The organism is Gelidibacter algens (assembly GCF_001678675.1).
Classification (GTDB): domain Bacteria; phylum Bacteroidota; class Bacteroidia; order Flavobacteriales; family Flavobacteriaceae; genus Gelidibacter; species Gelidibacter algens.
Map to the genome: position 1 here is coordinate 1 of NZ_LZRN01000030.1, position 48,719 is coordinate 48,719.

55 protein-coding genes are annotated in these 48,719 nt (G+C 36.8%); 17 read left to right on the forward strand and 38 right to left on the reverse strand.

What is annotated here, in order from left to right; translation table 11 throughout:
• Positions 1–510: 510 nt before the first annotated feature.
• Positions 511–768, forward strand: coding sequence for a hypothetical protein (locus tag A9996_RS13290; RefSeq protein ID WP_066435899.1), 258 nt, complete (start codon positions 511–513; stop codon positions 766–768).
• A 59-nt stretch (positions 769–827) separates the two neighbouring features.
• Here the strand turns inward: A9996_RS13290 and A9996_RS13295 are convergent, their stop codons facing one another.
• The 9 genes from A9996_RS13295 to A9996_RS13335 all read right to left on the reverse strand — a co-directional run bounded on the left by A9996_RS13295 (position 828) and on the right by A9996_RS13335 (position 8,928).
• Positions 828–1,451, reverse strand: coding sequence for a hypothetical protein (locus A9996_RS13295; RefSeq protein WP_066435902.1), 624 nt, complete (start codon positions 1,449–1,451; stop codon positions 828–830).
• Positions 1,452–1,593: 142 nt separating this feature from the next.
• Positions 1,594–2,532, reverse strand: coding sequence for a pyridoxal-phosphate dependent enzyme (locus A9996_RS13300; RefSeq protein WP_066435904.1), 939 nt, complete (start codon positions 2,530–2,532; stop codon positions 1,594–1,596).
• A 30-nt stretch (positions 2,533–2,562) separates the two neighbouring features.
• On the reverse strand, positions 2,563–3,480 hold the full coding sequence (locus A9996_RS13305; protein WP_066435906.1) for an EamA family transporter: 918 nt from the start codon (positions 3,478–3,480) through the stop codon (positions 2,563–2,565).
• Positions 3,481–3,580: 100 nt separating this feature from the next.
• Positions 3,581–4,633, reverse strand: coding sequence for an NAD(P)-dependent alcohol dehydrogenase (locus A9996_RS13310; RefSeq protein ID WP_066435911.1), 1,053 nt, complete (start codon positions 4,631–4,633; stop codon positions 3,581–3,583).
• Between the two features lie 248 nt (positions 4,634–4,881).
• Complete coding sequence (locus tag A9996_RS13315) at positions 4,882–5,301, reverse strand: OsmC family protein (RefSeq protein ID WP_066435914.1); 420 nt, start codon at positions 5,299–5,301, stop codon at positions 4,882–4,884.
• A gap of 107 nt (positions 5,302–5,408) precedes the next feature.
• The gene (locus tag A9996_RS13320; RefSeq protein ID WP_066435917.1) at positions 5,409–6,809 is read right to left on the reverse strand and encodes an NAD-dependent succinate-semialdehyde dehydrogenase; all 1,401 of its coding nucleotides are present in this window, start codon (positions 6,807–6,809) and stop codon (positions 5,409–5,411) included.
• A 3-nt stretch (positions 6,810–6,812) separates the two neighbouring features.
• On the reverse strand, positions 6,813–7,931 hold the full coding sequence (locus A9996_RS13325; RefSeq protein ID WP_066435924.1) for an alkene reductase: 1,119 nt from the start codon (positions 7,929–7,931) through the stop codon (positions 6,813–6,815).
• A 34-nt stretch (positions 7,932–7,965) separates the two neighbouring features.
• Positions 7,966–8,259, reverse strand: coding sequence for a putative quinol monooxygenase (locus A9996_RS13330; RefSeq protein WP_066435926.1), 294 nt, complete (start codon positions 8,257–8,259; stop codon positions 7,966–7,968).
• Positions 8,260–8,346: 87 nt separating this feature from the next.
• Positions 8,347–8,928, reverse strand: coding sequence for a Crp/Fnr family transcriptional regulator (locus tag A9996_RS13335; protein ID WP_066435928.1), 582 nt, complete (start codon positions 8,926–8,928; stop codon positions 8,347–8,349).
• A gap of 297 nt (positions 8,929–9,225) precedes the next feature.
• Here A9996_RS13335 and A9996_RS13340 point away from each other — a divergent pair, with 297 nt between their 5' ends.
• From A9996_RS13340 to A9996_RS13355, 4 genes are all read left to right on the forward strand, one after another.
• Positions 9,226–9,522: a hypothetical protein gene (locus tag A9996_RS13340; RefSeq protein ID WP_066436037.1), complete on the forward strand. Its 297-nt coding sequence runs from the start codon at positions 9,226–9,228 to the stop codon at positions 9,520–9,522.
• Between the two features lie 19 nt (positions 9,523–9,541).
• Positions 9,542–10,372, forward strand: coding sequence for an alpha/beta fold hydrolase (locus tag A9996_RS13345; protein WP_066435930.1), 831 nt, complete (start codon positions 9,542–9,544; stop codon positions 10,370–10,372).
• Between the two features lie 73 nt (positions 10,373–10,445).
• Positions 10,446–11,369: a mechanosensitive ion channel family protein gene (locus tag A9996_RS13350; protein WP_111625767.1), complete on the forward strand. Its 924-nt coding sequence runs from the start codon at positions 10,446–10,448 to the stop codon at positions 11,367–11,369.
• Between the two features lie 11 nt (positions 11,370–11,380).
• Entirely contained in the window at positions 11,381–11,767 is a 387-nt protein-coding gene (locus tag A9996_RS13355) for a DoxX family protein (RefSeq protein ID WP_066435933.1), read from the forward strand.
• Position 11,768: 1 nt separating this feature from the next.
• On the opposite strand, the gene A9996_RS13360 is transcribed toward A9996_RS13355, so the two are convergent.
• On the reverse strand, positions 11,769–13,379 hold the full coding sequence (locus tag A9996_RS13360) for an FAD-linked oxidase (protein WP_066435936.1): 1,611 nt from the start codon (positions 13,377–13,379) through the stop codon (positions 11,769–11,771).
• 4 nt (positions 13,380–13,383) lie between these two features.
• Positions 13,384–13,743: a hypothetical protein gene (locus tag A9996_RS13365; protein ID WP_066435939.1), complete on the reverse strand. Its 360-nt coding sequence runs from the start codon at positions 13,741–13,743 to the stop codon at positions 13,384–13,386.
• A gap of 270 nt (positions 13,744–14,013) precedes the next feature.
• Between A9996_RS13365 and A9996_RS13370 the strand changes: the two genes are divergently transcribed.
• The 6 genes from A9996_RS13370 to A9996_RS20970 all read left to right on the forward strand — a co-directional run bounded on the left by A9996_RS13370 (position 14,014) and on the right by A9996_RS20970 (position 18,558).
• A complete protein-coding gene (locus tag A9996_RS13370; protein WP_066435943.1) occupies positions 14,014–14,847 on the forward strand; it encodes an OmpA/MotB family protein in 834 nt (277 codons plus the stop codon).
• 124 nt (positions 14,848–14,971) lie between these two features.
• Entirely contained in the window at positions 14,972–16,267 is a 1,296-nt protein-coding gene (locus A9996_RS13375; RefSeq protein WP_066435944.1) for a phosphoribosylamine--glycine ligase, read from the forward strand.
• 69 nt (positions 16,268–16,336) lie between these two features.
• Positions 16,337–16,801 carry a GNAT family N-acetyltransferase gene (locus tag A9996_RS13380; protein ID WP_146608921.1) on the forward strand — a complete coding sequence of 155 codons (465 nt, stop codon included), beginning with the start codon at positions 16,337–16,339 and terminating at the stop codon, positions 16,799–16,801.
• 208 nt (positions 16,802–17,009) lie between these two features.
• Positions 17,010–17,306 (forward strand): DUF3817 domain-containing protein, encoded by a 297-nt coding sequence (locus A9996_RS13385; RefSeq protein WP_066435949.1) that lies wholly within the window; start codon positions 17,010–17,012, stop codon positions 17,304–17,306.
• On the forward strand, positions 17,306–18,259 hold the full coding sequence (locus tag A9996_RS13390) for a mechanosensitive ion channel family protein (RefSeq protein WP_346210635.1): 954 nt from the start codon (positions 17,306–17,308) through the stop codon (positions 18,257–18,259). The genes A9996_RS13385 and A9996_RS13390 overlap by 1 nt, the downstream gene beginning before the upstream one ends.
• A 107-nt stretch (positions 18,260–18,366) precedes the next feature.
• Complete coding sequence (locus A9996_RS20970) at positions 18,367–18,558, forward strand: hypothetical protein (protein WP_346210636.1); 192 nt, start codon at positions 18,367–18,369, stop codon at positions 18,556–18,558.
• Between the two features lie 70 nt (positions 18,559–18,628).
• On the opposite strand, the gene A9996_RS13395 is transcribed toward A9996_RS20970, so the two are convergent.
• From A9996_RS13395 to A9996_RS13410, 4 genes are all read right to left on the reverse strand, one after another.
• Positions 18,629–19,321, reverse strand: a complete 693-nt coding sequence (locus A9996_RS13395; RefSeq protein ID WP_066435951.1) for a YiaD family glycine zipper/OmpA-like lipoprotein — start codon at positions 19,319–19,321, stop codon at positions 18,629–18,631.
• Positions 19,322–19,331: 10 nt separating this feature from the next.
• Positions 19,332–19,814, reverse strand: coding sequence for a lipocalin family protein (locus tag A9996_RS13400; RefSeq protein WP_066435953.1), 483 nt, complete (start codon positions 19,812–19,814; stop codon positions 19,332–19,334).
• A gap of 101 nt (positions 19,815–19,915) precedes the next feature.
• Complete coding sequence (locus tag A9996_RS13405; RefSeq protein WP_066435955.1) at positions 19,916–20,302, reverse strand: acyl-CoA thioesterase; 387 nt, start codon at positions 20,300–20,302, stop codon at positions 19,916–19,918.
• A 14-nt stretch (positions 20,303–20,316) separates the two neighbouring features.
• Positions 20,317–21,219, reverse strand: a complete 903-nt coding sequence (locus A9996_RS13410) for a DUF72 domain-containing protein (protein WP_066436042.1) — start codon at positions 21,217–21,219, stop codon at positions 20,317–20,319.
• A 182-nt stretch (positions 21,220–21,401) separates the two neighbouring features.
• Here A9996_RS13410 and A9996_RS13415 point away from each other — a divergent pair, with 182 nt between their 5' ends.
• Together A9996_RS13415 and A9996_RS13420 are read left to right on the forward strand one after the other, a co-directional pair.
• The gene (locus A9996_RS13415; RefSeq protein ID WP_066435957.1) at positions 21,402–21,815 is read left to right on the forward strand and encodes a glyoxalase; all 414 of its coding nucleotides are present in this window, start codon (positions 21,402–21,404) and stop codon (positions 21,813–21,815) included.
• Complete coding sequence (locus tag A9996_RS13420; RefSeq protein WP_066435960.1) at positions 21,812–22,258, forward strand: hypothetical protein; 447 nt, start codon at positions 21,812–21,814, stop codon at positions 22,256–22,258. Before A9996_RS13415 ends, A9996_RS13420 begins: the two co-directional genes overlap by 4 nt.
• Here the strand turns inward: A9996_RS13420 and A9996_RS13425 are convergent.
• From A9996_RS13425 to corA, 3 genes are all read right to left on the reverse strand, one after another.
• Positions 22,251–22,934, reverse strand: coding sequence for a DUF2461 domain-containing protein (locus A9996_RS13425; protein ID WP_066435965.1), 684 nt, complete (start codon positions 22,932–22,934; stop codon positions 22,251–22,253). The two genes, A9996_RS13420 and A9996_RS13425, sit on opposite strands and share 8 nt — an antisense overlap.
• Positions 22,935–23,047: 113 nt before the next feature.
• Positions 23,048–23,956 carry a mechanosensitive ion channel family protein gene (locus A9996_RS13430; protein ID WP_066435967.1) on the reverse strand — a complete coding sequence of 303 codons (909 nt, stop codon included), beginning with the start codon at positions 23,954–23,956 and terminating at the stop codon, positions 23,048–23,050.
• Between the two features lie 289 nt (positions 23,957–24,245).
• The gene (corA, locus tag A9996_RS13435; RefSeq protein WP_066436045.1) at positions 24,246–25,316 is read right to left on the reverse strand and encodes a magnesium/cobalt transporter CorA; all 1,071 of its coding nucleotides are present in this window, start codon (positions 25,314–25,316) and stop codon (positions 24,246–24,248) included.
• A gap of 206 nt (positions 25,317–25,522) precedes the next feature.
• Here corA and A9996_RS13440 point away from each other — a divergent pair, with 206 nt between their 5' ends.
• Positions 25,523–25,750, forward strand: a complete 228-nt coding sequence (locus tag A9996_RS13440; RefSeq protein ID WP_066435972.1) for a hypothetical protein — start codon at positions 25,523–25,525, stop codon at positions 25,748–25,750.
• Positions 25,751–25,843: 93 nt separating this feature from the next.
• Positions 25,844–26,263: a hypothetical protein gene (locus A9996_RS13445; RefSeq protein WP_066435973.1), complete on the forward strand. Its 420-nt coding sequence runs from the start codon at positions 25,844–25,846 to the stop codon at positions 26,261–26,263.
• 23 nt (positions 26,264–26,286) lie between these two features.
• On the opposite strand, the gene A9996_RS13450 is transcribed toward A9996_RS13445, so the two are convergent.
• The 20 genes from A9996_RS13450 to A9996_RS13545 form a co-directional block, all read right to left on the reverse strand.
• A complete protein-coding gene (locus A9996_RS13450; protein ID WP_066435976.1) occupies positions 26,287–27,063 on the reverse strand; it encodes a tRNA pseudouridine synthase A in 777 nt (258 codons plus the stop codon).
• A 1-nt stretch (position 27,064) separates the two neighbouring features.
• Complete coding sequence (gene hisIE / locus A9996_RS13455; RefSeq protein ID WP_066435979.1) at positions 27,065–27,661, reverse strand: bifunctional phosphoribosyl-AMP cyclohydrolase/phosphoribosyl-ATP diphosphatase HisIE; 597 nt, start codon at positions 27,659–27,661, stop codon at positions 27,065–27,067.
• 15 nt (positions 27,662–27,676) lie between these two features.
• Positions 27,677–28,432: an imidazole glycerol phosphate synthase subunit HisF gene (gene hisF / locus A9996_RS13460; protein WP_066436047.1), complete on the reverse strand. Its 756-nt coding sequence runs from the start codon at positions 28,430–28,432 to the stop codon at positions 27,677–27,679.
• Between the two features lie 54 nt (positions 28,433–28,486).
• Entirely contained in the window at positions 28,487–29,221 is a 735-nt protein-coding gene (gene hisA, locus A9996_RS13465; RefSeq protein WP_066435981.1) for a 1-(5-phosphoribosyl)-5-[(5-phosphoribosylamino)methylideneamino]imidazole-4-carboxamide isomerase, read from the reverse strand.
• Position 29,222: 1 nt separating this feature from the next.
• A complete protein-coding gene (gene hisH / locus A9996_RS13470) occupies positions 29,223–29,804 on the reverse strand; it encodes an imidazole glycerol phosphate synthase subunit HisH (RefSeq protein WP_066435984.1) in 582 nt (193 codons plus the stop codon).
• Positions 29,805–29,906: 102 nt separating this feature from the next.
• A complete protein-coding gene (hisB, locus tag A9996_RS13475; protein WP_066435987.1) occupies positions 29,907–31,028 on the reverse strand; it encodes a bifunctional histidinol-phosphatase/imidazoleglycerol-phosphate dehydratase HisB in 1,122 nt (373 codons plus the stop codon).
• 12 nt (positions 31,029–31,040) lie between these two features.
• Positions 31,041–32,078: a histidinol-phosphate transaminase gene (gene hisC / locus A9996_RS13480; RefSeq protein WP_066435989.1), complete on the reverse strand. Its 1,038-nt coding sequence runs from the start codon at positions 32,076–32,078 to the stop codon at positions 31,041–31,043.
• Positions 32,075–33,361: a histidinol dehydrogenase gene (hisD, locus tag A9996_RS13485; RefSeq protein WP_066435991.1), complete on the reverse strand. Its 1,287-nt coding sequence runs from the start codon at positions 33,359–33,361 to the stop codon at positions 32,075–32,077. Before hisD ends, hisC begins: the two co-directional genes overlap by 4 nt.
• 96 nt (positions 33,362–33,457) lie before the next feature.
• A complete protein-coding gene (gene hisG / locus A9996_RS13490) occupies positions 33,458–34,315 on the reverse strand; it encodes an ATP phosphoribosyltransferase (protein ID WP_066435994.1) in 858 nt (285 codons plus the stop codon).
• A 316-nt stretch (positions 34,316–34,631) separates the two neighbouring features.
• Complete coding sequence (locus A9996_RS13495; protein WP_066435997.1) at positions 34,632–35,447, reverse strand: prohibitin family protein; 816 nt, start codon at positions 35,445–35,447, stop codon at positions 34,632–34,634.
• Positions 35,448–35,466: 19 nt separating this feature from the next.
• Positions 35,467–37,497: a hypothetical protein gene (locus tag A9996_RS13500; RefSeq protein ID WP_066436000.1), complete on the reverse strand. Its 2,031-nt coding sequence runs from the start codon at positions 37,495–37,497 to the stop codon at positions 35,467–35,469.
• A 159-nt stretch (positions 37,498–37,656) separates the two neighbouring features.
• Positions 37,657–38,403, reverse strand: coding sequence for a 3-oxoacyl-[acyl-carrier-protein] reductase (gene fabG / locus A9996_RS13505; protein WP_066436006.1), 747 nt, complete (start codon positions 38,401–38,403; stop codon positions 37,657–37,659).
• Positions 38,404–38,552: 149 nt separating this feature from the next.
• Positions 38,553–39,425, reverse strand: a complete 873-nt coding sequence (gene sucD, locus A9996_RS13510) for a succinate--CoA ligase subunit alpha (protein ID WP_066436009.1) — start codon at positions 39,423–39,425, stop codon at positions 38,553–38,555.
• A 69-nt stretch (positions 39,426–39,494) separates the two neighbouring features.
• Complete coding sequence (locus A9996_RS13515) at positions 39,495–39,902, reverse strand: nuclear transport factor 2 family protein (RefSeq protein ID WP_066436013.1); 408 nt, start codon at positions 39,900–39,902, stop codon at positions 39,495–39,497.
• A complete protein-coding gene (locus tag A9996_RS13520; protein WP_066436016.1) occupies positions 39,902–40,837 on the reverse strand; it encodes a UDP-3-O-(3-hydroxymyristoyl)glucosamine N-acyltransferase in 936 nt (311 codons plus the stop codon). Before A9996_RS13520 ends, A9996_RS13515 begins: the two co-directional genes overlap by 1 nt.
• A gap of 182 nt (positions 40,838–41,019) precedes the next feature.
• A complete protein-coding gene (gene efp, locus A9996_RS13525) occupies positions 41,020–41,586 on the reverse strand; it encodes an elongation factor P (protein ID WP_066436018.1) in 567 nt (188 codons plus the stop codon).
• 70 nt (positions 41,587–41,656) lie between these two features.
• Positions 41,657–42,442 (reverse strand): acyl-ACP--UDP-N-acetylglucosamine O-acyltransferase, encoded by a 786-nt coding sequence (lpxA, locus tag A9996_RS13530; protein ID WP_066436026.1) that lies wholly within the window; start codon positions 42,440–42,442, stop codon positions 41,657–41,659.
• A 74-nt stretch (positions 42,443–42,516) separates the two neighbouring features.
• On the reverse strand, positions 42,517–43,923 hold the full coding sequence (locus A9996_RS13535) for a bifunctional UDP-3-O-[3-hydroxymyristoyl] N-acetylglucosamine deacetylase/3-hydroxyacyl-ACP dehydratase (RefSeq protein ID WP_066436028.1): 1,407 nt from the start codon (positions 43,921–43,923) through the stop codon (positions 42,517–42,519).
• A complete protein-coding gene (gene lpxD, locus A9996_RS13540; RefSeq protein WP_066436030.1) occupies positions 43,910–44,938 on the reverse strand; it encodes a UDP-3-O-(3-hydroxymyristoyl)glucosamine N-acyltransferase in 1,029 nt (342 codons plus the stop codon). The genes A9996_RS13535 and lpxD overlap by 14 nt, the downstream gene beginning before the upstream one ends.
• 121 nt (positions 44,939–45,059) lie before the next feature.
• Positions 45,060–46,295 carry an HD domain-containing protein gene (locus A9996_RS13545; protein ID WP_066436050.1) on the reverse strand — a complete coding sequence of 412 codons (1,236 nt, stop codon included), beginning with the start codon at positions 46,293–46,295 and terminating at the stop codon, positions 45,060–45,062.
• Between the two features lie 36 nt (positions 46,296–46,331).
• Between A9996_RS13545 and porX the strand changes: the two genes are divergently transcribed.
• The gene (gene porX, locus A9996_RS13550; protein ID WP_066436032.1) at positions 46,332–47,885 is read left to right on the forward strand and encodes a T9SS response regulator signal transducer PorX; all 1,554 of its coding nucleotides are present in this window, start codon (positions 46,332–46,334) and stop codon (positions 47,883–47,885) included.
• A 99-nt stretch (positions 47,886–47,984) separates the two neighbouring features.
• A complete protein-coding gene (gene tsaE / locus A9996_RS13555) occupies positions 47,985–48,437 on the forward strand; it encodes a tRNA (adenosine(37)-N6)-threonylcarbamoyltransferase complex ATPase subunit type 1 TsaE (protein ID WP_066436035.1) in 453 nt (150 codons plus the stop codon).
• The last annotated feature ends 282 nt before the right edge of the window (positions 48,438–48,719 follow it).

Genomic DNA, 48,719 nt, shown 5'->3' on the forward strand with positions numbered 1-48,719 from the left:
TAAATTCTGAATTTTTTATAAAAATTTTCAGATTTCGCATAGATCTTAGAACTTAGTAAATACGTTTGATTATTAAGAAATTAATATTAGTAGAAAACGTTTCGTTAGTTATAGCCCAATTCATCGATTTTAAAAAAAGGCATCAAATCATCTGGTGTTTCATACAGATTTCTGTGCAATTGTTAAAGTGATTTCAATAGCAAAGCCTTTCACCTTTGACGAATTTGCGTTACAATTCAATTAATTTGAGATATAAATAATTTACAGATTGCAACTAGCCCTTATAAACTATTGTTATAGATCATTGCCAGTCCTCATTTGGAATATCACCATTGTGATTTTGACATCTCACCAAACATATGGTCATCTCATATAGAATTCTGTTTGTATTAAATCTATCATAATTTCATATTAAAGTTATCATAAGACACCATTGAAAATTCCAATTGGCTTACAAAAAGCTTATCTTTAAAATTAAGAACAACAATCACAATATAACAACTAAAAAACATGAAAAAGCAACAAGGAAAAGGCCTTTTAGCCTTACTAGGAATTGGAGCAGGAGTCTTCGCTTGGTGGAAGTATAAAAACTTATCTCCAGAAAAGAAAGCAGAACTGCACGCTAAAGCGAATGAAGTTGGACAGAAAGTTAAGGATACCTACAATGATGTAGAATCAACAGTCAAAAGTAAATATGACGAGTTGAAAAGTGGCGCCCAAAAGGGAGTCAGTGATATCGAAGCGGACGTCAACGACATGCGACACTAGAAGCAAAGCTCTGAACATGCAAAATCCCACAATCGTGGGATTTTTTTATTTAAAAGAATTTAGTTATTCGCGTATGTTGGGCTATGTGGTTCTAAAATGATATTCTTCGTCGCGACTAAAATAGAGTCTCTCTTTTCAGGCTTTAGAATGCTGTCAACACCGTGTCGTGCCATTCTTTTACGGCAAGAATTTTTCAGAAGTGGATCATCATCAAAGATAAAGTTATAGACCCTATATTCGATTTTGTTTGGTTCTTTGATGGCCAAATGAATACTTTTTAGGGCTTTTCTATATCTGTCAGCACCAGGGACGAATGTATAGAAAGTATATCTCCCATCGGCATCAGTTTTCACCCAGCCTCTGTGATACACATACCGTTTCTTAAACTCTTTTTTTAATTCATAATCACCATTTTCATCAGCTTGATCGATATATAAAATAACATCTTTGGCAGGTGTGACCCCATCACTCAAAAAAACCGTCCCAGAAATTTTCAGCGGATTGGGTTTTGATTCAAAATCAGGAATAGAATCTGTATTGTTCAATTCTTTTTCAGAATAATCATAAATAGGATGGCGCGTTTTATAATCGGCTGGAAGATTTTCGTCAGATTCTTGAGCATTTATTCCACAAAAATTCATCAAAAAAAATGCAATTGAGAGAAGATAGAAGGATTTTTTCATGAGACGACCATGTTTTAATTCCTTTAAAATTAACTGATTGACTCGTCACACTACTAAAAAAATACACGAACGCTTAATTTATACGATAAAACACACTCACTTTATACTAACGTCAAATTTTGACGATAAAAGGACGATAGATTTACTGAAACTTGATGGTTTCCAAATCCACATTGCCACCAGAAAGAATAATCCCAACGAATTTATCTTTAAAATACTCTTTATCCTTCAACACAGCTGCAAAGGCAACAGCGCTTGAAGGCTCAACCACAATCTTTAAACGCTCCCATAACAATTTCATAGCTTTTGTAATCTCCTCCTCTTCCACACGGATAATGTGGTCTACATGTTTCTGAATGATCGGAAAATTGATATCTCCCAATTGTGTCCTTAGTCCGTCAGCCACCGTATTTGCAGCTTCGTTAGTTTCAATTTGACCACTTTGCAAGGACCTAAATGCGTCATCAGCTGCCTGAGGTTCGCCGCCAATAACCAAACATTGCTTCCCAAAATAATGGGCTGCTAAAGCAGTCCCTGCAATTAATCCGCCGCCGCCCACTGGCGTCACAATCATGTCAAGATCAGGATGTGCTTTTAAAAGTTCCATCCCTGCTGTGGCATTTCCTAAAATAACGTTTAAATCATTGGATGGATGGATAAAAGTAGCCCCTTTTTCAGAAACAATTTGTGCCGCTGCTTGTTCTCTTGCGGTGATGTTTGGTTCACAATTAGTCACGATCCCGCCATAGCTTAAAACCGCTTCTTTCTTAACTTTAGGTGCGTTATTGGGCATTACGATATAGGCATCGACCCCTAGGTTTTTTGCCGCCAGAGATAAGGCTTGTGCAAAATTACCAGATGAATGGGTCACCACACCACGCTCCTGCTCTGCTTTTGAAAGTTGCATGATGGCATTGGTGGCGCCTCGCATTTTAAAGGCTCCCATTTTTTGGAAGTTTTCACATTTAAAAAATAATTTTGACCCGGTCAATTCATCTAACAATTGTGATGTTAATATTGGGGTGTTGTGGATGTATGAAGAGATCCTCTGTTCTGTTTCTAATAGTGCTTGTTTGTCCATAATGAAGTAAAACCTAAAGATATTTAAATTCTATTTATGAAACCTCGAAAAAATTACCAGTTTCTTCTTGGTATTGATAAAATAAACACCTGTCAATAAGACAACAGCAGCAATTATGGATTGTGCGGTGATCACTTCGTTTAAAAAATACCAACCTAATCCTAAAGCAATAATGGGATTGACATAAGTGGACGTGGCCACTTTTTCTGGCGACACTCTTTTTAGCAGAAAATTAAAAGAGGTGAAAGCCACAATACTACCAAAAATAACGAGAAGCACCATAGACCATTGCACCTTTTCACTCCACACATTTGGTGAACTCCAAGATTCACTAAAAAGTAAACTTCCCACCAGAAGCATTAAACCTCCAGCAAGCATTTGATACCCCGTGTTTACAAAATAATTAGTAGGTAAATCAGCTTTGCCGACAAATAAACTTCCAGCAGCCCAACTGACCATACATACAAAAATCATTACCATGCCCAGAATAGATCCTTCTTTACTGACGACTTCATTTTGACTGACCAATAAATAAATACCAATAACGCCCAAGATGACTCCTAAAACCGACATCATCTCAATTTTTTTTCCTTGAAAAACTCGCATCAAGATCAATACCACCAAGGGTTGGGCAGATATTTCCAAAGCAGCAAAACCACTATCCACATACTTAAGCGCCCAAACGACAATACCATTGCCGAAGGCCAAGAACAGAAATCCTGCAATAGATGTATTTATCAATTGTCTTTTGGTGATGGCTAAGGACTTGCCCATAAGTTTGGCAATTATAAAAATCAACAGTCCTGCAGTAATAAATCTTATGGATGCCAACATAAATGGCGGTAGTTCAGATACGGCAATTTTGTTCAATAAATATGTTGAACCCCATATGACATATATGGAGAAAAAAGCAAGTATGATTAAGAGTGTATTTTTTGAACTACTCATAGTTTTTTTGTGCCGGGAAAGTGATAAAAAAGAATGGGCTAAAATAACAAAAGAGGCGCTTAAACGCCTCTTTTAATACTATTATTTTATGTAGTAAAAATTAGTTTTTTAAGGATGCCATATCAATCACAAATCTGTATTTAACATCTGAGTCAATGACACGCCCATAAGCTTCATTAATATCCTTCATATCAATAAGCTCAATATCTGATACAATATTATGCTCTCCACAAAAATCCAACATTTCTTGAGTTTCTTTAATACCGCCAATCAAAGAACCAGCAATACGCTTTCGGCCAACTATTAAACCTCCACCATGGAACGGTTTGAGCGGTTCAACAGCGCCAACAAGTACCATTGTGGCATCGCGTTTCAAAAGCGCAATGTAAGGATCCATTTCATGACCTACTGGGATGGTATTTAAAATAAAATCAAAACTGTTCATGTGTTTCTTCATATCCTCTCCATTTTTGGAAATAAGGACTTCATGGGCTCCAAGAGTTTTGGCATCTTTAGCTTTGTCTGGTGAAGTGGTGATCATCACAACATGTGCACCTAAGGCATTGGCAAATTTTACGCCCATATGTCCTAATCCGCCTAATCCTATAACACCAACTTTATCGCCTTTTTTGACGTTCCAAGTGCGCAATGGCGACCATGTGGTAATCCCAGCACATAAAAGCGGTGCCGCTCCTTTTTCATCAATATTTTCAGGAATGGTCAAGACAAATTCTTTATTGACCACAACTGACGTTGAATAGCCTCCAAAGGTATGCCCTCCCAAATGTTTATCCTTACCATTATAGGTACCAACCATACCTTCTTCACAAAATTGTTCCAGATCCTCTTTACAGGACGAACATTCCTGACAAGAATCAACCATACAGCCAACGCCTACCAAATCACCTTCTTTAAATTTTGTCACATTTTTGCCTATTTCCAAAACACGACCAATGATCTCATGACCAGGAACTACAGGATATTGTGAATTTTTCCAATCATTTCTAACGGTATGAATGTCACTATGGCAAACCCCGCAATAAGTAATATCAATTTTGACATCATCATCGCCACAAGGTCTGCGTTCAATGTTCATTTGTTTTAAATCTGCCTTGGCATCATCTGCACCGTAAGCTTTTATAGTTGTACTCATATTTGATTTTTATTTTTTAAAGTTAATGTCAGACAGAAGAATCAAGAACGCTTTTCTCTGCGAATTAAGAACAAAGACTTAATTGTAGAAATAAATAGACTGGGTCTTTAATCGTCAAAGATCTCTCTGATTGAATAGTAATCAATAACGCTAATGTTTCGGACCTATCGTTTTTTATTTAGAAAGAAATAATTACATTTTTAGTCTATTCTCTATCTTCTGTATTCTTAGTATCGTGTATTCATTTCTCAACTCTCAAAAGTCGTCTTTAGAGTGATATCTGCATTCAATAATTTCGAAACTGGGCAGTTTTCTTTCGCTTTAGTGGCAAGTTCCTTGAATTTACTTTCGTCCATTCCGGGTACTTTTCCTTTTAATTCCAATTCTATTTTCGGAATGCTGCCATCCTCAAAATAAACTCTAGCTTGTGTATCTAAACTTTCTGCAGTAAAACCTTCTTCTACCAAAAAGAAACTTAGCTGCATAGTAAAGCAACCGGCATGGGCTGCTCCAATTAATTCTTCAGGATTTGTTCCTACAGCATCTTCAAAACGTGTTTTAAATGCATAATGAGATTCCTTTAATACGCCACTTTCTGTGGTTAAAGATCCTTTTCCGTCTTTGCCGCCACCTTTCCAGTGGGCTTTAGCTGTTCTATTAAATTTCATAATTTGTATGTTTTTGTTATTTGACGTTATCTTATAATGCTGAAGCGCCTGCTTCTAGGTGTCTGGATGAAAAACCCATAAACCCTGCAATTTTTGGATCGATTGGTTTATTTTTTCTTCGGAATAAATATCGATTTGGCATTGATAAATTCTCGAATTCCAAAACCTCCATGTTCTCTACCAAAACCAGAATTTTTAATACCGCCGAAAGGCATATTTGGCTGCGCCAATCCGTAGGAGTTAATATTGATCATTCCCGTATCAAAATGTTTACGAGCCAACTCTATAGCTTTGTTTTCATCCTTAGAAAAGATTCCGCCGCCCAACCCAAATCGACTATCATTGGCAATGCGCATAGCATCTTCATCGTCCTTTGCTTTGATCAGAGAGGCAACAGGCCCAAACAACTCATCATCATATGCAGGTTGTCCTGGTTTGACATGCTCTAAAACAGTAGCTGGATAAAAATAACCTTTCCCTTTTGGGAGTTCGCCTCCTAAAGTTATTTTTGCGCCATTTTTGACACTTTTTTCAACCTGATCGTGAAGTTTTTCACGCAAATCCTTACGCGCCAATGGTCCCATTTTAGAAGCTTTATCTGTAGGATCTCCAGTCACAATACTTTTCATGCCCTCTACAAAAGCGGCTTTAAATTCTTCATAAACTTTTTCCGTTACGATAAAACGTTTGGCGGCAACACAGGTTTCGCCATTATTGTAAACACGTCCTTGAACACATGTTTTGGCGGCTAAAGCAACATCAGCATCTTCCAAAACCAAATAGGCATCATTACTACCTAATTCCAGCACTGTCTTTTTTAGAACTTCGCCAGATTTTTTACCTATAATTTTACCTGCTTCAGAACTTCCTGTTAAGGTTACCCCACGTACCAGATCGTGTTCAATGATTTTATCAGATTGGTCGTGGTCAATAATCAAGACCTTAAACAAATCTTTGGGAAGCCCTGCGGTTTCGTAAATTTCTTGCAACAACAATGCAGAACCTGTTACGTTTTGAGCATGCTTTAGCAACACCCCGTTTCCTGCCATCAAGTTGACAATAGAATAGCGAATGACTTGGTAAGCAGGGAAATTCCAAGGTTGAATGCCATAAATAACACCAATTGGAGAATAGGTAATAATACCTTTCCCACCATCAGCCAATTCACGTTCTTCATCTTTCAAAACGTTGATGCCTTCAGTGGCTGTGAACTTACAAATACCGGCACACAACTCAATTTCTTGGAGGCCATGTTTGACGAGTTTGCCCATTTCTTCAGTCATCAATGCTGCCAATTTATCTTTTTGGTTCATCAATTCTTCACCAATGGCTTTAATGATTTTTCCGCGCTCTTCAATAGGTTTCATCCGCCATTCGAGGTAGGCGTTATGACATTGTTTGACTGCATTTTTAGCGTCATCAGTAGTCATATACGTATATGTTTTAATCTCATCCTCAGAAGTAGGATTGATTGTTGCAAAAGTTCTTTGTTTATCTGTAGTGCTCATAATTTATGAATTTGGAATTAAATCTCTAGTTTTTGCTTCATATGTGGTGTAACCTTCCTCTCCTAGAGTATAAAAAGTGTCGGTGTCCCATTGTGCGGTGGCAACGTTTTCTCTGAAACGACCCACCAAATCAGGATTTGAAATGTACAGTTTGGCAAAAGAAACCAAATCTGCATCTCCATCTTCAATGACTTTGTTTCCTGAATTTTTATCAAAACCAGTGCTGATCATCAGGGTTCCTTTATATTTAGGACGATAGCGTTTGGCTATATGCTGTTCTGCAAATTCCACGCCTGACACATCGTTAAAAGGCTCAGAGAGATGAATATACGCCAGATCATATTCTTTATCCAATTTCTCAATGATGTAATCAAATGTGGGAATCGTCTCCTTATCCATCGTCATTCCGAAAATATTGTGGAGTGATGGATTAAAACGTGCGCCTATTCTGTTTTGCGGAATTACTTGTTTAATAGCATCCAGCGTTTCAAAAAAGAAGCGCGTTCTGTTCTCAATGCTCCCTCCATACTGATCTGTACGGTGGTTGCTGGTCCCGTTAAAAAATTGATGAAACAAGTACCCGTTGGAAGAATGAATCTCTACCCCGTCAAATCCTGCTTCAACCGCATTCTTAGCAGCGTTTTGGAAATCGGAAATAGTGATCTTAATATCTTCAAGAGTCATTTCTCTTGGTGTTACTGTATCCTTAAATCCACTAGGCGTGAATGATTGTGCGTTCGGATTGATTGCTGAAGGCGCCACTGGCAAATTGCCATTATGAAAATCAGGATGCGACATACGGCCCACGTGCCATAATTGGATAAAAATACGTCCGCCAGCATCATGTACTGATTTGGTCACTTTCTTCCAACCATCCACTTGTTCCTGAGAATGGATGCCGGCAGTATTAATATAACCCATCGCTTGTTCGGAAACCTGTGAGCCTTCTGTAATTACCAATCCCGCAGTTGCACGTTGTGTATAATATGGTACATGCAAATCTTCCGTAGGTGCATTCGCTTCATTTTCTGCGCGATTGCGCGTCATGGGCGCCATGACCATTCTATTTGGCAATTCAAGATCGCCCATTTTATATGTTGATAATAAAGGTTGTTTTGACATCGTTTTTGTTTAAAATTTTTTAAAATTGAAGGGTTTATTTAGACGATAAAATATCTATTTTTTGAATATCAGGAGTGTTGGTAAGCAATTCATCAGTTCTTCCCATTAAGGCTTTCGCTATTTCTCCATTGAGATGGGCTTCTCTCCCAGTGTCGTCATTGAAGGTATCGAAAATTCCGAAGGTATCTTTATTTATTCTAAAGCTGTACCAAGAAAGGGTCTGATTTTCTTTTATTGCCAACTCTACAGCGTCTTCAAGAAACTTTGCGACAACTTCAGTTTTATCAGGTTTTGCTGTGATTGTAAGTAATAGTCCAAGATTTTTCATAGTCTCTATTTTTTGGTTTTAACCAAAGATACATATGAACGCCCTTAAAAATCCTTGATATAGGTTAGTGGCTTCTGTTAAAAAGCGTTAAGAATTGACTTCGATTGCTTTTTTGATGCGACTCAGGCTTTCAGGTTTAATACCCAGATAGTTAGCCACATGATAATCATTTATACGGGTCGTAATGCTTGGGTAAGAAAGGCAAAAATCAAGATATCGCTCAGTGGCTGATTTTTCAAGGGTGGAAAGGATCCGATTATGTGCCGTCACAAAAGCTGCCGTAGTTTTTAACCTAAAAAAACGTTCCAATTTGGGAATGCGCATATAAGCGACTTCCAGCATGCTTTTTTCAATTGACAATACTGTAGAGTCCTCAATGGCTTCCACGTAAAGTTTAGCCGATTGATTACTAAAAAAAGCTTCAAAATCGCTGATCCACCAATCTTCAATAGCGAATTGCAAAATGTGCTTTTCACCATGCATATCAAGGTAATAAGATCTCAGGCAACCGCTCAGCACATAATATTCTCTTGTAACAGCATCTTGCGGCTGAATTAAGTAGGTCTTTTTTTTTATGGATTGTTCTGAAAATAAGGACAAGAATTCATTCATCTCCTGATTAGAAATCGAAATGATGTTACTGATATGCCGACTTAATTGATTATTCACAAATTACCATTCTAAAAAAAAAACTTTTGCAAGGCTTAACACGCCTGCAAAACAAATATACTGAATACTTCGCTTTAAAATATGTTGGAATACCAATCACTACTAAAACGATTCAAAACTACAGGATTGGAGCATAGAAAATTAATTCTACTCAAATAAAAATGAACTCATCTCAATAGTGTTTAAGTTGGTACTTTTTTTAATTCCTATTTGGATTAATATTAATTTCTTATAAGTTAAAGCTAGCATACGATATGGTGTACCTTAAAATTTAATGTTAACCAAAAAATGATTACCATGGAAAAAGATAAAAAAGATAAAAAGTATGATTCCAATGTTTCTGAACACGATAAAGATTTATTGGGAAAAAAACACAAAAATCTGAGAACAGATGGTGGCGACGATTTGCAATTGGATGATGCCAATAGACAAGAACCAGTCGATTTTGAAGGTAAGGATTTAGACATCCCCGGAAGAACACTGCCAGAAGATCGCTCTAAAAAGAAATTTAAGGATGAAGAAAACCAACTCTATAGTCAAGGTGGACCTGGAAATGATAATTTGGAAGAAACCGACCGTAAAGAGATAGATTAATCCTCAAAACAAAAGAACAATGCCATTTATAACACACAAAACCAGCAAACAGCCCATTGAACTCTATTATGAAGATTATGGAACAGGACAACCTGTGATCTTAATTCACGGATGGCCCTTAAGCCATCGCGCGTGGGATTCCCAAGTTTCCGCTATTGTGGATGCAGGCTTCAGGTGCATCACTTATGACAGAAGAGGATTTGGAGTCTCCTCATATCCGTGGGACGGGTACGATTATTCTTCATTAGCTACTGATTTGAATGAAATCATACTAGCGTTAAAATTGAAGCAGGTGGCCCTAGTGGGCTTCTCAATGGGAGGTGGTGAAGTGGTTAGGTATTTAACGGATTACGGTTCAGAGAACGTCAAAAATGTAGCACTTATAAGTTCAATAATTCCTATTGTGAAGAAAAAAGAGGATAATCCTAACGGCGTCCCTGAAAAAGATTTAAAAGGTATCATGGATGCTTTAAAAACTGATAGAGTGGGATTTCTGAAAGGTTTTCATAAAAACTTCTACAATTACCATAAGAATAAAGACCGCGTCAGTGAAGCTCAATTGCAGTATGATTGGACTATTGCGTCCTATGCGTCGCCACATGGTACGCTTCAATCTGCAAAAGCTTGGGCAGAAACCGATTTCAGGCCTGAACTTAAAAACGTTACCGTGCCAACGCTTATTGTACATGGAGATGCTGATGCCATTGTTCCTATTAAAACGGCAGGAGATCAGGCAGCCAAAGGTATAAAAAACAACACCTATAAGATTATTAAGGATGGTCCACATGGCTTAAATGTTACCCATTCAGAAGAAGTGAATAAGATTTTGATTGCATTTTTAAAATCTTAATTGATTTCTAAAACCCCAAAAACTGACCAAAAGTTTAGTATTTTGGGGTTTCTTTTAATAACCAATGGTATCCATGCAAAACGACGCAAAAACGATTTCAGAATCCTTTCTCAATTTTTATAACAGTTTAATAGAGCAATTGCCGGGTATTGGTATGGGACTTGTCATTGTGGTATTAGGATCTCTTATTGCCAAATGGATTGGGCAGTTTGCAAGCCGACGAATTTCTGCAAGAACAAACGACCCTTTAATGAGTAAATTTTTGGGGCAAGCCATAAAGTACGTGTTGATTATTTTTGCAATTATGATAGCCTTGAGAGCCGCTGGTTTGGGAGGCATTGCCACGGCAATATTAACAGCTGCTGGAGCGAGTGCCCTGGTTTTAGGGTTTGCATTTAAAGATATAGGCGAAAATTTTATTGCAGGAGTTATTTTAGCCTTCAACAGACCTTTTGATGTGGATGATACGGTAGAAATTGGAAGCAATTTTGGAAAAGTAAAAAATTTGGAATTTAGATACACCAAATTAAAAACTTTTGACGGCAAGGACGTGTATATCCCCAATAGTGATGTGTTGACAAAACCTGTAACCAATTATACAGAAGATGGATTTTTTAGATGGGATTTTATCATTGGTATTGCTTATGAGGACAATATAGAAGGTGCAAAAAAAACAATCATGGACACCTTGCGTAAAGAGCCCAATGTTATTGAAGATTTAGATCATCAAAATTTTGTTATTGAAGATCAGTTGGCTACAAGTACCGTAAACCTGAAGGTTTATTTTTGGGTAGATACCAAAGATTTTAGAAGAATGGCTCTTGTTACTAAAGGTAACGTGGTACGCAATGTCAAAGAGGCTCTAGAGCAAAATGGGTATTACTTACCTGCAGATATCCAAGAAATCAAACTGTATGGCGGAGAGAAAGGATTCCCCATACGCATAGAGAAAAGCGACATATCTTCTGCTGAAAACCAAACGAAGGACACGCCTTAAAATAAATTCAAATGTTAATTGATACCACCAATTTAGTGCCTTATGCCCTACTCTTTTTAAGGATTGTCATTGGGATCATATTCTTTTCCAGTGGAAAAAGTCATGCGCAACATCCTGCTGAGCGCAGTAAAAGTATTGGCATGACGCCCATTACAACATCTATCTTGGGTATTGCTGAAATTATTGGCGCTATCTCAATTGCTTTTGGGATTTTTACTCAAATTGGAGCACTTATCTTAATGATGACCATGGTAGGCGCTCTTTACAAAAAAATTGCATTATGGAATACTAAATTCTATGAAGATAAAGGTTACGGCTGGCATTATGATGTGTTGTTGCTTCTCGGCTTATTGGTCATTTTTGCGACCTCTGGTGGGTACTTGACAATTTTTTATTAAATCAACCTTCCAACATTGATGCAATCATGTCTTCAGAATGCTCTGCATCGAAATCCGACAATCCTATCGTGTCAAGAAAATCATTGGAAAACAGCTTTACCATATCTTCAGATAACAAGCTGCTTCTGTATTTTTTCCAAATTTTGGCCTGATCACCATACATATGACCTACGAGATTTAGAAATCCCCAGTCAGCGTTTTTACCCCAGTGCAAGGTGAATGGAATATTGTTTTGCTGAAGGACTTCAATCATTCTTTTTCCATAGTCTTCAAGACTCATAAGGTTTTGTGATTTGGTCCAAAGTATGCCGTCTATTTCTAACATACAGGTAATGGGGAATTTTGTAAAAGCCAATGTTGCATCTGATTGTTTAACAAAGCGCATGGCGAAAATCCCAGGAATGGGGCCTTCTTTTTTTGTCATTTTAGAAATGACTTCCAAAGCCTTTTCTGAATCTCTAGAATCTATCCCTACAGAACAGGCAAATGCAGGGCCTTGATAAGCCGCATCCCAAAAGGTTTCATAAAGCGTACCGATGGTTTCTTCATTTACTGCAGGAAGAATTTGTGTTTCCAATCTTTTGATAAACCACGGAATACTCGCTGGGAATTTTTCGCTGATTTTTATAAATAGATAAATCAGGTCTTTATAAATAGATTTCTGAATGGTACTGAAAGGATCAGGATATGGCAATTGGTAGGGTTTTTTGTACATCACTTCCACAACGTAATCCCTGTCATTGGTGTACGGATTCATAAAAACCTTATAATGATAGGGACGTAAAGGTTTGCCTTGAGCATCAACCTCAGCAGGAATCGTAAATGTCGAATTTTTAAAATCCATAGTTTTGCTCAGTTCTAAGGCCACTTGCTTATCTATCTTTCTCACGTAACGCTTTAATAAGAAGAGATCTTCAGCTTCTAAAAGAATACCATGAATAAATCCAAACGAACCTAAGCCTACCAGTGCGGCATTAAACAGTCCATCGTTTCGTATCACCCTCGCATTCAGTTTTTGTGCAAAAGCACTATTTAGTGCAGGTTTGCTGTGTCGTTCCAAATAAATATTATCTTCTGGACGTGGACCAATGATCAAATTTATACCTACCACATAATCTTGCACAGCACCTACACCCAATGCTGAACCGTGCACACCAGTAGAAATACAGCCTGCTATGGTTTGGCCATTGCTTGCGCCAGTTGTTTTTAAGGACTTGCCATGCTCTTCCAATTTTTGAGAAATCTCCTTTATAGTATTTCCGCATTCAAAAAAATAAAGGTTTGAGGCGTCGTAAAGAGATTGAGGGTGGATATTTTCCGGAAAGATATTGATATCCAGATTCATCAAATTGTTCTGATGTACCCTATCGTGTTGGTGTGCGATACTTGACATAGACCATCGAGACCCATATGCCCTAAACCCTTCATTGTGATCTTTGCTATCCTTTAAGAGGCGCTGTATTTCCAACGCAGCGTCATTATACCTAGCGATGGAAGAAGGCAAGTTAGCTTTGCCTTCCAGCCTAGTGATATAAAGCTGTTTTAAAGGGAACGGACCATTTTTATGTAAGGTATCCCATTCGGTTTTATTAAAGACAGTTGTTGTGGCCATAATATTAGTTTTCCGGTTTCATGCAAACATATTTTAGTTTCACCTTACGTTTATTGCCAAAGGTGACCAAGTACAAAAGACTACCTCCAAAAGTGTTTTTATATTCTACTGAAAACAATTTGCCAGTTTCACAGCCTTCCTTCAATACTCGAAATGTAATGTCGTCCACTGTAATTCCGGCTTTTATGATCGTATCAATTTCTACGACCATCTTGTCCCTATACCAATCATCACGGTCAAATTGTTCTGTAGGCATAGGGGCTCCTTTAGTGCTTACAATTCGCACAGAATAACAAGAAACAAGTAGAAAGAAGACTAGCATCACCAGTGCCACTTTTAATGAATATTTTAAAATAAAAGCCATGAGCAAAGAATTTTTTAAGTTATGTATATGAAAATCATTCAAGGCTTTGCTTGTTAATGATCTCAAAAATTCTACGTGGAGTTATACTGCTGATATAGTGCTACTTGTATAAAGGTAAGTAATTTATTTTTATTGAAATTAATATCAATTGATTTTACTCGCAATTTTTTTTTAGCCATTTTGAAATGTTAAATTAATCCAAAAATTAAGACTGCAATAGTCTTTATCCTTCTTATAGCCGTAGATATCCTAAACCATTTAATTTATATTATGAAAAAAATTTCAATTGCTTTAATCGCCGCTATAATGATCACCTCATGTGTTTCTAAAAAGAAATATGTTGCTTTAGAGCAGGAAAACGGTGAGATTAAAAGTGAGCTTACCAAAACTAGAGTAGAGAAAGAAGATCTTGAAGCTAAATTTGATGCCATTCAATCAAGAGTTGATAGCTACAATAAAAAGATCAATTCTCTTACAGAAGAAAATGACGCCATGCTTGTCAATGTTGACAATGTTGCAGTCATTTCTAATGAAACAAAAAGAGCAATGCGCAAAACGCTTCAAAATGTTGATGCGTCTAAACTTGCTGGGGCTAAGACCTTGAAAGATTCTATGAATCTTGCGTTGTCATATAACTTAACTAAGTCTTTGGATAACAGTAATCTTAACGAAGATGAAGATATTTCAATTGACATTAATGAAACGGTTGTTATGATTTCAATTTCTGACAAAATGTTATTCAACACTGCAAGCTATAAAGTAAGCAATAAAGCGAATGACATTTTACAAAAGTTGGCTAATGTCATCAATTCTGAACCAAGTGTTGAGGTGATGGTTGAAGGACATACAGATGCAAGAAGCATCAATACAAGTAAAATTGCAGACAACTGGGATTTGAGTGTGTTGCGTGCTACTTCAGTAGTTAGAAAATTACAAGATGATTACGGGGTTGCTCCTGAAAAATTAATCGCTTCAGGAAGAAGTTCTTACAAGCCTCTTGCTGAAAATGACACCAATGACAACAGAGCAAAAAACAGAAGAACACGTATCGTGATCCTTCCAAACTTAGATAAATTCTTTGCATTGATGGCTTCAGATGAATAATCATTTCAAGTTAATTAATTAATCCGAAAAGACTGTTAGCAATAACAGTCTTTTTTACTTTCAAATCTATTTGGAAACAAAAATTTAAGTAATTTCGTTGCACATAATTCATTCTTAAGAGACCTTGAAAAAACCAAGTAACGTACCTAAAAAATTTTTATTTATTTCCCGCTGGGGAGAAATTCTGGATATTGCCTACGCCACGCAAAATGAAGGCAACGAGGTCAAATTATACATTGAAGACAAACCTTCTCGTGAGATAGGAACTGGTTTTGTGAAAAAAGTAAGAGACTGGAAGAATCATGTAGAATGGGCCGATATTCTCATTTTTGATTATACTGGCTTTGGTAAGGAATGTACAGATTTGAGAGCTGCCGGAAAAATTGTTTTTGGTGGAAGCGAGTATACTGATCTTCTCGAATTGGATCGGAATTTTGGACAGAAAGAGCTTCAAAAGCACAAGATTAAAACCTTGCCTTTTAAGGAATTTGTGAGTTTTCAGGATGCCATTGCTTATGTTGAGAAACATCCTGATGCGTATGTCATTAAACCTTCTGGCGAAACGCAGGAACTCAAACAACTGCTCTTTGTTGGAAGTGATGATGAAGGTTTAGATGTCATTAGGGTACTAAAAGCTTACGATAAATCTTGGGGAGACGACTTTGGGAACTTCCAATTACAGAAAAAAGTCAAAGGCGTTGAAATTTCGGTTGCTGCTTTTTTCAACGGCAAAGAATTTTTAAAACCAATCAATATCACCTTTGAGCACAAGAAACTATTCCCTAAAGAATTAGGTGTTTCTACTGGCGAAATGGGCTCAAGCATGTTTTGGGTCAACCAGTCTCCTATTTTTGATGCCACCTTGCAAAAATTTGAACCGTCTTTGGCGAAGCAAAAATTTATAGGCCATATTGATATCAATTGTATTGTGAATGGCAATGGCATTTATCCTTTGGAGTTTACATCCCGCTTTGGGTATCCCCAAATATTCATTCAACGTGCCGGCATCAATGAACCTATTGGTGAGTTACTCTATAAAGTGGCCACAGGTCAAAACTTTAAAATCGCTACCAAAAAAGGGTTCCAAGTAGGTGCATTTATGGTGGTACCTCCTTTTCCTTATGACGATAAAAAAACTTTTGAGTTGTTTTCAAAAGATGCTGTGGTGGTGTTTAGAAAAGACTTGAAAGAAGGCATCCATCCTATGCATCTAAAGAAAGTGAATGAGGAATGGTTGATTACTGGCAATACAGGAATTGCACTTTTGGTAACCGGAACAGGAATTACCATGAGAGATGCCCAAAAAATGATGAACAACAGAATAAGCAATGTGATTGTCAATAACGGATACTACAGAACTGATATCGGCGACCGATGGTTTGAGGATTCAGATCGTTTATGGTCTTGGGGACTTTTATAAAACGCCTTCTTCATACAACAATTATATTCCAAGTATTAAACGCGTAGTTAATATCCTTATAAATCATTTATGGCAATGTTTATTTTTAAGCAACTCACATCACAACCACAACAGTTCTTTGATCTTCTTCCAACAGAATGGCAGGAAGAAATCGTTCCATTTTGGGGAGATTATGAAGATTTCGCGAAAATCTACATTATTGAAGAAGATGAGGTGATTATTGGGGGCGGTATCGTATTTTACTCATGTCCACCAAATTTTTCCTACTTTGAAGATGAAGCCAACTATTGGTTCAGTAAGGGCTATTTGTATCTTGGTTTTATTTGGATCGCAGCACATAAACGTAATAATAATTTGGGCTCTTTTTGGTTAGATCAATTGAAGCTGGCAGAATCTCACCAAAAATACTTTTTGCTCACAGAAGAAAATAGATTGCACCGCTTCTACGTCAAAAACGGATTTTCACGTATTAAATCGCTTAAAAACGATGACCACTTTGAATGGCTGTACCTATCCGAGGATGACTCCAAATAAAATCATGTTTTTCAAGCTTTTTTAAGGTCATAATTCTATTTCAGGTTGTGATCATATATAGTTTATACATGGATTAACTTAAAAGTTTGGGTTCTATTTGGATCTACTCAAAAGTGCCGAGAACACAACTCTTGTCTCAAAATAAAATCATTAAAAAAATAGCTAATACAGTATAACATGGGTATTTTTGCATAAAATTTAAGTAGCCATGTTTACACTATTAAAAAGCTTCAAAATTGTTGCCATTTTAGAAGGTATTTCATACTTAGTCCTGTTTGGCAACATGTTACTCGTTAAACCTTTCAACCCTGAAATTTATAAAACCCTACTCTATCCTATCGGGATGACCCATGGTTTGTTGTTTATAGCCTACATCATCTTGGCACTATTGGTTGGCTCCAAATTAAAGTGGTCCTTTAAAACACTAGGGATTGTAATGTTGGCCTCTTTGATCCCTTTTGCTACTTTTTATATTGAAAGAAAATATTTAAACCGCACCATATAATGTCTGAATACAGTCATATTTTTTGCGATTATTTTTTGGGAATAGGCCTCTCTGACCAATGGGCGACGTTTCTTAATATGTTTGCCTTGTTTTTAATTTTGTGTGTGATTATCGTTGTTTCAGATGTAATTGCTCGAAAAATACTTGTTCAGGCATTTAGTAACTTTGCTACACGCTCCACTACAAAGCTTGATGATTTTTTAGTCAGCCACAAAGCACCACGGAACATTGCTCATTTGGTTCCGTTATTTTTGACTATCAAATTATTTCCTATTGTATTTTATGATTACCCACAATTTGAGTCTTTTATTCTCATTTTACTTAAAGTATATGGGATCTTTTTAACCATATGGATCGTGAGGAGCGTCCTGAGAAGTTTAGAATCGTACTTTAAAACATTACCACGCTTAAGAGATAAACCCATTGACAGTTACATTCAGGTAGTCATGCTTTTTGTTTGGGTTGTTGGAGCCGCTTCAATTCTTGCTGCCATTATTAATTTGTCATTCTTAAAGTTTTTTACCACGCTTGGAGCAGCATCGGCTGTTCTTTTATTGATTTTTAAAGACACCATTTTAGGATTTGTGGCCAGTATCCAAGTGGCCATCAATGATACCTTAAGAATTGGTGATTGGATTACCATGGATAAGTATGGCGCAGATGGTGATGTCATTGAGATCAACCTCTCCACGGTTCAGGTTCAAAACTTTGACATGACCATTACCACTATTCCAACGTATGCAATTATTTCTGAATCGTTCAAGAATTGGCGCGGGATGCAATCTTCAGGAGGTAGACGTATTAAAAGATCTATTTTGATTAAATCAAAAAGCATCCATTATCTTAAAGATTCTGAAATTGAAGACCTTAAAAAAATAGAACTTATCACAGTTTATCTCAATACAAAACAAAAAGAACTAATAGACTATAACACCTCTCATAATATTGAATAAAAACACCTTGATCAAGTGGGCGTAACCTCACCAATCTGGGTGTTTTTAGAAAGTATATCCAAACCTATATTGAGGGTCATTCTGGTATCAATAAAGACATGACTATTATGGTGAGGCAACTGGCACCAACATCGCAAGGGATTCCATTAGAAGTTTATGCCTTTAGTAGTGATAAGCGTTGGGTGAATTATGAATTTATCATGTCTGATATCTTTGACCATATTTTATCAGCCATTACGTATTTTGATTTAGAACTCTTCGAATTGACTCCCACAGTTTACAACACCGAAAAAATTTAAGACATAAAAAAAAGCAGCCTTAGTTCTACTATAGAAATAAGGCTGCTTTTTTATTGGAAAGATCGAGCTTTTAATAACCTGCTTTTTCTTTCGCTTCTTTTTTCATTTGCTCATTGGCAATGATGGCCAACTCCACGCGTCTGTTTTTTGCTCTTCCGTCTGACGTTGAGTTGTCATATTTAGGCTGATTAGGTCCATACCAGTTTGTAGTAAACCTACCGGAAGAAATACCCTGACTTGACAGAAAGGACGTTACTGCTTTGGCACGTTGCTTAGAAAGTGTCATGTTAAAATCATCAGGACCTGTGCTATCAGTATGACCTTCTACTAAAATATTGGTGTCTGGATATTCTTTAAAAATACCTGCCAATTTATTTAACGTTGCTGAAGATGCACCATTTATACCGTATTTGTTGGTATCAAAGTAAACACCGCTACTCTCGTCAAATACAACGTTAATCCCTTCGCCAACACGTTCAACCTGAGCTCCTGGAATTTCTTCTTCAATACGTTCTGCCTGTCTATCCATACGGTCACCAATGTAGTTACCGGCCACACCACCTACAACCGCGCCAATAATGGCACCTAAAGCAGTATTGTTTTTGTCACCCACATTATTACCTATAACGCCACCTATCACGGCTCCACCAGAGGCACCGATAACGGTTCCCTTTTGCTTGTTATTGGCATTTCTTGTTGCATCGCAACTTACTAATGCACTGACCATGAATAGTAGTGCAATTGTTTTTATCGTGTTTTTCATATTCTAAAGTTTATAAAGTTGTTCTTGTAAAGTTTAAATTAATATTAAAAGGCTTTCCTTCAAATTGAATGGTTTGAGTCATTTGCATACTATTGTCATCCAAGTATTTCAGACTCATTCTATAGCCTGTATCTTCTTGGAGATCGTTTTTCTTTGCATCCGTGAATTTCATTGTAAAATCAAAGTTACCGGTGTTTTTACCTATTTCATTCGCTGCCCATCTGAAGTTTCTCACTCCAGTTGAACAATCGGCATTTATAATATTATAAGAGCCTGTACTGTTATTGGATCTGAAAAACCATTGGCTATCCTTAAAACAGGACGTGGTGGCATCATTAAATAGTACGGTATTGAAAACCCCTTGAGTGTCATAAGATACAGAATTGAGTACCCAATTGCCATCAATGGTTTTTCTTGCTGATTTTTCTACTTTTGATAAAGAGCACGACACGAAGAGTGTCGAGATGAGAAGAAGCATTCCTAATTTTTTCATTGTGATAAGTATTAAATTGGTTTTAATTAATATACGAATATTACTACAGATTGGTTGTTAACGGTTTCCCATTATTTGCAAAAGATGTACAATTGTTAAAATTACTTTAAGCGGTCTTTAACAAACTCTATTTTGGTTTTGCCATGTGGAGATGGTTTGCCGTCTTCACCTAAATTGACCATGATAATATTATCTACGGTAAGAATGGTTTCTCTGGTCATCTTGTTGCGCACTTCACACTTGAGAGTCAGCGAAGAGCTTCCAAAATTAGCCACATCCATCCCTATTTCAATGATATCGCCTTGTCGGGCAGAACTCGTAAAATTAATCTCAGAAATGTATTTGGTGACAACCTTCGAATTTTCAAGTTGGATAGCGGTGTATAAGGCCGCCTCTTCGTCAATCCAAGCTAATAATTTTCCGCCAAATAGCGTTCCATTAGGATTAAGGTCTTCTGGTTTTACCCATTTGCGTGTGTGAAATCTCATGGTATTTATTAATTTTAATGATGTTGATGTGAGAGTAGTTCAGTGTTTTGGTCTTTATTTGGGATCTTCAAATCAGTCCCCATCTTGGCATTTAATATTTTTATGAAATAAGCCATAAGCAATGGCTGCTCCTTTTCAATATTTTGATGGATAAAAAAATCTATTTCCTGCACCCCTTGTTGTTGCCATTCTTTGAGTCGTGTCACCCATTGGTCCAATCGGCCATAGTCACTCTCATGGTTTGCCCACACAAATCTTATAAATGCTGTACCATTGGTTAAACGCATATGCATCAAGTCACGCCTACCAGCAGTATCCACAATCACGTTCGCTATATTGTGGATTTCAAACAAGTTATACAATCGTTCAGCTACAGCGGCATCGTTATACCAATCTGAATGTCTAAATTCAATAGCCAACGGAATTTCTGAGGGCCAGGCTTTTACAAAGGCCTCCACCTTATCGAAGTCTTTTGGAGCAAAATTAGAGTGCATTTGTAAAAAGATGGTGCCCAACTTTTCTTTCAGATTACTCGCACTGTAAAGGTAATCATCCACTACTTTTTCCACACCCTTCAGGCGCTTCCAATGACTGATTTCCTGAAATAATTTTGGAAAAAATTTAAAACCTTCAGGCGTTTTATCATACCACGAAACAAAGGTATCAGGCGGAAAGATACGATAGAATGTGGCATTGAGTTCAATGGAATTAAACTGTTTGGAATAATAATTCAATTCGTCTTTAGTGCCTCTTGGGTAAAAACCTTTTAAAACTGATTTACTCCAATTAGAACAACCCGCATATACGTATGGAGGATTTTTAATTTCAAAAGTACTCAACACCCCGGCGGTATCCTTATGGTCAGGAGGTAACGAGAAGTCAATGTTCTGGGGGTTATCAACACTTCCAAATTTCATAGTCTCAAATTTTGAACTTGACCTTAAAGATACTTTAAACATGTCAAAATTCATTTATAAAAGGAAACAAACCCTCTTAAAACCTTATAAACGCTAATGTTGTTAATAAACCCGTTAACAACATCTCTTGTATTGCCTTTTTGAGAAAATCATTATGCCTATTTTTATTAAAACTTAAAGTCATGACCAACAGAACCGAAGATCTCATCAAGATAAGACCTATCATTTCCACTGCTTTAATTTACGATTCCATGAGCAGTGAAGAACGTTTTCAAAACGGAACCTTGAGACCTTTGCTCAAGCTCCAAAATGATTTGATTGTAGCTGTCTTTAAAAATTATATTGCGAAGCATAAAAACATGTTTTATGACCTATATTTACCGAAGCAATTGGACTATATTGAAAATGCTATCCAAAAGGATATGAAATTCAGAAATTCAATTAAAGGAATGATCATTGGTCAATTTACAACTGAAGAGTATGCTGTTTATATTGAAAATTCATCGGCCTTGAACAAGCGGATGATGAATCTTGTAAAGGAGCGTTTGGTTAGTCAAATCCAACTATTTATACCCGAGATGGTAAAAGAGATATGAAAATAAAAAGTGATGTTTTGCAGGCTTGTTTTGATTATGCCAACAAGCGTATTACCAACTATAAAAATGAAATTGAAACCATCAAAGACTCCATTGAAAGCAATGACAAAGGTGGCGGTGATGATGATGCCTCAGGAAATGGTAAACTCTTTAATGATCTTGAGAAAAATTCGCAGCACCTAATAGATGCCCAGAAAATGTTGGATAGTTTGGAGGCCATTAGTCCTAAAATGGTTTCTGACACTGTAGTATTGGGCAGTTTGGTAAAAACAACGTCCAATAACTTTTATATTTCCATCAGCGCTGGAAAAATTGATATTGAAAACTTAAGTGTTTTTGCAATTTCGCCAGGCTCTCCTATTGGCATGCTTCTCAAGAATAAAACCAAAGGCAGCCTGATTGAGTTTAATGGCAACACCTTTACAATTACCGAAGTTATATAAGCAGCTCGCCATTGACATTGGTATTCAACACCTCAGTCATATAATCAAAATAGGGCCTAATGGCCTTGAATGCTGCATTGACGTTATCTAAAAACTCAGGGGACAGGACTTCCGCATCTGTGTATGTCTTGGTAAAAATAAATTGCTTTTTACGAATCAAATCGATGGCATTGTGTTCCTTATCGAAGCCTTTTGGTGCGGTTTTTAGCTCATCACCTTTAAAATCTCCCCAAATATTATAGAATTTTTTATTCCCAATAATCAACCGGATCTCTAGGTCATCCATTTCAAATTCTTTTCTTATTCTCAATAAATCTTCTTTGGAAGGATCCCAAAAACCCACTGCGATAAAAGTCCCGTCATTAGGTTGGATGTGAAGGTAATATCCTCCCCTATTTTCAGGCTTTTTCCTATGAAATGAACCGCTGAAATGCGTTTTGTAAGGTGCTTTATTTTTAGAAAATCTGACGTCCCGGTAAATTCGAAATATCTTCAATCGGTCTACGTCATCATGCGTTTTAAGAGATTCAAACACGCTATTGAAGTTGCGCTTCGCAGCGGTTTGTAATTTTGTGAATGTTGGCTTCTGCTGATTGAACCAATCTCTATCATTATTTTCCTTTAATTGTTTTAGAAATTCTAATAAGTCCTTTGAGAATGTAGCAGATTCTGTCATAGCTTCTTTTCTTTGATGATTAAATTTAGGGAAAGTTTCGAAACCCTCGGGACTTATATACGCTTCAGTTGCTACTTTAAGTTAATTTTAAGATCTTCTTCATCAAACCTGACTTAAGGTTTGGAAGTTAAATCCTCTATATCATTTCCATTTTTTTCCAAACCCAATTTATTGTCAAACTGCAATGTTCTGATTGGGAAAGGGATGTTGATTCCTTCCGCATCAAAAGCTTTCTTAATGGCAATGATAGCTTTATTGGTAGCATTTAATTTATGGACGTTTCTGGTTCCTTCAATCCAAAAACGACATTTGAAATTAATGCTGCTGTCACCAAATTCAGTAAAGAAAAATTCAACAGGCTTCATGTCGTCAATTTTTTCAAAAGTTTTCTCCAAAGTTTCTTTGGTCAATTTTTCAACAAATTCCAAATCTGAACTATAGTGTACACCGCAAGACAAATCAACCCTGATATAAGGTGTCAATGAATAATTTTTCATTGGCGTTTCCAATATTGTTTTATTGGGAATGATGACCATGTTATTGTCTGATTCTTTCAAAGTGAAATTCTTCAAATTGATATCTATAATTTCTCCGGCAAAATCATTGGTCTCCACCCAATTGCCTATCTGAATTTTATCTCTGAATGAAATCACAATCCCTGAAATTGTATTTGACAGAGTGCCCTGTAGTGCCAAACCTATAACCAAACCAAGAACACCAGCACCAGTGATCAATGAGGTTAAGGTTTGGGAAAGATTTAAAATACCCAGGGCCAAAAACAAACCAACAAAAACCACAAAAACCGTGGTTAATCTAGCAATAATATTGCCCACAGATTTTTGCCTGACACGGCTTCCTACAAGTTTCAGCATCAGTTTGCTCACGTACTTTGCCGAAAAATAGGCGATGATCATCACGATAATGGCCAATGCTAAATTTGGAAGGTTTTCCACGATGGCATTCATCCAACCCAAAAGCTTTTGAATCAAGGCATCCCAAGATTTGTTTAATTCTTCTCTCATATAAAAGTTTTGAAAATAATTTTAGAAATAACGCATTTATTTAACAATGTTCTCTTTAAGTTGTGTGATTATGAATTACTTCAGTGCTCATTGCCATACTGGATTGATTAATTTTTGGTAATATACATGATAATTTGCAAACAAAACATTGAGTTCAGCAACTACTGAAAGTAATTTAACTTCTACATTGTGCAAAGATCTTTTTACTTTCTTTCGAGAAACACGCGCGTTACTAAAGCAATAAACAACTTAGACGCTCACTATTATTTAATTATCAACCTGACTGTGATTAAAGCCATTTCTTTTTTCTAAAATAAATTAACATCATCAAAAAGATAAAGATCATGACACCCCACAAGATAAAATAGCTGTATTTATAGTGCAATTCAGGAATATGGTCAAAATTCATCCCGTACACTCCCGCTATAAAAGTAAGTGGAATAAATATGGTGGCTATAATGGTTAGCACTTTCATCACCTCATTCATCTTATTGCTGATAATGCTCATGTACATATCCAATAAACTCCAAACCATTTCCCTATAGACTTCAATACTCTCATTGACCTGTACAATATGATCGTATAAATCCCTCAGGAAATTGTGGGTTTTTTCATCAATGATTGAATTTTCAATTTTATCCAAACGACTAATCACTTCTCGCAACGGAAACACAGACCTTCTAATTTTCAATACCTCTCGTTTCAGGAGCTGTATGCTGTTGGCTGTGGTATTATTATCAGTATCAGACTCAAAAATACGGTTTTCAATATCTTCAATTTTATCGCCAAAGGCCTCAATTACCGTCAAATAATTATCAACAATGGCATCAATTATGGCGTACATCAAATAATCTGAGCCCATACTACGGCCACGGCCCTTACCAGAGGAGATGCGATCTCTCAAATCATCAAATACATCACCATCAGACTCCTGAAATGTGATCACATAATGCTCTCCCACCACCATGCTGACTTGCTCATAAACCAGCTCTTCCTCATTATTGAAATAGAGCATTTTCAAAATGATAAATAAATAATTATCAAATTCATCCATTTTAGGTCTATGGTTCGTGTTCAGTACATCTTCCATTGTTAGCGGATGCAAGCCATAATGATTACCCAATTTTTCAATTTCTGAAGTATTATTGAGGCCATTGACATTGATCCAGGTTACTTGATCATTACCCTTAAAGTGAAACGCTTCTTCTACATTTTGGGTTTCAAGTTTATGATAGGATTCTTTACTGTAGTTGATGATATCAACAGCTGTAACGGTAGATTGTTTTTTGCCTCGGTACAGTACCGTGCCCGGTGAGCGATTGACAGTTTTATAGGATTTTTTTTTGTTTTTGGATTTCATCTTAATTATAATTCTTGTAGTGGTCAATGCTTTAAAAGTAAAAATATTTTCCGTATAGTATGGCTCAATTAATGAATATAAAATTACTATAAGATTTAAGGTGTTTACATGGAAAAACAGTCTACTTTTGAAAAGTTTAATTAAGACTTGTTTTATGACAATATTTTGTTTAATATGCAAGTTAAATACTGCAAATAGTTAATTACATGGGAAGACCACCTACAAGACCGATCAAATTTAGAGACGGCTTTTATATAGAAATCAGAAATAAGGGGAAAACAACTGGGATAAAAATCCACAGAGATACCAAAGAACATATGCTGCGTACAATCAAAGAATATGAATTGACAAAGGAAGTGTATATCTTAGGAGAATCAAAAAATGGAAAATGGGTTAATAAAACCCCTGTACTTCACGTCGTTGAAGGAGACTAAAGCGTTTCACCACATAGTCTCTTCAAAATACCTTCTGTTCATTAATAAAAAATTCATAAATTGTTGTTTTGATATTTAAAAACACAACAATTTATGAATTTTACTTCTACAAATAAACTTCCAGTCTATTTTTGGGCTGTAGGTATTATTGCTCTTTTTTGGAATGCATTTGGCGTGTATAATTATCTTATACAGGCATTTATGACCGAAGAGCAACTCACACACCTCCCAAAAACCAATCAAGTTTTACATGCAGGCCTTCCTGCATGGTACGTTTCAGCATTCGCTATTGCTGTATTTACCGGATTGATTGCAAGTATATTTCTGTTAATTCGCAAGCGTTTGGCTTATATACTTTTCATTATTTCTTTCCTAGCTATTGGTGTTCAGCAGTTTTATGTAATGACTGTAATCATCCCAAGGGATATCTTTTTAAGCTTAAGCAGTATAGTTATCGCAGTGTATCTGGTATGGTTTTCAAAACGGGCAGTTGCGCGTGAGTGGTTGAAATAAGTAGAATGGTTAGACAATTTTGATTACTTAAATTCCACAGAATTTAAAATCAATCCGGAAGCTGGCGCAATATAATCCATGACTTTAATACTTTCAGGTTGGAGACTTTTGGAAATATCCTCTAAAGCAATTTCATGTTTCCCCAGTTTTACAAGGGTGCCCATCATTATTCTAATTTGATTGTAGCCAAACCCTTCGCCTTTCACCTTGAGAACATACGATTCTTTCGGAAAAAAACTAGCACTAATGAGAGTGTTTTCAATCAATTCACAAGACACAACCTCGCGTATATAAACGCTATTTTCTGAAACATTAGAACAGAAGCCCTTAAAGTTGTGAGTGCCTTCAAAAAGTTTAGCGCCTTTAGTCATCAACTTAATATCTAGTGCATCTCTAAATGTGGTCATAATGGATGCACAAAACGGATGTGCTTTTTGACCGTGAGCAAATAGGTAGACATACTCTTTAAGTTTGGCATTTTGGATGATATTGAAATCTTTATCAACTTCTTTTATGGTTAAGGCTCTAATATCTTGCGGTAAATAGTAATTAAACTGTTTTATAAATTCATCAAAATCTAAAATAGGCTGCTCTAAAAATAATTCGAATGCGGTTTCGTTGGCAGATACCATTGCGTCTGTCCTGCCCACCGCCAATGTCTTGAATTTTATAGTGCCTTCAAAAATATAATTCAAGGTTTTATCAATCATGAGGTGCACGGTTTTCAGATTGGGCTGTTTCTGCCAACCATGATAACGGAAACCTAGATACTGAATGCTGATCAGATAGAAAAACGACATGCTATTTTTTCTCCCTATTTTTGAGTACCGTTTCAATATCCTCCAACTTAAACCCTTTTGCTTGAAGCAACATTAAGTAATGAAACAACAAATCGGCACTTTCATTTAAAAAGAGCTCGTCGTTATCATCTTTAGCTTCAATAACAACTTCCACAGCCTCCTCACCTACTTTTTGTGCCAATTTATTGATGCCTTTTGAAAAAAGTGAGGCCACATAAGAATCCTCTGGATTGGAATTTGTGCGACGGGCTTCAATTGTAGCTTCCAATTTGGAAATGAATCCGAAATTTGAAGTATTTTCATCACCCCAGCAGGTATCAGAACCTTTATGGCAGGTTGGACCTTCCGGATTTGCTTGAATCAAGAGCGTGTCATGATCACAATCCACTTTCACATCCACAAAATTTAGAAAATTACCACTTTCCTCACCTTTAGTCCACAACCGTTGTTTGCTTCTGCTGTAAAAGGTCACTTTTTTGGTCTCTTGGGTTTTCTTAAATGCAGCGTCATTCATATAGCCTAACATCAGGACATTTTTTGTAGTGGCATCTTGAATGATGGCCGGAATTAAACCTTCAGAATTATATTTTAAGTTCATTTTTTATCGTTGTTATTAAAGCCTGACTTCAATATTATTAGTTCTCAGTTCTTCTTTCAAATCTTTTATTTCAATTTCACCAAAATGAAAAACGCTGGCCGCAAGTGCTGCGTCAGATTTTCCTTTTTGAAAGGTATCCACAAAATGCTGAACTGTTCCGGCGCCGCCGGAGGCAATGATGGGGATATTCAACTCTGATGACAATCTCGACAAAGCTTCATTTGCAAATCCATCTTTAGTACCGTCGTGGTCCATGGAGGTAAATAAAATTTCACCAGCGCCGCGCGTTTCCACTTCCTTGGCCCATTCAAAAAGATCCAATGTTGTTGGGATGCTGCCACCCGCTAAATGGACCATCCACTTTCCATTAATTTGTTTTGCATCAATGGCTACTACCACACACTGGCTTCCAAATTTATCAGACAGCTCATTGATCAATTCAGGGCGTTTGATGGCTGAAGAATTAATGGAGACTTTATCTGCACCTGATTTCAAAAGTAAATCAACATCTTCAATGGACGAAATTCCGCCACCAACCGTAAATGGAATATTGACTTGCTCTGCCACTCTTAAAACCATTTCCAAGGTGGTTTTCCGTCCTTCCAACGTGGCTGAAATATCTAGAAACACCAATTCATCCGCACCCTTTTCAGCATATTGCTTTGCTAAAACCACAGGATCTCCTGCATCAATGAGATTGACAAAGTTGACACCCTTAACGGTACGCCCATTTTTTATATCTAAACACGGAATAATTCGTTTTGTAAGCATATACTGGTCTGCCAAAGCAGATGTGTTTTAATTACTCTTTAAAAATTGAGGGCTTTAGCAAAATTGTTCCAATTGTTTCAAGCTAATTTTATTTTCATAAATGGCCTTCCCAATAATGACACCTTCACAACCTAACTTTTTAAGCCTTGGCAGCTCGTCAATATGAGAAATTCCTCCAGAGGCAATAAGTTTTATGGATTGATCCGTACTGCTGTTTGAACATTCTTGAATAATATCACGATACAAATCAAAGGAAGGCCCTTCCAACATGCCGTCTTTTGCAATGTCTGTACAAATAACGTACTGTACTTTTCGGCGTTGATAGTTTTTAATAAACGGAATGACTTGTAAACTGCTTTCTTCTTGCCACCCACTAATGGCAATTTTACCATTATTACAATCTGCCCCTAAAATAATTTTAGCTGAGCCATATTGAGCCAGCCAAGATTCGAATGTTCTATGATCATTAACAGCAATGCTTCCACCTGTAATCTGTTTAGCACCGGAGTTAAAGGCAATATGCAGGTCCTCATTGGATTTGAGTCCGCCACCAAAGTCTATCTTCAAGGTAGTTTTGGAAGCTATCTGCTCCAATACTTTGAAATTAACAATATGTTGCGCCTTGGCACCGTCTAAATCGACCAAGTGTAAATATTCAATCCCTGAAGCTTCAAATTCCTTGGCAACTTCTAATGGGTTTTCATTGTATATTTTTTTCGTATTATAGTCCCCTTTCGTCAGGCGCACACATTTACCGTCTATAATATCTATTGCTGGTATTATTCTCATGTTATAATTTTAAAAAATTCCTTAATATCTGAGCGCCTTCGGTACTGCTTTTTTCAGGGTGGAATTGAACACCATAAAAGTTTTCTTTTTTCAGTGCCGAGCTATAATTCAGATCGTAATTTGTTTGTGCAATGGTATGTTCACATACTTCTGCATAATAACTGTGCACAAGGTACATATAAGCGTCATTTTTTAGGCCTTCAAATAGATCTGATTCAAGATCGAAGATTGTGTTCCAGCCCATTTGAGGCACTTTAACTTTATTTGAGAAACGTTTGACTTTTACGTCAAAAACACCCAAACCAAGGGTATCACCTTCTTCGGTAGCATTGCAGAGCAATTGCATTCCCAAACAAATACCTAAAACTGGCTGTTTCAGTGTGGGGATCAAGGTATCCAATCCTGATTTTTTCAACATCTCCATAGCATGGCTAGCCTGACCAACTCCAGGAAAAATTACTTTGTCGGCTGCTTTAATAACATCCTCACTGTTGCTCAAGATGGGATTGTACCCCAAACGGTTACATGCAAACTGAACGCTTTTGGTATTGCCGGCACCATAATCTATAATTACAATATTCATCTAAAATCAATTTTAAAATACCAAATTCCAAATCTCAAATTCCAAACTCCAAACTCCAAGCTAAGCATTGGATGTTGGTACTTGAAATTTGATTTTTTTACCTTATAACATTCCCTTCGTAGATGGCAAGATCATTTTTTCCATATCGCGCTTGATGGCCATTTTTATGGCTTTGGCAAAGGCCTTAAAAATAGCCTCAATCTTATGGTGTTCATTCTCTCCTTCTGCTTTGATGTTCAAATTACATTTGGCACCATCTGTAAAGGACTTGAAAAAATGAAAGAACATCTCCGTTGGCATCTTCCCAATCATTTCACGCTTAAATTCTGCTTCCCAAACCAACCAGTTGCGTCCGCCAAAATCAATAGCGGCTTGGGCCAAACAATCATCCATTGGCAAGCAAAAACCATAGCGTTCCATGCCTAATTTATTACCCAATGCTTTCGCGAAAACTTCACCCAATGCAATCCCAGTGTCCTCAATGGTATGGTGTTCATCCACTTCTAGGTCACCTTTTACTTTAATATCCAAGTCCAATTGGCCGTGACGTGAAATTTGATCCAACATGTGGTCAAAAAAGGCAATTCCCGTGTCAATGTTGCTCTTTCCTGTACCGTCAAGATTTAAAGTAATCGCTATTTTGGTTTCATTGGTGTTCCGCTCCAGACTGGCTGTCCTATCTTCAGTTTTTAAGAACTTATAAATTTGTTCCCAATCTTTTGTTTCCAACACAATATAGTTACGTAATTCTGCCTTGTCTGGTTCCATATTTTCGGAAGTATTTATAAAAATAGCTTTTGAACCTAGGTTCTTAGCCAGTTCAACATCAGTCAAACGGTCTCCTATGACCAATGAGTTTTCCAAATCATAAGCTTCAGAAAAGTATTGGTTTAACAAGCCCGTTCTGGGCTTTCGGGTTGGTGCGTTGTCTTCATCAAAAGTACGATCAATAAATTGCTCCTTAAAAATAATGCCTTCAGATTGAAAGGTCTCTACCATAAAATTATGGACAGGCCAAAAGGTGTCTTCGGGGAAAGACTCCGTCCCCAATCCGTCTTGATTGGTCACCATCACGATCTCATAATCCAATTCCCGTGCTATTTTACCTAAATATTGAAACACTTTAGGATAAAATAAAAGCTTGTCAAAACTGTCAATTTGGTAATCTTCAGGTTCAATAATTATGGTACCGTCACGATCTATAAATAAAACTTTTTTCTTCATAATATTTCGCCTTTACAAGGTCTTGAGATTTTCGATTAATCTTTTATTTTCTTCTTCTGTGCCCACGGTGAGTCGTAAACAATTATCACATAAAGGCTGCGTGGTTCTATTGCGAATGACGATACCACTATCAATCAATTGCTCATACCGTTTATTAGCATCATCTACTTTAACCATCACAAAATTGGCATCAGAAGGATATACTTTTACGATGAAATCGACATCCTCCAATGCTTTAATTAAAGCCCCTCTTTCATCTAACAGACAGGCGATTTGCGAATTTACTAATGTCATTTTTCTCAATCCTTCCATCGCTTTATCTTGCGTGAGTTGATTGATATTGTACGGTGGCTTGATTTTGTTTAAAGTCGCAATGATTTCTGCGGAAGCGAAACACATGCCCAAACGAATGCCGGCCATTCCATAAGCCTTAGATAAGGTTTGTGTGACAACAAGATTCGGAAAATGTTGCAGCTTCCCCAACCAACTGTCTTCAATGGCAAAATCAATATAAGCTTCATCAATAACGACGATCCCTTTGAAGTTTTTTAATAAAAATTCAATGGTTGAAGCCTCAAAACTATTGCCTGTTGGATTGTTAGGGGAGCATAAAAATAGAATTTTACTGTTGATATTTGCCGCCTCTATAATATTTGAGTCCTGTGGTTGGAAAGTTTCATATGAGAGATTGACCTTAAAGGTTTCAACGGCGTTGACGTTCGCCAAAACTTCATACATTCCGTACGTTGGTGGAAGTATAATAATGTTGTCTTTGTTAGGTTCGCAGAACATTCTGATCAATAAATCCAGCACTTCATCACTACCATTTCCCAACAAAATATTTTCTGTGGGTACATTTTTTATTTTAGATATCAATGCTTTTAATTCGCCTTGTTGCGGATCTGGATACCGATTGACCCCATTTTCAAAAGGATTCTCATTGGCGTCGAGAAAAATTAAATTGTCTTTACTGCCTTTAAATTCATCTCGTGCTGAAGAATATGGTTTTAAGGCTTTAATGGAGGGTCTTATAAGATCTTGGATGCTCATTCTTGTAAATCTTTTAGTCTAATGGACACTGCGTTTTTGTGGGCTTGCAACCCTTCCGCTTCAGCCATGAGTTCAATGGATGTTCCAATATTTTTCAAGCCTTCTTTTGTGATTTTTTGGAACGTCATACTTTTTGAAAAACTATCCAAGTTGACACCTGAGTACGCTTTGCTATAACCGTTTGTTGGCAAGGTATGGTTTGTACCGGAAGCATAATCACCTGCACTCTCGGGCGTATAGTTACCAACAAATACAGATCCTGCGTTGGTAATCCCTTCAACAAATAAAGCTTCGTTTCTTGAACATACAATAAAGTGTTCTGGACCATAGGCGTTAATGAAGTCTAAAGCCTCTTGATCATCAGCAATCAAGATGAGTTTTGAATTTTCAATAGCTTTCTCGGCCATTGTTTTTCTAGGCAAAACAGCCATTTGATTACTTATTTCTTCTTCTACGGCAGTCAAGAAAGACTCGGAATTGGAAACCAAAATTACTTGACTGTCGGCTCCGTGTTCTGCCTGGCTTAACAAATCTGACGCTACATAGGCTGCATTTGCACTATCATCTGCAACTACCAGTAATTCACTTGGGCCTGCGGGCATATCAATAGCCACACCGTATTTTGTAGCCAACTGTTTTGCAACTGTGACAAATTGATTACCTGGTCCAAAAATTTTGTAAACCTGCGGAATGGTTTCGGTGCCAAAAGTCATGGCCGCAATAGCTTGTATGCCGCCTACTTTATAGATTTTTGTCACGCCGCATAGTTGTGCCGCATATAAAATTTCATTGGCAATGGCTCCTTTTTTATTTGGAGGCGTACAGAGAATGATTTCTTTGCAACCCGCAATTTGCGCAGGAACCGCAAGCATTAAAACTGTAGAGAACAAGGGTGCTGTGCCTCCGGGAATATATAGTCCTACCTTTTCAATCGGTCGTTTTTCTTGCCAACATTGAACACCTGGCATCGTTTCTACTTCAATTTTACTTGTTTTTTGAGCCTGGTGAAAGATATGTATGTTTTTTTTCGCCATTTTGATGGCATCTTTCAATTCTTGAGATACATTTTGAGATGCTGTTGTAATTTCTGAAACAGGAACTTCAATAAGTTCAGACTCAACACCGTCAAAAAGTGAGGTGTATTTTTGAACCGCTAAATTGCCATTTCTACTGACATCGTCAAAAATCTGATTAACAGTATTTTCAATACTGTCCAAAGTTTGGGTTGGTCTTTTAATCAACTCTGACCAAGAGTTTCTATTTGGATTTTTTATGATTTGCATAATTTTTATTTTAGCCCTTCAGCTTTCACTTGTAACTTTCAAAACAAGTTATATATGATGAACAATACTGAGGGTGACAACTTTTATCTTAATGATTTATACGACCATATTTTCAATAGGACAGACTAAAATCCCTTCAGCGCCATTGGCTTTCAGTTCATCAATCACTTCCCAAAATTCATTTTTAGTGATTACCGAATGTATGGAACTCCATCCCTCTTGTGCTAGCGGTAAAACCGTTGGACTGCGCATTCCTGGCAGAACACTGATGATTTTGTCAAGTTTGTCATTAGGGGCGTTTAACAGTACATATTTTGACTGTCTGCCTTTTAAAACCGATTGCAATCTGAATTGCAATTTCTTCAAAATAACTTCATTTTCAGTCGAGATTAATGGAGATGCCGCTAAAACAGCCTCCGATCTCAGTAGCACTTCAACCTCTTTCAAATTATTTTTAAATAAGGTGCTGCCGCTAGAAACAATATCAACAATGGCATCAGCAAGTCCGATATTTGGTGCGATCTCTACAGAACCGCTAATAATGTGCAGTTGTGCATTGATATTGTTTTTCTCAAGAAATTGATTTACGGTATTTGGATAAGAAGTTGCAATACGCTTGCCGTCCAAATCCTTGACGGTTTTGTATTTGAAGGATTTTGGAACTGCGATAGAAACCTTGCATGTCGAAAATCCTAATTTTTCAATTACTGAAATATCAGAACCTTTTTCTATCAGAATGTTTTCTCCAATAATTGCAGCATCTACAACGCCATCTCGAAGATATTGTGGAATATCACCATTGCGTAGATAAAACACTTCCAAAGGAAAATTTTTGGCTAGTGCTTTAAGCTGATCTTTGCCATTATCAATTGAAATTCCTACGTCATTCAGGATTTTCATGGAATCGTCGTGTAAACGACCCGATTTTTGAACTGCTATTTTTAATTTACTCATAAATTTGCCCAAGAGGTGGGTGCTTTTTAATTAAACTTAGTTTTGTCTGAGTAAGTCTTTAGGTAAGATTCTTGCCTTTGCAGGAATGAAAAAAACCGCTTGATTTACTCAAACGGTTTTAAAAAATATGTTGATTTTATTCAATACATCTTCAATTCGCTTGAGTGCAAATATGATGATGGTGATGATGTGTTTGAATAAAGTTCATTTACTTTTTATGTTTTACAAATATCGTTAAAATTATTTTATAATTCCAAACGCTGGAATGAAAATATGTGTAAATAATTTAAACAAATCACTAGGTGACTATGTTAACTTATTGATTTCCTAAGATAATAGGCAATCCAGACTCTCCTGAACCTATGACAATAACTTTACTGTTACTGGATTCAGATAGCTTTACAGTAGCTTCAATTCCTTTGTCCTGAAGAATTTTATCAGTTAAGGATGCGCTCAAAATCCTGTTGGCATCTGCTTTACCTTGGGCTTCGATAATCACTTTTTCAGCTTCTTTTGACGCTGTGACCAATCTAAACTCATATTCTAAGGATTCTTGCTCTTGTTTCAATTTACGCTCAATAGCGTCTTTGATTGTAGGTGGTAAAGTCACATCTCGTACCAAGATATCATTTAGTTGAATGTACTGATCATCGACATAATTCTTCGTTTCTTCAAAAATCTCAGCCTGAATAGCATCTCTTTTACTAGAATACAATTGCTCTGGTGTGTAACGTCCTACAACACTTCTTGCTGCTGATCTAACCGCAGGCAATAAAATACGTTCAACGTACATTTCACTTTTTTCTTGATGCAGTTTCCCAAGATTTTCATATTCAGGTTGAAACCATATAGAGGCATCCAATTTAATATCCAATCCATTGGAAGATAATGCACTCATTTTTTCAAAAATTTCTTGCTGTCTTACTTCGTAAATATATACTTTATTCCAAGGGGCTATCACGTGGAAACCTTCACCAAGAGCGGGTTCATCTGTAACTACCCCTCCTCCGAAGGTTTTATATAACACGCCTGCTTTTCCTGAGTCAACGGTCACTGCCGATTTTGCGAGAATAATAATTAATACAATTACTGCAATTATTGCAGGGATCGCAACTTTAGGTAATCTTTCCATAAATAATAAATAGTTTTCGTTAAATTAATCCGTTGTATTTTCTAATGAGCCATTCCGCAGAAAGGCTTAACGCGATCAACGCGAGTAGAAATTTCCAATCAATCAAAGATACAACATTTTTAATGCCTTTTTGTATGGTAGCAAACCTTTCATCCTTTATTAATTGACCAACAAGTGTGCTCGTGTCATCGATAAAATAAGATTTGCCCTGACTAGTGTTCGCTAAATTTTCGAGTTTTGAAACGTTGGCATTCAAGAATTGTTGCTCAACATTAAAATCGAGAATTTTAAGCTCTCCAGATGTGGAGATATTTTCATTCTGAGATTTTACTGTAAATTGATAATCACCTGCCTCCATACCACTTAAATCCACTTGATAGCTGGATTGCTTAAGAATAAACGGCAGCTTTTGGGAGTTTTGGGTTTCTCTATTCGTAACAGTTATTTCAAGATTGGCCCTGTCATCAAATTCATAATTTTTATTAAAAAATTGTGCGGTGACAATCACTTCATCATTTCCGTTATAAAATGATTCATAAGTAATATTGAGACGGCTTCGTTTTTGATTAGAATCTAGGTACTGGATGATTTTACCAATAAAATTATCAAAACTGACGAAGGATTTATCATCCAGAAAACTTTGTGCGCGCCAACGCCAAATGCCTTCGCCATTTAAAACGGCTGCTCTTTTTTGATTTACTTGATACGTTAATAGCAAGGGCTCTTTCAATTGAATGCCATTAACAGTTTTATATAAAATAGTTTCTGTGGGGAAAGAGAAAGCAAGCGCTCCAAACTCAGTTTGCAATGGCGGAAAATCAGAAAAATTGAGAGCATCTACAATAAACACGCTGTAGTTTGAATTTAAAACCGATTGAAAATCTTCATACTGATTGGTAATTGTTTGTTTAAAATCAGTTTGGAATTTGTTAAGTTCAGACCAATTTGTTTTGGACCCCAATATTGTAAAAGTATTAATGTTCCGCGCTTCTATTGCTTCATAAACCAACTTAAAGTTTTGATTGGGTTGATAGAGGATAGCTTGTTGAAAATCATCAGCTGACTTCAAAAATTCTGAGGGTTTTAAGATGGTCGTTTGACGTTGTTCGTTGCTTTCAATAGCCTTTTTTAGCGCACCTAAATCAGGGTGTATGATATCAGAAATAATAGCCACATTAGTTTTTCTGTCAATAACCTCTACGGCAAAATTTTTAATATTATTGACAGTATTTTTTTCGTTGGAAATGGCTGTCAATTCCGCTCTATACGTGACAACTCCTGGTGAATTGGCAGGTAAATTCAAAGTTACGAGTCTGCTGGATTGTGTTTTACTAAAAGATAAATTCTGAGAAAAGACAGTGTTATTTCCGGAAGTAATCTTCAACTGTGAGCTGACATCACTTTCTCCGTTATAGACCGCAATAATCTCTACTGGGAACTTATTTTTTAGATAAGCGTACCTATTGACATTAAGTTGTTCAATCTTTAAGTCAGTATATCGGGTTGTATCTCCTAAAATAATGGGGAATATGGGCTGCTTATACTTTTGGGCTACAAATTCATAATCGTTGCCATAAGTTTGATTCCCATCAGTAATAATAATTAGAGGCGCGATTGTATTTCCATAAACCTGAGAAAAACGATCGAATAACACCGCAGGGTTGGTTTGTTTTTCATCAAACGTTGAAATCTCTAAGGTATTGACTTCCTTTCCAAAACTAAAAAATTCAAGATTAAAACGGTCGTTCAGAGCCTGGTCAGATTTTAGAAGTGCCACTAAATCTTTGGCACTTTGGTCGTGACCCAAAAAATTTATGGATTCAGAATTGTCCAAAGCAATAAGCAACGTTGGTTTTTCATCAACGTAAGTCATCTGATCAAACTTAGGATTGATCAACAACAGCATAACGGAAAACAATGTTACAAAACGGAAGAATGCCAGCAGGATAGTGACTTTTGTGCGCTTTTTTGACCTATATACATACTGAAAAAGCGCTAATGAAAGCGCTATTATTCCAGCTAGTATGATGTATAGGACGGTTTCTGTCATTTAAGATTCTTTTAGCCAAGGAGCAGCTTGTCGGCAGGTAGGTACACGAATGTTTATCACTGTAATTATACAATCAAACCCAACAAATGAACTTTAATTAAATAATCATCTGTTGAGATTTTCGTTACGGCCGGACTGCAAACTGCACACTGCAAACGATTATGTAAGCAAGCCGCCGTCCACATTAATTGTTTGCCCTGTAATATAGGCACTCATATCACTGGCCAAGAACACACAAACGTTAGCGATATCTTCAGGCGTTCCGCCACGTTTTAAAGGAATTGCTTCTCTCCAGCCTTTTACGGTATTCTCATCTAATTTGGCGGTCATTTCGGTTTCGATGAATCCCGGTGCGATCACGTTACTTCTTATGTTACGAGACCCCAACTCTAAAGCTACAGATTTGGAAAACCCGATAATCCCTGCCTTTGAAGCGGCATAATTAGCCTGTCCGGCATTCCCTTTCACACCAACCACCGAACTCATGTTAATAATAGAGCCCTTGCGTTGCTTAAGCATGGGGCGCATTACGGCTTTGGTCATATTAAAAACAGATTTGAGATTGACTTCAATCACTTTGTCAAAATCTTCCTCACCCATTCTCATTAAAAGATTGTCTTTTGTAATTCCGGCATTGTTCACCAATATATCGATGCTTCCAAATTCAGCCAGTACTTCTTCTGCCAGCTTTTGTGATTCATTAAAATCGGCTGCATTACTTTGATACCCTTTGGCTTTGATGCCCAAGGTATTTAATTCCTCTTCCAAAGCCTTCGCTGATTCTGATGAGGAGCTATATGTAAATGCAACATTGGCACCATGCTCTGCAAAAGTTTGGGCAATACCCTTACCTATACCTCTACTGGCACCCGTAATAATTGCTGTTTTTCCTTCTAATAATTTCATAACTATAAATTTAGTAGTGAGTGCTGCATTACTTCAATTAAGCACTCTCAATTGGTTGATGATTCTCTTTTCAAATATAAGGATTAGATGCTGTCTCAAATAAAAAAACCCCACAAAAATGTGAGGTTCTTAAAATTTGTATTTGGCAATTACCCCATAACTTCGGCAACTTTTTTACCAATCTCAGCAGGAGAATCCACCACGTGAATTCCGCAAGCTCTCATAATTTCTTTTTTAGCTTGAGCCGTATCATCACTTCCTCCAACAATTGCTCCCGCGTGACCCATGGTGCGTCCTGCAGGTGCAGTTTCTCCAGCAATAAATCCGATGATTGGCTTTTTGCTACCACTTTCTTTATACCACTTTGCTGCATCAGCTTCCAATTGTCCTCCAATTTCACCAATCATCACCACACATTCTGTTTCTGGATCATTAATCAGTAATTCAACCGCTTCCTTAGTGGTTGTTCCAATAATTGGATCTCCACCAATACCAATAGCCGTCGTGATTCCAAGACCTTGTTTGACAACTTGATCTGCCGCTTCATAAGTTAAAGTCCCTGATTTAGAAACAATCCCTACAGTCCCTTTTTTAAATACAAAACCTGGCATAATACCAACTTTGGCTTCGCCTGGAGTAATAACTCCTGGACAGTTTGGGCCGATTAAACGACACTCTTTATTTTTAATATAATTTGAAGCCTTGATCATATCTGCCACAGGAATTCCTTCCGTGATACAAATGATGACTTTAATGCCAGCATCAGCAGCTTCCATAATGGCATCTGCAGCAAAAGCTGGCGGCACAAAAATAATAGACGTATCTGCCTTTGCTTCTTTTACTGCGTCTTCGACAGTATTGAAAACAGGCCTGTCCAAATGTGTCTGACCGCCTTTACCAGGCGTCACACCACCAACCACGTTAGTGCCGTATTCTATCATTTGTTCAGCGTGAAAAGTTCCTTCACTACCTGTAAAACCTTGAACTATTATCTTTGAATCTTTATTTACTAAAACGCTCATTTATATTATTTTTTTAATTTTTAAGACTTCGCAAAAGTAATCTATTTAACAGCATTTTTAAAGCCTTTGCTAAACTTTTATTTCTGAAAATGATTTGTAACTTTCTATATTATCATCAGCCACCTGGCTAATTTCATAGCCTTTGTAAAGCTTTCCATCTTTTACTTCCCAAATGCTGATAAAGTTTGCCAAAGGCTGCTCATTTTCAGGATCCTCAATGGTACTGACAAACATGGTGTACCTGATAGTGACTTGATTTTCATCTTGTAACAAATGACTTATTTGGGCTCTTAAGGAATGATAAGACAAATTAATGTTTTTAAAGAACTGCACCACTCCATCATAATCCATAACCGTATACCCAGTACTGCTGTTCCAATGGGACATAAAATCCTTATGGATGTATTTAGATATCAAATGGACATCATTGGCTAAATCTGATTCGTAAAAGGACTTGACAATTTCTTTTGGAGACATTATAACTTTTTTAATTGTTCTATTAGTTCAGGTATTCTTTTAATATACACCTTATCTTTTAATTCTGCTTTTGCTTCCTGTGCTGGTCTACCCCAATAGGTTTTGCCACCTTCCAATGATTTGCTGATTCCTGCTTGTGCATGAACAACGGCTTTACTACCTATAGTGATGCCACTGGTACTTCCTACTTGACCCCAGATAGTGACTTCATCTTCAATAATTACGCAACCAGCGATTCCCGCTTGGGAGGCAATCAAACAGTTCTTGCCGATAACGGTATCGTGACCAATTTGAATTTGGTTATCAAGTTTTGAGCCGTCGCCAATAATGGTGTCTCCGGTAACGCCTCTATCAATTGTGCAAAGCGCACCAATATGGACGTTATCTTTTATAACTACCCGACCACCAGAAATCAATTGATCAAAACCTTCTGGACGCTTTTTGTAGTAAAATGCACTTGCTCCCAAAACTGTACCCGCATGAATGGTAACGTTGTTGCCAATAACTGTATCGTCATAGATAACAACGTTGGCATGAATGACACAATCATCACCAATTTCCACATGATGACCAATAAAACAATTGGGCTGAATAATGGTATTTTTTCCGATTTTAGCAGAATCAGAAATACTTTGATGTGCACTTTGAAAAGGCTTAAAATGCTGGGTCAATTTATTGAAATCCCTAAACGGATCATCGCTGATAAGCAATGCTTTTCCTTCAGGACAATCGACTTCCTTATTGATCAACACAATAGTGGCGGCGGACTTTAATGCTTTATCGTAATATTTTGGATGGTCTACAAACACGATATCCCCAGGTTCCACCACATGTATTTCATTCATTCCCAAAACAGGAAAATCATCCATTCCAACGTAAGTTGTATTGATGATTTCTGCTATTTCTTTTAATGTATGTGGTTTGGGGAACTTCATTGGTGTAAAGTTGTTTGTTGTTAAGTTGTTTGTTATTTAACTGTTTGTTGTTACGTTGTTGGTTGTTCAATCATTTAGCATCATCTCAAACAGAGAGCTTGATCGAAAGGTCTGAGCCTTGAGGCGCTCAACACTGCAAACTACTGACTGCCAACTGAGGCCTGAGGACTGCCAACTTAACCTTACTCCTTAATACGCTCCTTGTAAGTCCCTTTTTCTGTTTCAACTTTAATCTTGTCACCTTCATTAATAAACAATGGTACATTTACTTCCGCTCCAGTTTCAACTGTTGCAGGTTTGGTAGCGTTGGTGGCCGTATTTCCTTTCACACCAGGCTCTGTCGCAGTCACTTCCAAAATCACAGTTGCAGGCATCTCCACAGAAAGTGGCATGTTGTCTTCGGTATTTATTTGTATGGTTACCACTTCACCTTCTTTCATCAAATCAGCTCTATCCAAAGCCGATTCCAATAATCTGATTTGTGTGAAATCTTCTTGGTTCATAAAATGGTAAAATTCACCATCATTATACAAATACTGAAATTTATGGGTTTCAACTCTTACCTCTTCAATTTTGTGTCCTGCAGAAAACGTGTTGTCCAAAACTTTACCATTGGTAACGCTTTTCATTTTCGTTCTTACAAATGCAGGGCCTTTTCCTGGTTTTACATGTAAAAACTCTGTGATTTTATAAATATCATTATTGTATTTAATGCACAATCCGTTTCTTATGTCTGATGTACTTGCCATATTTTTAGATGTATGTTGTTACGTTGTATGTTGTTAAGTTTTTTGTTGTTGAGATGTATAGCCTAAAAAATCAATTCGATTTGAAATAGCCTTTCATGATCCCTCTATGTGAATTTTTGATAAATTGCAAAATTTCATCACGTTCAGGAGTGGCCTCCATCTCAGCTTCTATAATTTCTGATGCTTGGGTATTGTTGTAATTCTTTTGATAAAGAATACGGTAAATGTTCTGTACTTCCCTAATCTTATCTGCGGAAAACCCTCTCCGTCTCAATCCAACCGAATTTATGCCCACATAAGACAAAGGTTCTCTTGCAGCTTTAACAAAAGGGGGCACATCTTTACGCACTAATGAGCCTCCAGTTACAAAGGCATGGCTCCCAATAGAACAAAATTGATGCACAGCCGTCATTCCTGCCAACACCACATAATCTCCAACTGTAATATGGCCTGCAAGTGTACTATTATTCGAGAAAATGCAGTTATTGCCAACGATACAATCATGGGCAATATGGCAATAGGCCATGATAAGACAATTATCGCCAATAACGGTTTTCATCCTGTCAGTAGTACCTCTATTGATAGTAACGCATTCTCTTATGGTAACATTATCGCCTATTTGAGTAATAGTATCTTCATCCTTAAATTTTAAATCTTGCGGTACAGCAGAAATTACTGCTCCTGGGAAAATATTACAATTTTTTCCTATACGAGCGCCTTCCATAATGGTCACGTTACTCCCTATCCATGTGCCTTCTCCAATCACCACGTTATTGTGTATGGTTGTAAAAGGGTCAATCACAACATTCTTTGCTATTTTAGCTCCAGGGTGTACGTATGCTAGTGGCTGGTTCATTTCCTTTTTTGTTTGTTTTATGTTCTTTTAATTGACTGAGCAACTATCTTAGTTAAGAACTTAAATGATTAGTCTTATTTAATTTTTGAAATTTGAGCCATTAACTCTGCTTCTGCACAAAGTTTTCCGTTGGCATAGGCATACCCTTGCATGTGACAAATACCTCTTCTTATAGGTGTAATTAAATCACATTTAAAAATTAAGGTGTCTCCAGGTACAACTTTTTGTTTAAATTTCACTTTATCGATCTTCATAAAGAATGTCAGATAATTTTCTGGATCAGGAACGGTACTCAATACCAGAATCCCCCCTGTTTGTGCCATGGCCTCAACTATTAATACCCCTGGCATAACCGGAGCTCCAGGAAAATGTCCTGCAAAAAAGGGCTCATTCATGGTCACATTTTTCATACCTATAACTCCCGTGTCTGTCAATTCAAAGATCTTATCAATCAACAAAAATGGTTGTCTGTGTGGCAACATATCCATGATTTGATTGATATCCATCAAGGGCTCTTGATTCAAATCGACGTTAGGGAAATTACTCCTTCTTTCATCTTTTATTATTTTCGACATTTTTACAGCAAACTGTGTATTAATATAATGTCCGGGTTTACTGGCAATGACCTTGCCTCTTAAACGGGTTTTAATCAATGCCAAATCGCCAATGACATCCAACAACTTATGGCGTGCCGCTTCATTGGGATGATGCAAGGTTAGGTTGTCCAAAATGCCGTTTGTTTTTACAGCTATAGTGTCTTTTTTGAAAGCTACTTTCAATTTTTCCATTGTTTCAGGCGATAATTCCTTATCTACATAAACAATAGCATTATTCAAGTCTCCTCCTTTAATTAAACCATTTTCAAGAAGCATTTCAATTTCGTGCAAGAAACTAAATGTTCTTGAATCTGATATGTCTTCTTTAAATGCGTTGATAGTATTTAAGGTTGCATTTTGGGTTCCTAAAACCTTCGTACCAAAATCGACCATAGTGGTCACTTGATATTCTTTGGCAGGCATAATAATGATTTCACTACCTGAATCTTCATCAACATAAGAGACAATGTCAGTAATAACATATTCTTCCCTACAGTCGTCCTGTTCAATAATAATTGCTTTTTCAATGGCTTCCACAAAAAACTTGGACGAACCGTCCATAATAGGAGGCTCTGAAGCATTCAATTCTATCAAAACATTATCGAGATCCATCCCTACAAGTGCTGCCAACACATGCTCTGATGTTTGAATAACCACGCCATTCTTTTCTAAACACGTGCCGCGTTTTGTGTTGGTCACAAAATTAGCGTCTGCCTCAACAACGGGGGTGCCTTCTAAATCTAAACGTTTAAATAAAAAACCAGAATTAACCGGTGCAGGCGAAAACGTCATGGTCACATCTTTACCTGTATGCAATCCGACGCCCGTAAGGGATACCCTATTTTGGATTGTTTTTTGCTTGATGTCTGTTTTAACTATTCCCATTTACTTTTTTATCAATATCATTAATTTCTCTCATGATTTTAGGTAGGTTTTTAAAATACACATAAGATTTATTGAAATCAGCATAGGAAAAAGCGGGTGAACCTTGGATAGCTTCATCATCTTTAATGTTTCTACCCACTCCTGACTGTGCTTGTATTTTTACATTATTACCAATGGTTATGTGCCCAGCAATGCCAACCTGACCTCCAATAACACAGTTTTCTCCAATTTTAGTAGAGCCAGCAACGCCAGTTTGCGCTGCAATTACCGTGTTTTTACCGATCTCAACGTTATGGGCAATCTGGATTTGATTATCCAGTTTAACCCCTCTTCTTATAATGGTTGAACCCAATGTGGCCCTATCAATAGTTGTTGCCGCTCCAATATCAACAAAGTCTTCTAAAATTACATTTCCTGTTTGGGGGACTTTGGTATATTCACCGTTTTCATTTGGCGCAAAACCAAACCCGTCAGCACCAATGATAACTCCGGAGTTGATCACACAATCTTTCCCAATAATACAATCAGAATACACCTTAGCACCAGAGAACACTACCGTATTATCTCCAATCTTAACATTGTCACCAATGTATGAATTGGGGAATATTTTGACGTTATTTCCAATGGTTACATTTTCTCCTATATAAGTGAATGCTCCAACATAGATATCTTCTCCATACGTCGTGCTTTTGGCGATGTGCGACGGCTGTTCTATACCAAATTTATTGAGCTTTACTTGATTGTAATACGCCAATAATTTTGAAAAAGATTTATAGGCATCTTCAACTTTGATAAGTGTGGTGCTTATAGGATTTTCAGCTTCAAAAGTTTTGTTGACTATAGTGATGGAGGCCTGGGTAGAATAGATATAGGATTTGTACTTAGGGTTGGCCAAAAAAGTCAATGAGCCTTCAGTACCCTCTTCTATCTTTGAAAGTTTAGAAACTTCAACATCCGGATTGCCCACGATATCGCCTTCTAAAATTTCCGCTATTTGTAGTGCTGTGAATTTCATCAGTCGCAAAAATAGAAAAAATGTACCATATATTCTTCTTTGTTGTAAAGTTGTTTGTTTTGGAGTTATGAACGGCTCCAAAAATCAGATGCCTTATTTTGATCCATTAAAAGTCGTCAATTCATGAAATAGAGTCGGGCTTAGGATAACAGATATAGTATTTTGTCACGGGTTTGGAAAGGGCTTTTAAATTCAATTGATCGGACGCTTTTACAATGTCCTGTATCTTTCCAGATTTGTGCAAAATATTTATATTCTGCGATTTGATCTGGTATGCCTGATTTGAAATTTGACCTGTAAACACAAAATAATCAGCCTCTTTAGACGTGATGTTATAACGTTTCATCAAGTTAACTTTATGTATCTTCACACTGTCGAGCTTGCGCTTCTTGTCCTTCAATTTAACTTTGAGCAAGTCTCTGTTGATGATCATATCGCATAAGTTTTTCAAAACAAAATCCTCATGATACTGCCATTCTTTCATTGCTGAAACAATATCATAATCATCCAAATGGGCAAAAATCTCCAAGGTTTCTGTATTAAAATTTGAACCATTGATTTCATTCTTCAAAAAATAATCCAGTGCCCTACTTGCTTTCAAATCAACACCTTTTTGAGATAGCTCTTTGGCACGTTTTAAAACCCGCATCAACAGTTGTTCTGCCACTACGCTCGTTTTGTGCAAATAGACCTGCCAATACATCAACCTTCTGGCGACTAGGAATTTCTCGACACTATAAATACCTTTTTCTTCTACTACCAATTCATCATCCACCACATTGAGCATGGTAATTAAGCGTTCAGCATTGATATTTCCTTCAGCAACTCCCGTATAAAAACTATCGCGTTTCAAATAATCAGCTCTGTCCATGTCTAGCTGACTCGAAATAAGTTGGCACATGAAATTTCGGTGGTATTCGCCTTTAAAGATCTGTAGTGCCAGCGTTAAACTTCCGTTAAATTCTGTGTTCAACTTTTCCATAAATAAAAGGGAAATAGCTTCATGTGATACGCCAGTTACAATACTATGTTCCATGGCGTGGCTAAAAGGACCATGACCAATATCATGCAGAAGAATCGCAATCAACAACCCATTTTCTTCATCTTCAGAAATGGCAACACCCTTAAAACGAAGCACATTCACCGCTTTCTGCATTAAATGCATGCTTCCCATGGCGTGATGGAATCTTGTGTGGTGAGCTCCAGGATACACTAAATAGGACATCCCCATTTGAGAAATTCGTCGTAGTCTTTGAAAATATTTGTGGGCGATAAGATCAAATATCAACGAATTTGGAATGGTAATAAATCCGTAAATTGGGTCGTTAAATATTTTGAGTTTGTTTACTTTATTCAAACTAGAAAGTTTAGTCATTAATTAAAACAAATATACATGAACCATATAAATATTCTTTGGGTTGACGATGAAATTGATTTGCTAAAACCCCACATCCTTTTTTTAGAAAAAAAGAACTATAATGTTACGACGTGCAAAAGTGGTACCGAGGCTTTGGAAATTATTGATGACACCAATTTTGACATTGTTTTTTTAGATGAAAACATGCCAGGATTGACAGGGCTGGAAACACTAAATGAAATTAAGGAGCGCCGCGCCAATCTTCCCGTAGTGATGATTACCAAAAGTGAGGAGGAATATATTATGGAAGAGGCCATTGGCAACAAAATTGCAGATTACCTTATAAAGCCAGTCAATCCCAATCAAATATTGTTGAGTTTAAAGAAAAATTTAGACCATTCTCGATTAATTTCGGAGAAAACGACTTCCAATTACCAGCAAGAATTCAGAAAAATAGCCATGGACATGTCTATGGTCAATAGCTATGAAGAATGGGCAGATTTATATCAGAAATTAATTTATTGGGAACTTCAGCTCGAGGATATTGAAGATGTTGGCATGACCGAAATTTTGGAATCCCAAAAAACAGAAGCCAATGCGCAGTTTGGGAAATTTATTGAAAAAAACTACACGGATTGGTTTGAGAAGGATGCTGATGCGCCAACAATGTCTCACAATCTATTCAAAAATAAAATAGTGCCAGAACTTAGTGATAAGCAACCCACCTTGTTGGTAGTCATAGACAATTTACGATATGACCAGTGGAAAGCTTTTGAACCCATTGTGAGTAATTATTACAAAAAAACATCAGAAAGTTCATTTTACAGTATCCTACCAACAGCCACACAGTATGCCCGTAATGCTATTTTTTCAGGACTGATGCCCATTGAGATGGAAAAACGCCATCCCGACTATTGGAAAAATGATACAGATGATGGAGGTAAAAACTTGTTTGAAGCCGAATTTTTAGAAGCACAACTGAAGCGGTTGGGACTTCAAAACCTAAAAACCGAATATCATAAAATCACCAATTTCCAAGCTGGAAAAAAATTAGTCGAAAACTTCAAATCGCTAAAAAATAATGACCTCTCCGTCATTGTCTATAATTTTGTAGATATGCTCTCGCACTCCAAAACAGAGATGGAAGTAGTCAAAGAATTGGCGTCCAATGACAAAGCCTATCGTTCCCTTACCCTGAGTTGGTTCAAAAACTCACCGCTGTTGGAAATGATTCAAAAAGCACAACAAATGGGCTTCAAATTAATTCTGACTACAGATCATGGCACAATCAACGTTAACAATCCATCAAAAGTTATTGGAGATAGAGAAACCAGTTTGAATTTACGCTACAAAACCGGCCGGAGTTTAACCTATGAAGCGAAGGATGTGTTTGTAGTTAAAGACCCTAAAGATATCCAGTTACCCTCCATAACAATGAGCAGCTCTTTTATTTTTGCTAAGGGTGATATGTTTTTGGCGTATCCAAACAACTACAACCATTATGTGAGTTATTTTAGAAATACCTATCAACATGGAGGTGTTTCTTTAGAAGAAATGATCATTCCTTTTGTGGTACTTAACCCGAAGTGATTCCATGTAATGCAAATAAATCCGACGAAATGCAAATTTTATTAGATTGTATCACAAATTATGATTATTATTGCCTAGCAAATCAACACAAACGTATAAATGGATTTCACCTATTCTCTTGAAGAGCTTGAATCAGTTGCGGATGCTATTTTAAAACACAGTACTTCCAAAACACTTTTGTTTTATGGAGAAATGGGGGTTGGCAAGACAACCTTAATTAAAGCGCTGTCAAAAAAACTGGGGAGTGCTGCAACTGTAAACAGTCCTACATTCTCTATTGTGAATGAATATGAAATTCAAGACGATCTTATTTATCATTTTGATTTATTCAGAATTGAAGATGAAGAAGAAGCTCTAAATTTTGGAATAGAAGACTATTTATTCTCTAATCATTATAATTTTATTGAATGGCCGGAAAGAATTATCACGTTATTACCGGAAGCATCCAATAAAATTGAGATAAAATTGAATTTGGATGGCTCAAGAACTCTAAAATTGAGTACAGATATTAACTTAAACCAAGAAAAAGCAAAAAAGCAGAAAAAAAATTGAAAAAATTTGCCAACCACACACCGCGTCAATTTTGAAAAGTACGGGAAAACCGTAATGTTCATAAGGGGTAAGCGATTAATTTTAACATTTAGTTAACACTTTTAGAGAGGTGTTCATCCTAAATTTGAATCAAATTAATTAATTAAATCCCTAGAATTATGAAAACAAAAAAGTACATTATTGCATTAGCAATTTTCGGTGGAGCGTTGTTCACTGCACAAGCTACAAATCTTATTGATTTAAATGGACAAACAACAACTCAAATTGAAAAAAGTAGAATCA

What these genes read in the sequence shown, in the direction of transcription:
- A9996_RS13385 (WP_066435949.1), top strand. Translation starts at nt 17,010, where the DNA reads ATGTTTACACTATTAAAAAGCTTCAAAATTGTTGCCATTTTAGAAGGT.
- A9996_RS13520 (WP_066436016.1), bottom strand. Translation starts at nt 40,837, where the DNA reads ATGAAGTTCCCCAAACCACATACATTAAAAGAAATAGCAGAAATCATC.
- hisIE (WP_066435979.1), bottom strand. Translation starts at nt 27,661, where the DNA reads ATGAACTTAAAATATAATTCTGAAGGTTTAATTCCGGCCATCATTCAA.
- A9996_RS13390 (WP_346210635.1), top strand. Translation starts at nt 17,306, where the DNA reads ATGTCTGAATACAGTCATATTTTTTGCGATTATTTTTTGGGAATAGGC.
- hisF (WP_066436047.1), bottom strand. Translation starts at nt 28,432, where the DNA reads ATGCTTACAAAACGAATTATTCCGTGTTTAGATATAAAAAATGGGCGT.
- A9996_RS13450 (WP_066435976.1), bottom strand. Translation starts at nt 27,063, where the DNA reads ATGTCGTTTTTCTATCTGATCAGCATTCAGTATCTAGGTTTCCGTTAT.
- A9996_RS13360 (WP_066435936.1), bottom strand. Translation starts at nt 13,379, where the DNA reads ATGGCCACAACAACTGTCTTTAATAAAACCGAATGGGATACCTTACAT.
- hisG (WP_066435994.1), bottom strand. Translation starts at nt 34,315, where the DNA reads ATGAGTAAATTAAAAATAGCAGTTCAAAAATCGGGTCGTTTACACGAC.
- lpxD (WP_066436030.1), bottom strand. Translation starts at nt 44,938, where the DNA reads ATGAAATTCACAGCACTACAAATAGCGGAAATTTTAGAAGGCGATATC.
- A9996_RS13420 (WP_066435960.1), top strand. Translation starts at nt 21,812, where the DNA reads ATGAAAATAAAAAGTGATGTTTTGCAGGCTTGTTTTGATTATGCCAAC.
- A9996_RS13440 (WP_066435972.1), top strand. Translation starts at nt 25,523, where the DNA reads ATGGGAAGACCACCTACAAGACCGATCAAATTTAGAGACGGCTTTTAT.
- A9996_RS13495 (WP_066435997.1), bottom strand. Translation starts at nt 35,447, where the DNA reads ATGGAAAGATTACCTAAAGTTGCGATCCCTGCAATAATTGCAGTAATT.
- A9996_RS13405 (WP_066435955.1), bottom strand. Translation starts at nt 20,302, where the DNA reads ATGAGATTTCACACACGCAAATGGGTAAAACCAGAAGACCTTAATCCT.
- fabG (WP_066436006.1), bottom strand. Translation starts at nt 38,403, where the DNA reads ATGAAATTATTAGAAGGAAAAACAGCAATTATTACGGGTGCCAGTAGA.
- A9996_RS13500 (WP_066436000.1), bottom strand. Translation starts at nt 37,497, where the DNA reads ATGACAGAAACCGTCCTATACATCATACTAGCTGGAATAATAGCGCTT.
- hisD (WP_066435991.1), bottom strand. Translation starts at nt 33,361, where the DNA reads ATGCAAATCATAAAAAATCCAAATAGAAACTCTTGGTCAGAGTTGATT.
- A9996_RS13400 (WP_066435953.1), bottom strand. Translation starts at nt 19,814, where the DNA reads ATGAAAAAATTAGGAATGCTTCTTCTCATCTCGACACTCTTCGTGTCG.
- hisA (WP_066435981.1), bottom strand. Translation starts at nt 29,221, where the DNA reads ATGAGAATAATACCAGCAATAGATATTATAGACGGTAAATGTGTGCGC.
- porX (WP_066436032.1), top strand. Translation starts at nt 46,332, where the DNA reads ATGAACCATATAAATATTCTTTGGGTTGACGATGAAATTGATTTGCTA.
- A9996_RS13315 (WP_066435914.1), bottom strand. Translation starts at nt 5,301, where the DNA reads ATGAAATTTAATAGAACAGCTAAAGCCCACTGGAAAGGTGGCGGCAAA.
- hisC (WP_066435989.1), bottom strand. Translation starts at nt 32,078, where the DNA reads ATGAGCATCCAAGATCTTATAAGACCCTCCATTAAAGCCTTAAAACCA.
- A9996_RS13305 (WP_066435906.1), bottom strand. Translation starts at nt 3,480, where the DNA reads ATGAGTAGTTCAAAAAATACACTCTTAATCATACTTGCTTTTTTCTCC.
- A9996_RS13320 (WP_066435917.1), bottom strand. Translation starts at nt 6,809, where the DNA reads ATGAGCACTACAGATAAACAAAGAACTTTTGCAACAATCAATCCTACT.
- A9996_RS13430 (WP_066435967.1), bottom strand. Translation starts at nt 23,956, where the DNA reads ATGAGAGAAGAATTAAACAAATCTTGGGATGCCTTGATTCAAAAGCTT.
- tsaE (WP_066436035.1), top strand. Translation starts at nt 47,985, where the DNA reads ATGGATTTCACCTATTCTCTTGAAGAGCTTGAATCAGTTGCGGATGCT.
- A9996_RS13295 (WP_066435902.1), bottom strand. Translation starts at nt 1,451, where the DNA reads ATGAAAAAATCCTTCTATCTTCTCTCAATTGCATTTTTTTTGATGAAT.
- A9996_RS13355 (WP_066435933.1), top strand. Translation starts at nt 11,381, where the DNA reads ATGTTAATTGATACCACCAATTTAGTGCCTTATGCCCTACTCTTTTTA.
- A9996_RS13445 (WP_066435973.1), top strand. Translation starts at nt 25,844, where the DNA reads ATGAATTTTACTTCTACAAATAAACTTCCAGTCTATTTTTGGGCTGTA.
- A9996_RS13340 (WP_066436037.1), top strand. Translation starts at nt 9,226, where the DNA reads ATGGAAAAAGATAAAAAAGATAAAAAGTATGATTCCAATGTTTCTGAA.
- hisB (WP_066435987.1), bottom strand. Translation starts at nt 31,028, where the DNA reads ATGAAGAAAAAAGTTTTATTTATAGATCGTGACGGTACCATAATTATT.
- A9996_RS13410 (WP_066436042.1), bottom strand. Translation starts at nt 21,219, where the DNA reads ATGAAATTTGGAAGTGTTGATAACCCCCAGAACATTGACTTCTCGTTA.
- A9996_RS13370 (WP_066435943.1), top strand. Translation starts at nt 14,014, where the DNA reads ATGAAAAAAATTTCAATTGCTTTAATCGCCGCTATAATGATCACCTCA.
- hisH (WP_066435984.1), bottom strand. Translation starts at nt 29,804, where the DNA reads ATGAATATTGTAATTATAGATTATGGTGCCGGCAATACCAAAAGCGTT.
- A9996_RS13535 (WP_066436028.1), bottom strand. Translation starts at nt 43,923, where the DNA reads ATGGGAATAGTTAAAACAGACATCAAGCAAAAAACAATCCAAAATAGG.
- A9996_RS13345 (WP_066435930.1), top strand. Translation starts at nt 9,542, where the DNA reads ATGCCATTTATAACACACAAAACCAGCAAACAGCCCATTGAACTCTAT.
- A9996_RS13415 (WP_066435957.1), top strand. Translation starts at nt 21,402, where the DNA reads ATGACCAACAGAACCGAAGATCTCATCAAGATAAGACCTATCATTTCC.
- A9996_RS13330 (WP_066435926.1), bottom strand. Translation starts at nt 8,259, where the DNA reads ATGAAAAATCTTGGACTATTACTTACAATCACAGCAAAACCTGATAAA.
- A9996_RS13515 (WP_066436013.1), bottom strand. Translation starts at nt 39,902, where the DNA reads ATGTCTCCAAAAGAAATTGTCAAGTCCTTTTACGAATCAGATTTAGCC.
- A9996_RS13310 (WP_066435911.1), bottom strand. Translation starts at nt 4,633, where the DNA reads ATGAGTACAACTATAAAAGCTTACGGTGCAGATGATGCCAAGGCAGAT.
- A9996_RS13325 (WP_066435924.1), bottom strand. Translation starts at nt 7,931, where the DNA reads ATGTCAAAACAACCTTTATTATCAACATATAAAATGGGCGATCTTGAA.
- efp (WP_066436018.1), bottom strand. Translation starts at nt 41,586, where the DNA reads ATGGCAAGTACATCAGACATAAGAAACGGATTGTGCATTAAATACAAT.
- A9996_RS20970 (WP_346210636.1), top strand. Translation starts at nt 18,367, where the DNA reads ATGGTGAGGCAACTGGCACCAACATCGCAAGGGATTCCATTAGAAGTT.
- corA (WP_066436045.1), bottom strand. Translation starts at nt 25,316, where the DNA reads ATGAAATCCAAAAACAAAAAAAAATCCTATAAAACTGTCAATCGCTCA.
- A9996_RS13365 (WP_066435939.1), bottom strand. Translation starts at nt 13,743, where the DNA reads ATGGCTTTTATTTTAAAATATTCATTAAAAGTGGCACTGGTGATGCTA.
- A9996_RS13395 (WP_066435951.1), bottom strand. Translation starts at nt 19,321, where the DNA reads ATGAAAAACACGATAAAAACAATTGCACTACTATTCATGGTCAGTGCA.
- A9996_RS13380 (WP_146608921.1), top strand. Translation starts at nt 16,337, where the DNA reads ATGGCAATGTTTATTTTTAAGCAACTCACATCACAACCACAACAGTTC.
- A9996_RS13300 (WP_066435904.1), bottom strand. Translation starts at nt 2,532, where the DNA reads ATGGACAAACAAGCACTATTAGAAACAGAACAGAGGATCTCTTCATAC.
- sucD (WP_066436009.1), bottom strand. Translation starts at nt 39,425, where the DNA reads ATGAGCGTTTTAGTAAATAAAGATTCAAAGATAATAGTTCAAGGTTTT.
- A9996_RS13425 (WP_066435965.1), bottom strand. Translation starts at nt 22,934, where the DNA reads ATGACAGAATCTGCTACATTCTCAAAGGACTTATTAGAATTTCTAAAA.
- A9996_RS13350 (WP_111625767.1), top strand. Translation starts at nt 10,446, where the DNA reads ATGCAAAACGACGCAAAAACGATTTCAGAATCCTTTCTCAATTTTTAT.
- lpxA (WP_066436026.1), bottom strand. Translation starts at nt 42,442, where the DNA reads ATGAACCAGCCACTAGCATACGTACACCCTGGAGCTAAAATAGCAAAG.
- A9996_RS13290 (WP_066435899.1), top strand. Translation starts at nt 511, where the DNA reads ATGAAAAAGCAACAAGGAAAAGGCCTTTTAGCCTTACTAGGAATTGGA.